Below are 55821 nucleotides of genomic sequence, written 5' to 3'. Positions count from 1 at the left end.
GTCGATATCGACCACGATCGCACCCTTGCCGCCCATTGCCTTCAACAGCGACAGCGCCATCAGCCCGAGGCCGCCGGCGCCGAAGATCACGATCGGCGTGTCGAAATCCTTCTCGACCTTCTTGAGCGCGCTGTAGGTCGTGACACCGGAGCAGGCGTAAGGCGCGGTCGTCACCGGATCGAGCCCCTTGAGATCGATCAGGTGGCGCGGATGCGGCACCGTCATGTGGTCGGCATAGCCGCCGTCGCAATAGACGCCGAGCGAGGCCGGCTTCAGGCACATGTTCTCGTCGCCGGCGAGACAGGTGGCGCACTTGCCGCAGCCGATCCAGGGATAGACCAGCACGACGTCGCCGACCTTCAGCCCGCCCTTCTTCGCCTCGGTGACCTCCGGCCCGAACGCCACGATCTCGCCGGCGCTCTCATGGCCCATGGTCCGCGGCAGCGACACGCCCCGATCCTTGAGGGACAGCGGCTTGCGGCCGTGCCCGAGATCATAGCCGCCTTCCCAGATGTGCAGATCGCTGTGGCAGACGCCGGCCGCCTTCACCTTGATCAGCACCTGTTTGCCGAATGGTTGCGGTGTCGGCTCGTCGACCTCGGTCAGCGGCGCATTGAAATCGGTGACCTTGAAGCTCTTCATGGTTTCACTCCCGTAGTCCGGTGCGGGCGCGACCGGACGGCGCATCGACGGGACGAGCGGCGAGGCTGCGCGCGGCAACGTCGCCTTGGACCTCCTCCCCGGCATGAGCGCGTCCGGCTGGTCCGGACTGTTCTTGCGATATCGCGACATTGGCTGGAAACGCGAGGAGCGGCAAGGCTGCGCGCAGCGCCTGCGGTCATGGCAGCCCTGCAGCGTTTTGCCTTAGCGGGCTCAAGGTTTTGCAGCGTCGCCTACGCCAGCCCCCCGCAGGATTTCCACGGTGTGCTCTCCGAGGCTTGCGGCCCGCGGGCCGGCCGCAACCTTCGCTTCCGACATCCGAAACGGCAGGTTGACGACCTTGAAGTTGCCGGCGGCATCCTCCACATCGGCCAGCGCGCCGCGATGCGCGATCTGCGGATCAGCCAGCGCATCGGCCACACTGCGGTAGGCCGAACTTGGCACGCCGCCCGCATTCAATGCCTCCAGGCATTGGGCGACGTCGAGCCGGCGCGACCAGGCTTCCACGCCATCCATCAGCGCCCCCCAGTTTGCCCGCCGGTCGGAATATTTTGCGAATCTGGGATCATCGACCCAGTCCGGATGGCCGATCACGGTCATCAGGTTCTGGAACGTCTTCTCGCTGGCGATGGCGATCATCACATAGCCGTCGCGACACTCCGCCGGGCCGAAGGTCGGCCGCGACGGCTGCGTGACGGGAAATTGCGACCATTGGATCTCGTTCAGCGTCAGGCTCAGCATCGATTCCAGCATCGAGCAGTCGATGTGCTGGCCGCGCCCGTTGCGTTCGCGCTGATACAGAGCGGAGGCGATGGCGCCGAACGCGTAGGTCCCGGTGACGACGTCGGCATGGTAGATGCCGCAATAATCGGGTCGGCTGCGCCCCGGCTGGTAGGCGAGATGCGCCATGTCGTAGCCCGAAGCCGCATGGATCACCGGGGCGTAGGCCGGGAGTTCCGCCGATGGGCCGGTCTGGCCGTAGCCCGAGATCGAGCAGTAGATCAGCCGCGGATTCAGCGCGCTCAAGGCCGCATAGTCCAGCCCGAGCCGCTGCATCACTCCAGGGCGGAAGTTCTCAACCAGGATATCGGCCGATGCGACCAGCCGACGCACCGCGGCGACACCGTCGCGCGACTTGAGGTCGAGCACGACGCTCTTCTTGCCGACGTTGAGCTGACCGAAAGCGGTAGAGCAGCCATGACGCATCGGAGGCCGGGTGCGCATGGTTTCACCTTCGACTGACTCGATCTTGATCACCTCCGCTCCCATATCGGCAAGCATGCGGGCACAGTGCGGGCCGGCGATGGTGGTCGAGAAGTCGAGGACGCGCAGTCCCTCGAAACATCCTGTCAAACGGCTCTCATCGTTTCCCACTAGACTCACCCTGGCAGCTCCCTGGTTTGAACTCTTCTCGCTCGGCACCGAGGCCGAAGGTCCGCTTTGCCGTCGCGGATTCACAAAGCGTAAGCCATCGATCGTTGTGCAGGTCGTTTCTAGATCGAACCATTCGATGTCGAAAGCGTTTGGCGTTCCGCCGCGGTGCGGCAGCGCCTTTCTTCATGACTGAATTTGGACCTTTTCTTGCATAGGACGAACATGGGGCTTGATCGAGGACATCTCTTGCGGGTTCTGTTCGTTACGACCGAAATGGACGATTTCGTCCGGGTGGGCGGACTGGCTGCCGTTTCGGCGGCACTTCCCCGGGCGCTGCGCTCACACACCGATGTCAGGATCATGCTGCCCGGCTACCGGGACGTGATCGAGCAACTCACTCACATCGAGATCGTCGGCCACTGCGCGCCCCTGGCAGAGATGCCGGGCTGCGCCCTGGGGCGGTCGTCGACCCGCGACGGCCTGCCGGTCTACGTCCTGCTCTGCGACGAGCTCTACGACCGGCCGGGCAACCCCTATGGCGACGAAAGCGGGCAGGACTGGGCGGACAACGACATCCGCTTCGGCCGTCTCGCCGCCGCCGCCGCCGAGCTGGCGGCGGGCACGCTGGACAAGAACTGGGCAGCCGATCTGGTCCACGCCAATGATTGGCAGGCCGCATTGGTGCCGGCCTATCTGGCGTGGCGCGGGGTCGACGTACCGTCGATCCTGACCATCCACAACCTCGCCTATCAGGGCCTGTTCCCGCGCGAGTCGCTGCGCCGGATCGGCGCGCCCGAATCCTCGTTCCACATCGACGGTCTGGAGTTCTACGACAAACTGTCCTTTCTCAAGGGCGGTCTGGTCTATGCGTCGCATCTGACCACGGTCAGCTCGACCTATGCCCAGGAGATCACGACGCCCGAGCTCGGCTGCGGGCTGGAGGGCCTGCTCCGGCAGCGCTCCAATGCCGATGAGCTGACCGGCATTCTCAACGGCATCGACGAGAGCTGGGATCCCCGTTACTGCCAGCAGCTGGCGCAGCCCTTCGCCGCGGGCGACTGGAAGGGCAAGAAGGCCAACGCCGACTACGTCCGCAAGCAGTTCGGCCTCGCCGTGTCGCGCGGTCCGATGTTCGGCATCGTCGCGCGCCTCGTTCATCAGAAGGGCATCGACCTGGTGCTGGAAGCCGCCGATGAGATCGTCGGCGCCGGCGGCCAGATCGTGGTCACCGGCACCGGCGAGCCCGCCATCGAGCGCGCGCTGATGGAGGCCCACCGCCGCCGGCCGGACGCGATCGGGGTCGCCATCGGCTTCAACGATGCACAGGCGCGGCGCATCTTCGCCGGCAGCGACTTCACCCTGATGCCGTCGCGCTTCGAGCCATGCGGCCTGAGCCAGATGTATGCCCAGCGCTTCGGCTCGCTGCCGATCGGCCACCAGACCGGCGGCCTCGCCGAGACCATCACCGATGGCGAGACCGGATTCCTGTTCGAGAAGCCGTCGGCGGAATCCTTCCTCGGCGGGGTGAAGCGCGCGTTTTCGGCGTTCACCAGCACCGAACGGCTGAACGAGATGCGGCTGTCGGCGATGGCACGCTCATTCAGCTGGAACCTGTCGGCCGCCTGCTACAACGCGCTGTACCGGAAGATGCTGGCGTCGTAGCCCGCTCCCGTAGCCCGGATGAGCGAAGCGACATCCGGGTTTATCTCATCCTGTCGAACAGGCCCCGGATATCGCTTCGCTCATCCGGGCTACGGTCAACAACAAAAGCCCGGACGTCGTCCGGGCTTTTTCTTGGGCGCTTGAAAGGCTGGCTTCTTACGCTGCGCGGACCGCTTCCAGGAAGCTGCCGACCTCCCGCTTGAGGCGGTTGGAATCTCCAGCCAGCGACTTGGCCGACGACAGCACCTCGGCGGAGGCCGAGCCGGTCTGCGAGGCGCCGCGCTGCACGTCCGTGATGTTGGACGAGACCTGCTGGGTGCCGTGGGCGGCCTGCTGCACGTTGCGCGAGATTTCCTGCGTTGCCGCGCCCTGCTCTTCGACCGCCGCCGCAATGGCTGCTCCGATCTCGGCAAGCCGCTCGATCGTCGAGCTGATCGCCTGGATCGAATTCACCGATTCCTGCGTCGCGGCCTGCACGCCCGAGATCTGCTGTGAGATCTCCTCGGTCGCCTTCGCCGTCTGTTCCGCGAGCGCCTTCACCTCGGTCGCAACCACCGCGAAGCCGCGACCGGCGTCGCCGGCGCGCGCCGCCTCGATGGTGGCGTTGAGTGCGAGGAGATTGGTCTGTCCGGCAATGCTGTTGATGAGCTCGACGACGTCGCCGATGCGGGCCGCGGCCTGCGACAACTCGGCGACGCGCCCATTGGTCTGGCGCACCTGCTGCACGGCGTCGCCGGCCATGCGGGCCGACGCCTGGACCTGACGGCTGATCTCGATCACCGACGAGGAGAGCTCCTCGGTGGCGGAGGCGACCGACTGAACGTTGGCGGACGCTTCCTCCGACGCAGCCGCCACCACCGTGCTGAGCTCCTGCGAGCGGCTAGCGGTGTTTGTCAGCATGTCCGCCGACGTTTCGAGGCCCGAGGCCGCCGACGACACGGTGTTGACGATGTCGGCGATCGTCGACTCGAAGTTGCGGGTCAGCGCATCCAGCCGCTGGGCCCGATCGATCTGCGCCTGCGCGTCGCGCTGCGCGGCCTCGTCCGAGACCTTCTTGGCGATCAGCGCGTCCTTGAAGATCTTCAGGGCGCGCGCCATCGCGCCGATCTCGTCCTTGCGGGACTCGTTCGGAATGTCGGCGCTCAGCTCGCCATTGGCGAGGCGCAGGGTCACGCCGGTCAGCCCGACCAGCGGGCCGATGACGCCGCGGACGACGCCGATGACCACGGCGACCGACACGATCGCCACCAGCAGCAGAACGCCGAGCGCGATGAACAGCCGCAGCCGCGCCGCGCCGATCGCCTGATCGATGGCCTGATGCGCGGACTTCAGCGCCGCATCGCGCAGCACGATGACGTTGTTCAGCATCGGCGTGGTCCAGCGGCCCCACTCCTCAGCCGTGACCGGCGACGGCTGTCCGTCGCGCCCCGCCGTGACGATCTGACGGTAGCGCTGTTCACCAGCACCCATCAGGGTCGTGCGCACGTGCTCTAGCGCGGCGGACACCTCCGGCGTATTGCGAACGCTGCGCGCCGCGAGCTCGATCTGCTGCCACAGCAGGGTCACCTGTCCGCTCTGCTCGGTCACCTCGGCAAGACGCGCCGGGGTCCAGCTGACGTTCTGGATGAAGAAGCGCAGCACGGCGGAGCGCGCGCCGTTGATCGTGCGCATCGATTGCGACAGCTGCGCAAGCTGGGCCGAAGGCAACAGGTTCTCGACCTCGCCGCCGGCCCCCGACAGCTCGATCGCGGTCTCGTCGATGGCGGCATTCAGGGACTCGGCCGCCCGACCGAGGCCATCCGTGGTCGTCGCCTGGATGTTCGCCGGACGTTGCGCGGCCGGAAGCGGTACAGCGTTGCGCGCCGCCGAACGGACGCCACGCAGTGTCGTCGCTGCGGCATCGATGTTGGTGGTCGGCAGGCCCGCAACTTGCGCGGCGGCCTTGGCCCGTGCGAGCGCCTCGTCCGTCGTGGCGATGGCCTTGTCGAGCTTGGCGACATCATCCGCCGACGCGGACCCGGCCGCCGCGAGCAGATTCCACTGGCCGCGCTCGAGCGGGATCTGCGCATTGACCTTCAGTGCCAGCTCGAAGGCGTCCAGAACCTGCTCCGCCCGCTCGCGCTTGCGCAAGTCGCCCCACCCGCTCCATGCGAGCGCAAAGGCGAAGGCCATCGCGAAGAAGCCGGTCAGCAGATTGCCGGCAAGAATTTTCCATTTGAGACTGACCGCACCGGTCTCCGGCTTGATCGTCTCATTCTGCAGCACCGCGCGCTCGGACATCGGCCGTTCCCAATCAAATATCGCTGCCCGGCCGGTCACGCTCGCGTCGGCCGATACGCGCTGGCGCAGCGGCCTCCGGCGACGTCCCCGCGCGGTCGGCAAACACGAATCGCGGCGATGCTGCCGCGCCATAATGATTAAGAACGAATGGCGACTAATCCCTTAAACTGAGCTGATCCGAGCGGTATCGGAATGCCGCGATACCGCGCCAATCGGATCGACTCGGCTCATCGGGCCCTCTACTCCGCAGCCGCTGCAAGCGTCACCGAGGGATCGTGCAACACCACGCCGGAGAGCGGATCGTGCTCGCCCGACCAGGGCCTGCGCTGCAGGACCGATCGCGTGTGCTGATAGCCCGCAGTCCAGCGCGCGATGATGCCTCGCTCGGTGAAATCGATATCCTTGGTATGGCTCTCGCGAGCGAGTTGCGGGGCCAGCAGCCGGACGACATGCATCCGCGTCTGGCAACCGTGACTGACAAGATCGCGGATCGCCGGATCATTGCGGGCCGACTCCGGCAAATGAACCGCAAGCTGATTGATGATATGCCGCAGCCGATGCGTCTGCTGCTGGCGCGCGATATGGCTCGAGATCCGGCTCGAATATTGCGCGTCCTTGTGGCGGTTGAACACCTCCGCCATGGTCGTCGGCTCGGCTCCCTCGGGATTCCACAGATGCACGGCGAAGATCAGCGAGTCCTTTCGCGGATTGTCGTCGAACACGACCTCGGTCGGCGTGTTCGACAGGATGCCGCCGTCCCAATACAGTTCGCCATCGATGCGAACTGCCGGAAACGCGGGAGGCAGCGCGCCCGATGCCAGGATGTGGCGGACATCCAGCACCTCGTCGCGACTGTCGAAATAGCGCATCCGGCTCGTCCTGACATGCGCCGCCCCGACCGTGAGGCGTAGACCGCCATTGTTGAGACGATCGAAGTCGACGAGCTCCTGCAGCGTTTCGCGCAGCGGAGCGGTCGAGTAATAGCCGGCCTGCTCGGCACCGAGCGGATAGGACTCCCCGGCATGCGCCAGGGCGTTGGGACGGAAGAAGCCCGGAATCCCATGCGTCACGGTCGTCCAATAGGACAGCCGCTCGTTGAAATCCGGAAAGGCCGTGCGCACTGTCCAGGCTGGCCGCCGGTGCATCCGCTTCCAGAACTCCCGCAGCCGCGTCATGCGCTCCTGCACCGGGCTGCCGGCGATGAGAGCGGCATTGATGGCGCCAATCGATGTCCCGATCACCCAGTCCGGCTCCAGACCAGCCTCGTGCAGCGCCTGATAGACGCCGGCCTGGTATGAACCGAGCGCACCACCGCCCTGCAGGACGAGAACCACCTGCCCGGGCAGCCTGCCGCGATCGATCATCGCGCACATCGTGTCGTCGACGTCGGCCATGTCTCCCTCCTCATGTCTCCCTCCTGATGCATTGTCCTGTTCGCAGTTTTCCCGTCGCTGTTACATCGCCCAACCGTCAATGTGCGGTCCAACCACCATCGACCGGCAGGGCAACACCGGTGATCGATGCGGCGGCATCGCTGGCGAGAAAGACGGCGAGCGCACCGATCTCCTCCACCGTTGCAAAGCGCTTGTTCGGCTGTTGCGCCAGCAGGACATCGCGGATGACCTGATCGCGGGAGATGCCGTGCGCCCTGGCCTGTCCGTCGATCTGCGCCTCGACCAGCGGCGTGTAGACGTAGCCTGGACAGATCGCATTGCAGGTGATGCCGATCTCGGCCGCCTCCAGCGCCGCGACCTTGGTCAAGCCGATGATGCCATGCTTGGCAGCGACATAGGCCGATTTGAACGGCGACGCGACGAGGCCATGCGCCGAGGCGATGTTGATGATGCGACCGAAGCTATTCCGCCGCATCGACGGCAGTGCCAACCGCATCGTGTGGAACGCCGACGAGAGATTGACCGCAACGATGGCGTCCCACTTTTCGACGGGAAACTGCTCGAGCGGCGCGACGTGTTGAATGCCGGCGTTGTTGACCAGGATGTCGATACGGCCAAATTCCTGCAGGGTACCGGCCATCATGCGCGCGATCGCTTCCGGCTGCGTCATGTCGGCCGCAGCATAGCCGGTGCGAACACCGAACTCCGCAGCGATCTGCGACCTGATGCGGCCGATCTCCTCGGGAGCTCCGAAGCCGTTCAGCATCACGTGCGCCCCGGCACCGGCAAGTGCCTGCGCAATCCCCAGACCGATGCCGCTGGTCGAGCCGGTGATCACCGCCACCCTGCCGGACAACGGAGGTAATGTGGATCGGGCTTTCAGTGAATCTACAGCCATGGCGTCGCCTTCGTCCGAGCAGTTGAGCCCCGTGCCTGCACAAATTGCCGGGCCGCCATGACCAATGGAAATGCCGTTTGGCTCACCACACGATAGGTGTTCGCTATCGCAATCGCTGGTGCCAAGCCCCGCTTGGTAGGATATTGCACCCGGGGACGTCGGCCCGATCGAACGGAGCACCTCGATGGAAATGCATCAGGTTCGGTATTTTCTTGCCGTTGCCCGGCTGCTGCACTTCACGCGCGCGGCCGAGGAATGCAACGTGACGCAGCCGTCGCTGACGCGTGCGATCAAGCAGCTCGAAGCCGAGCTCGGTGGCGACTTGTTCCGGCGTGAGCGGCCGGCCGCGCAACTCACCGAGCTCGGCCAGCGCATGCATCCACTGCTGAAACAATGCTACGAGGCTGCCGTTGGCGCGCGAACCCTCGCCTCGTCCTTCAAGAGCGGAGAGCTCGGCACGCTCCGGATCGCGCTCGCCGACTCGGTCGACCTTGCGCTGCTGATCCCGCTGCTCGATCAGCTGCAGCGCCAGTTCAACCAGCTCGAGCTCAGGTTTCTACGCGGCAGCAGCCGCATGATCGCAGAGCATCTGAAGAGCGGCGAAGCGGAGCTCGGCATCGCCTCGGAGATCGACGAGACCTGGGATCGGCTGGATGTCTGGCCTCTCTTCACGGAGGACTTCGCGCTCGCCGTGAGCAGCCGGCACCGGCTGGCCGGGCAGGATCCGATCGCGATCGATGATCTGGGCGGTGACGCGTTGCTGTGCCGCAACTATTGCGAACATGCGGACAGGTTGCGCACGCTGCTCCGCGAACGCGGCGTCGACCTCGGACGAACTCATGATGTCCACTCCGAACGCGACCTGATCGCGCTGATGGAAGCCGGGGTCGGCATCGGTGTGGTGCCGCAAACGACCGCGCTGCCGGAGACCCTGCATCGGGCCACCGTCGACGGACTCGACGTGCGGCGCACCGTTCATCTCTACGGCGTTGCTGGCCGTGAACGCACGGCGGTTGCCTCGACCGTGATGCGCATGCTGCGCGGCAGGAACTGGCAGGAATGGCTCGCTCAGCTGTCCTGAGCCGCGGCCTGGCGAAGCGCTTCGACCAGATCGTCGATCTCCATCCGCTTGCGGAAATCGGGATCGACGAAGCGCGCCTTTACGAGACCGTCACGCCCGACCACGAAGGCAGCCGGAATGGGCAACACCCAGCCGTCATTGCCGTGGAAGCTCGCCAGGTCCTGGTGCGCCAGTAGTTGCTGGATCTCACGACCGACCCAGATCGCGAGGTTGAGCGACAAGGCATAGCCGTTGTCGAGATCCGTCAACACAGGGAAGGTGGCGCCGGCGTCCGATTTGAACTGCTGCGTGAACGCCTGCAGCTCCGGCATGATCGCGACGATCGCGCCGCCCGCGGCGTCGATGCGCTCCTGCGCCTTGATCACCGCGCGAACGTTGAGCCGGCAATAGGGGCACCAATGGCCGCGGAAGAACATCACGGCGACCGGCCCCCGGACGAGGCAGGATTGCAGGCTCACCAGCCGGCCAGCCTCATCGGGGAGGACGAATGGCGGCATCGTCTCACCGGGCCGCGGCGCAGTCTCGCCGCCGCCGTTGTCTCCGAGCCGCGCCACCAGGCGGTCGACGGCGGACGCGTAGGCCGGAAAGATCTCGCGACCCGCAGCGGCATAGGCCTCGAGCTGCTGACGCAGGGTGCCCTGCATCTCCCTGCATTGCAGGAAGGCCTGTCTGAGCCGCTCGGCATCCGCGGGTGAAAGCACTGTCATGAGCAGCTCCGGCAGGTTCAGGACCCCAACCATGATAGTTTCCCGGGCAAGCCGACCACAAGGGCGGCCTGCCCGACTGTCGCGCTCAGGGCCGATAGAAATTGCCGGTGGGATCGAGCATGCCGGACGCCGAATAGAGCTGCCCGTCGCTCATGAAGAAGACGGTGTTGTTCGGCACCTTCCTGGCGTGGCGCATCATGGCCCGATGATTGGCGTCGCCGGCGGCCATCGTCATCATGCTGGTCTTGCCGGCGCTGTAGACATAGGCCATGCCGGGCGCGAGATCGAGGCCGCCTTGCGCGATGGCTGCGGTGGCAGAGACCGCGACCACGGCCGCGGCGATCAAGGTCTTGGACAGGCGGGTCATGGATATCTCCTCCTCATGAATGCTGTCGCCCGTCATCGGGCGTCCGCATTACAAGCGCGACCTGCTCTGCTTGAGAAATGCCGTTGTCCAATCGCGAGGATAGCGTCCGCCTATCGATAGCGGCGGTCTATCGGCTCCAGAGAAAGGATGCATTTCCATCATGTCCCCTGCTCCCCGATGGTGCGCCTCGCGATGCCCGCTCGGCGCGGGCCGCTGTTCCATCAGAGGAGACAATGACATGTTGATGCAGATCGCACCTACACGCGCGCGCCGCCTGAGCGCTGCTTTCGTCCTGGCCGTTGCTACGACGGTGATCGCGGCGTCCGGCGCCCGCGCCGGCGAGTGTCCGGCCGACAAGATCAAGGCCGGCGTACGTGAGAAAGCCGACGTCAAGGCGGTCGGCGTTACCGACGTCACGCTTGGCGCGATCGATCTCGCCAAGCAGCCCGCCAATATCAAGGACCGCGAGTTGCGCTTCCGCAAGCTGACCATCGCGCCCGGCGGCATCGTGCCGTGGCACAGCCATGACGATCGCCCGGCGCTGATCTTCGTTCAGCAGGGCGAGATCATCGAATATGCCAGCAACTGCGCCGAGCCGATCCTGCACAAGGCCGGCGATCTGAGAGCCGAGGTGTTCGGCACGTCGCATTGGTGGAAGAACGACGGCAAGGAGACGGTCATCCTCTATGTCGGCGACGTTCGCAAGGATCCGCACGATCACAACATGTAGATCGCGGGCCTCCGCCAGCCGCCTTCGGATCGCCCCCTTCAGGCAGGCGATCCGGATGCGGCCGCGTTGCCTGTGGAGCCGAGGAGATTGCCATGACGGATCTGTCCGCACGGTTGCCGATTGGAGCCGCCGATGTGAATGCACGAAGGGCGGCGCGGCGCGCGGTCCTGGTCGGCCTGCTCGCCTTTTTCAGCCTCGTCGATCTGTTCGCGGCGCAGGCGATGCTGCCGGTCCTCGCGCGCTACTATCAGGTCAGCGCGGCCGAGATGGGGCTTGCCGTCAACGCCTGCACGCTGGGAATGGCGATCGCGAGCCTGGTCATCGGCCTGCTCAGCCCGCTGATCGATCGCCGGATCGGCATCGTCGCCAGCCTTGCCCTGCTCGCCGGCTTCACCGCCTTGCTCGGCAGCGCGCCCGACCTGACGGTGTTCGCAGGCTTGCGCATCCTGCAGGGCCTGTGCATGGCCTCGGCGTTCGCCCTCACCCTTGCCTATCTCGGCGAGCAGTGCACCGCCAGCGAGGCCGGCGGCGCCTTCGCGGCCTATATCACCGGCAACGTCGCCAGCAATCTGGTCGGGCGCCTGCTCTCGGCCGGTCTCACCGGTGCCCTTGGCCTCAAGCCGACCTTCTACGTCTTCGCCGCGCTCAATGTCTGCGGTGCCCTTCTCGCCGCATTCGCGGTCGGAGGCGCGGCCATGCGTGTGCAGGGAACGATGCGGCTGCGCGGCGGGGCCATCGCCGATCACCTGCGCGACCGCCGCCTGCGCGCGGCCTTCGGCGTCGGCTTCTGCGTCCTGTTCGCCTTCATCGGCGCCTTCACCTTCGTGAACTTCGTGCTGGTGCGGCCGCCGCTGTCGCTCGGCATGATGGAGGTCGGACTGGTGTATTTCGTCTTCCTGCCCTCGATCGTCACCACGCTGCTCGCCGGCCGGACGGTCGCAAGGATCGGCACACAGGGCGCGATCTGGGGCGCACTCGCGACCGCAGGCCTCGGCCTCGTCCTGATGCTGTCGTCACGGCTCGGGGCGGTGCTCGCAGGCATGGTGCTGGTCGGCGCGGGCACGTTCTTCGCCCAGGCCGTGACCACAGGTTTCGTCGGAAAGACCGCGGCCCACGATCAGGGCGTTGCAAGCGGTCTTTACCTCGCCAGCTATTTCGCCGGCGGCATCATCGGAACGGCCGTGCTCGGCCAGTTGTTCGACCGGTTCGGCTGGACGGCTTGCGTGGCAGGCATCGCCGCCGCGCTCGCGGTCGCGGGATACCTGGCGCGTCGGATGACGCTGCCAGGCGTTCAGGACCGGCTCGGCGCGGCCTCGGGCTGAGCCGGCGGGGCCTGCTCATCGTCGTCGGCGATGGCGCGCCAGGCCGCCCCTTCGAGATCCTCATACTGGCCGCTCTTCAGCGACCAGAGAAAGCCGACCAGGCCGGCAAGGCCGAGCGCCAGAGCGAGCGGGACGAGAATGATCATCACTTCCATGACGCGGCCTCCCCGGCCACCTTGCGGGCACGCAGCGCATTCAGCATGACGATGATCGACGAGCCGGACATCGCGGCTGCCGCGATCAGCGGGGTGACGACGCCGCTGATCGCCAGCGGCACCGCCAGGGCGTTATAGCCGACTGCGAGCCACAGATTCTGCCGCATCAGATGCAGTGCCTTGCGCGCGTAGTCGATCGCGGCCAGCACCGGCGCCAGGGGACGACCGAGGAAGACGAGATCCGCGGTGGCCTGGCTCAGATGCGCGGCCGAGATCGGCGACATCGAGACGTGCGCGGCGGCGAGCGACGGCGCGTCGTTCATGCCGTCGCCGACCATCATGACCTTGACGCCCGCGCGCTTCAGCTCCTCGATGCGCGCGATCTTGTCGGCCGGCGTGACGCCGGCGCGCCACTCGCCGATGCCGAGCGCCTTGGCGGCCGCGGCCACCGCCGCCTCGCGATCGCCCGAGAGGATCTCGACCTTGATGTCGCGCCGCTGCAGGCCGGCGACGATCTTGGCGGCGTCGGGGCGCAAGCCCTGGCGCACCGAGAACAGGTACTTGCTGTCGCCGCGGCTGAAGGCCACCACCGAGGCCTCGGGATCGACGCTGCCGGTCTGCGCAACCAGCGCCTCGGCGCCGCAGAAGGTTGGACGTCCCAGCCTGATCTCGACGCCGTCGACGACGGCGCGGACACCCTGGCCCGGCTCCTCGACCGCGCCCATCAGCGGCGACCGCGCATTGGCGGCCTGGGCCACCGCCGCGGCCACCGGATGATGGCTCGACAGCGCTAGCTGGCCGGCCAGCGCGAACACATCTGCAGGGATGTCGGCGGCGTTGACGACCTCGAGCTCCGGCAGCGTCAAGGTGCCGGTCTTGTCGAAGATGACGTGATCGGCCTCGGCGAGGCGCTCGATCGCATCGCCCGCATTGAGCAGCACGCCGGACTTGAACATCGCGCCCGACGCCACGGTCTGCACGGTGGGAATCGCGAGCCCGAGGGCGCAGGGACAAGTGATGATCAGCACGGCAATGCCGGTGACGATGGCGTCATGCCAGCTCGCGCCCATCAGCACCCAGCCGAGCACGGTGAGCGCCGCTGTTGCGTGCACGACCGGCGCATAGAGCCGCGAGGCGCGGTCGGCGAGGCGCATGTAGCGCGAGCGAGCCTGCAGCGCGTTGTCGAGCAGGCGCGTGATCTCGGCGAGCAAGGTGCCCTCGGCCGCGGCCGACACCCGGACGCGCAGCGTGCCGGAAATGTTGAGCGAACCCGCATAGACCGCCGTGCCCTGCTCGGCCGGCACGTACAGCGTCTCGCCGGTGATCAGGCTCTGGTCGATCTCGGAGCGGCCCTCAACCACGACGCCGTCGACGGCGCAGCGCTCGCCGGGCCGCAGCAGCACGAGATCGCCGGCGCGAACGGCGGCGACCGGTACCTCCGAAATCTCGTCGGGGCCGATGAACTTGGTCGCGGTCTCCGCCTTCAGCGCGGCGAGATTGCCGGCGACCGCGCGAGTCCGCCGCCGCATGTTCTGGTCGAGATAGCGGCCGACCAGCAGGAAGGTCAGCAGCATGATCGCGGCGTCGAAATAGGCGTGCTCGGCGTGGTGGAAGGTCTCGACGACCGACATGCCCAGCGCCAGGATCACGCCGATGCAGATCGGCACGTCCATGTTGACGTTGCCGCTCTTGAGCGCGCGCCATGCCGAACGGAAGAACGGCTGGCCGGCATAGGCCGCGGCCGGCAATGCGATGACGGCCGACAGCCAGTGGAAGAAGTCGCGCTGCTCCGGCAGCATGTCGCTGACATTGCCGGACCACACCGGGATCGACAGCATCATCACGTTCATGGTCGCGAACGCGGCGACGCCGAGACAGCGCAGCAGGAAGCGCGATTCCTCGGCCTCGGTGGACTCGGCGCTTGCCTTCTCGAACGGATAGGCCTTGTAGCCGAGTTCGGCGAGGCGGTCGATGAACTTGGCCGGATCGAGCGTGCCCTGCTTCCATTCCAGCGCGACGCGGCGGTCGGTCAGGTTGACCCGCGCGAGCGTCACGTCGGGCAGTGCCGAGAGGCCGCGCTCGATCTTGGCCATGCAGCCGGCGCAGCTGACACCCTCGACCGCGAGGTCGATGTGCTTCAGGCCGGCGCCGAGATCCTTGACGTAGTGGGAGAAGTCACGCGTCACATGCATGATCGGAAGTCCCTTCAGTTCAGCAGCACGCGGTTCTTCGACATGAACAGGCGGCGGCCGCTGGAATCACCTTCGAGCACGAGGTCCCACTGGCCCGGCGCGATCGCCTCCGCCGTGCCGCGATAGATGCCGATGCCGACCTCGGCGAGGGCGACGTCCTGATCCGCGCGCTTGTCGGCCGGACGCTCGAGCCGGCCCTGGAAGGTCAGGCCCGAGACGGGATTGCCGCTTGCGTCGCGCGCGTTGACCTGCAGGATGGCGGCGCCGCCGGCGCCACGCTCGATATGCGCCTCGACCTGCCAGCGCCGCGCCTCCTGGGCGCGCGCCGCCGCGATCTCCTTCTCGTAGCCGAGGCTGGCGCTGTAGGCGCTGTCGACCTCGGTGCCCGGCAGGGTCGAGATCGCCATCTTCATCATGTAGACGTTGACGCCGATCACGGTCCCGAAGAAGGCGAGGAGCATCGCGAGCACCATGCCTCCGGTCAGCTGGAAAGAAGGATTGGAACGGCTGGCCATTGACAGGCTCCTTAGCTCTACGGGCTGACGAAATTGTCGGTGGCGGAGGCGACGACGCCGAGACCGATATCCGTCACATGGAACTTCACTGGGATGGACTTCGCGGGATTGTTCTCCTCGGGAGCGGTCACCAGGAGGCGCAGCTCCTCGGTCTGGTCGCGCCCGATCACGATCATAGGCCGGTCCGGCGTCACCGAATCCGCACCGACGACGTGGACGGTCGAATTGGCAGGCCCCTCGATGTCGATGGCGATGACGCGATCGAAGCCGTGCTTGTTGAGGACGCGCACCGTATAGGCATTGCGGATCGAGCCGTCGGACAGCTTGATCGCGATCGGATTGCGATCGTGCAGCACGTTGACCTCGAGCAGCGACCGAGTCGCGAGCTTGTAGACCATGGCGCCGCCGACCACGGCGATGATCGCGGCATAGACGATGGTCCGCGGGCGCACGAGCTTGTAGATCGGCGGCTTGCCTTCCTGTCGACGATGGATGTTGATGTCGTTGTCATAGCCGATCAGCCGCGTCGGGCGGCCGATCTTGGTCATGACGGTATCGCAGGCGTCGATGCAGAGGCCGCACTGGATGCAATCCATCTGGGCGCCGTCGCGGATGTCGATGCCGGTCGGGCATACCGCCACGCATTGCTTGCAATCGATGCAGTCGCCGGCCGGCTGGCCGAGCGCGCGCAATTCGGCGGCCTTCTTGACCGACATGCGGCTCTCGCCGCGGTCATAGCGGTAGGTGACGTTGAGCGCCCATTCGTCGGTCAGCGCCGCCTGGATGCGCGGCCACGGGCACATATAAACGCAGACCTGCTCGCGCATGAAGCCGGCGAGCGTGTAGGTCGTCGCGGTCAGGATCGCGATCCAGACATAGGCGAGCATCGGCCCCTGGAAGGTGATGAGATCCTTCACGAGCGTCGGCGCATCGCTGAAATACAGCACCCAGGCGCCGCCGGTCCACCACGCGATCATCAGCCAGATCGAATGCTTGAGCACGAGCTCCGAAATCCGCTCCAGCTTCATCGGGTCGCCGGAGGCATCCTTCTTCATGCGCTCCCGCCGGTCACCCTCGATCAGGCGCTCGACGGCATAGAACAGGTCGGTCCACACTGTCTGAGGGCACAGATAGCCGCACCAGATACGGCCGCCGATCGCGTTCATCAGGAACAGGCCGATGGCGGCGATGATCAGGAGGCCGGTGAAGTAGTACACCTCCTGCGGCCACAGCTCGATGAAGAAGAAATAGAAGCGGTGGTTCGGGAAGTCGATCAGCACCGCCTGGTCGGGCGCGCCGAGGCCGCGATTCCAGCGCACGAACGGCAGGAAATAATAGACGCCGAGGCAGAAGCCCATCAGGCCCCATTTGATCCGGCGGAAAGTGCCCGAGACGCTCTGGGGATAGACCTTCTTGTGCGCAGCATAGAGCGGACCGTAATCGTCCACGGGCTGCAGGTCCTGAGGCTTCAGGTCGTCCGGTCTTACCGTCTGGTTCATGGCTGGCGGATCATGGCTGGGGGGTCTTCTCGCAGTTGCGGCCGAAGGTATGTCCACCTCCGGCCGCTCAGTTGATCCAGCTCAATTGAAGGGAAAGTTCCGTTGGATTTCCGTTACTTTCCGCCACCCAGCGAGTGGACATAGACCGCCATCGCCTTGATCGTGGTCGGGTCGAGACGGCCCTCCCAGGCCGGCATGACGCCGGCGCGACCATTGGTGATGGTCTCGATCAGGGTCGCCTCGTCGGAGCCGTACAGCCAGATCTTGTCGGTGAGGTTCGGCGCGCCGAGCTCCGGATTGCCCTTGGCGTTGTCGCCATGGCAGGCCGCGCAGTTCTCGGCGAAGACCTTGGCGCCGGCCTTGGCGTCATAACCCGGCCGGGTCGGCAGGCCCGCCAGCTCCCGAACGTAGTTGGCGACCGTGACGATCTCCGCCGGCTTCAGGACACCGTCCTTGCCGAAGGCGAGCATCTGGCCCTCACGCGTCTTCGGGTGACCCGAGCGCACGCCGTACAGCAGGGTCTGCTGGATCTGCTCCAGCGAGCCGCCCCACAGCCAGTCGTCGTCGTTCAGGTTCGGGAAGCCCTTCGCGCCGGCCGCGCCGGTCCCGTGGCAGGCGGCGCAATTGTCGCCGAACACCGTCTTGCCCTTGGCGCGCGCCAGGGCCAGCATCGCCGGATCCTTCTCGATGTCGGCGAGCGAGGCGGTCGCGAGCGCGGCCATCTTGGCGCCGCGGATCTTCTCGAGATTGGCAAGCTCGACCGCCACGTCCGCACGGGACGAGTAGCCGAACAGGCCCTGGGTGTTGCTGGAGATGGTCGGCCAGGCCGGATACACGATCCAGTAGCCGATCGCCCAGACGATGGTGATGTAGAAGGTGATCACCCACCACCGCGGCAGCGGGGTGTTGAGCTCCTTGATGCCGTCCCAGGCGTGGCCGGTGGTGGGGGTGCCGGAGACACTGTCGACTTCGGTATGGTCAGCCATGATGAATCAATCCTCCCGCAACGGCATGCTCGCCGCCTCGTCGAAAGCGGCCTTGTTGCGAGGCCAGAGGGCATAGGTCACGATCGCGATGAAGATCGCGACGAAGATCGGGGTCCACAGCGTCGTCACGAGTGACGACGCGATGTTTTCGACTGCAATGATGGGCTTCATGATGTTCGCCTCTGATCTCAGCGCAGATTGGCTTTTTCGTTGTAGATCTTGAAGTCGACCAAGGTGCCGAGCATTTGCAGATACGCTACCAGCGCATCCATCTCGGTCGGCGCACCCGCCTTGCCGTCGAAGTTGCGCACCACCGCCTTCGGATAGCGTTTGGTGAGCGCCTCGGCACCGGCACCGTCCGGATCGACCTGCGCCTTGAGGTCGGCGGCGGCGTTGGCGATCTGGTCGTCGGTGTAGGGCACACCCACCGCCCGCAGCGTCTTCAGGTGATCGGCGACGTTGTCGGCGTTCAGCTCGGTCTCCTTCAGGAAGGGATAGCCGGGCATGATCGATTGCGGGACGATGGCGCGCGGGTTGGTCAGGTGGGTGACATGCCAGTCGTCGGAGTACTTGTTGCCGACGCGGGCGAGGTCAGGACCCGTACGCTTGGAGCCCCACTGGAACGGATGGTCGTACATGCTCTCCGCGGCGAGCGAGAAGTGGCCGTAGCGTTCCACTTCGTCGCGCAGCGGACGAACCATCTGCGAATGGCAGAGATAGCAGCCCTCGCGGACGTAGATGTTGCGGCCGGCCAGCTCGAGCGGCGTATAGGGACGCACGCCGTCGACCGCCTCGATCGTGCTCTTCAGGTAGAAGAGCGGAGTGATCTCGACGAGGCCGCCGATCGCGATCACCAGCAGGATGCCGATGACCAGGATGATCGAGTTCTTCTCGAAGACTTGGTGTCGTTGCCAGAAAGACATGGTTGATACCTCACTCCGCCGGCTGAAGGGCGACGGGCGACTGAACTTCTTCCTCACCGACACGGACCGTCATCCAGAGATTGTAGGCCATGATGAGTGAGCCGATCAGGAACAGTGCGCCACCAGCGGCACGGATGATGTAGAAGGGGTGCATCGCCTCGACGGTCTCGATGAACGAGTATTCGAGGAAGCCGAGCGCCGTGTAGGACCGCCACATCAGACCCTGCAGGATGCCCGAGACCCACATCGCGGAGATGTAGAGCACGATGCCCAGCGTGGCCGTCCAGAAGTGCCAGTTCACGAGCTTGAGGCTATAGAGACCCTTGCGGTTCCAGATCCACGGCACCAGGCAGTACAGCGCGCCGAAGGAGACGAAGCCGACCCAGCCGAGCGCACCGGAGTGCACGTGACCGATGGTCCAGTCGGTGTAGTGGCTGAGCGAGTTGACCACCTTGATCGACATCATCGGACCTTCGAAGGTCGACATGCCGTAGAAGGCGACCGAGACGACCAGCATGCGCAGCACGGGGTCCGTCCGCAGCTTGTCCCACGCTCCCGACAGGGTCATCAGGCCGTTGATCATGCCGCCCCAGGAGGGCATCCACAGCATGATCGAGAAGGTCATGCCCAGGGTCTGCGTCCAGTCCGGCAGCGCCGTATAGTGCAGATGGTGCGGGCCGGCCCAGATGTAGAGGAAGATCAGCGCCCAGAAGTGGATGATCGACAGCCGATACGAGTAGATCGGACGCTCAGCCCGCTTCGGGATGAAGTAGTACATGATGGCCAGGAAGCCGGCGGTCAGGAAGAAGCCGACCGCGTTGTGGCCGTACCACCACTGGAACATCGCATCCTGCACGCCACCCCAGGCGATGTAGGACTTGGAGCCGAACAGCGACACCGGAAGCGCCGGATTGTTGCCGAGGTGCAGAACCGCGATCGTGACGATGAAGGCAAGATAGAACCAGTTCGCCACGAAGATGTGCGGCTCCTTGCGCTTGATGATCGTCGTCAGGAAGACCAGCAGGTAGACTACCCAGACGATCGTCAGCCAAAGATCCGAGTACCATTCGGGCTCGGCGTACTCCTTGCCCTCGGTGACACCGAGCAGATAGCCCGTGCCCGCGATCAGGATGAAGAAGTTGTAGCCGATCACCACGAACCAGGGCGCGAGATCACCGGCGAGACGCACGCGGCAGGTCCGCTGCACGACGTAGAACGACGTCGCCAGCAGCACGTTGCCGCCGAAGGCGAAGATCACCGCCGAGGTATGCAGCGGCCGCAGGCGGCCGAAGCTGGTCCATGGCAGGTCGAAGTTCAGCGCGGGCCAGGCCAGTTGCGAGGCGATGATGAGGCCGACCGTGAAGCCGGCGATGCCCCAGAACATCGACATGAACGAGGCGAACTTGATCGGACCGAGATTGTAGTTCGGCCGACCATTGATCTCCTGCGGAGGCAGCTCGCGGCGCTCGAAGTAGCGGTTGAGGATGAAGAAGACGGACGCCGCGCTGGCGGCAGCCGCGAGCGAGGCGTGGAACGCGAAGGCCGTATCCAGTGCCTTCGCCGCAGCGAAGACGCACAGGAAGGCGGTGACGGCAAAAGTGAGCGACAAGCCACTTTCGCCGATGGTCATGGATTTTGTGGATGAGGACGCGCTCATGCGGAATCTCGCTGAAAGAACACGAGCCCAGCAACCACAATCGTTCACACGTGGAATTGATCGAAATCAACTTTGCGACCAGTTCGCCGGTAAACAGGCGGAGTGTTGCACGACGACGCGGCCCGACGCGGTTTCGCTCGCAGACACGGCGACGGCCGGCATGCAGCGATGCATGCCGGCCGTCATTAGACGTTCGTAGCAGGCTTCGGACTCAGCGCGCCGCGCTCAATCCTTGGCGGCAGCCGCCAGCGCTCGCACGATGTCCTCGCGGGCGACGATCCCGACCACGCGGTTGTCGGCATCGGTCACGGGAAGGCTGCGGATGCGATGCTCGACCATCAGCTGCAGCACGCGCGTCAGCTTCGTATCCGGCCGGACGTAGATGAACTCGGACGTCATCACGTCGGCGACCGTCCGGTTCATCAGGTCGCTGTAGCGCGGCAGCATCTGATTCGGCGTGAAGGCAAAGCATTTCAGCACGTCGAACTTGGTGACGATGCCGATCACCTCGTCGTTCTCGACGACGGGGTAGGTGTTGAAATCGTCGCGGTCGAACATCTCGCCGAGCTCGCGGATCGTCGTCTCCCGGGTCACGGTCGTGACGTTCCGCGTCATGTAGTTGCCGGCGGTTTCCTCGAGAAATCTGTACAAGGCGGCAATCCTGTTCTCGAATGGAGCGGGTCGAATTTCAGTGCGACAGCAGAACGCAACGCTCGCTGCGCGTCATCAGATGCTCGGTGACCCCGCCGAGCACGAGCTCGCGGAATCGGGAATGGCCATAGGCGCCCGCCACGACGAGACCGGCCGAAACATCGGCGGCGACGGCGTCGAGCGTAGCCGCAACGTTGCGCCCCTGCCCCGGTTCCGCGACGCGCGCCGATGCGACGATCTTGTGACGGCCGAGCCATGCGACGACGTCCGCAAGACGCGCCGCGCAGGCGTCATATTCCGAGGCGGTCTCCGGGATCTCGGCGACCACGACGCCGCTCGCCTTGGCGAGCAGCGGCAGAGCATCGGTCAAAGCGCGGCGCGCCTCCGGTGTCTCCTTCCAGGCCACCAGCACGGTCCCGAGATCGAGCGAACTGGCGTTGTCCGGCACCACGAGCAGCGGGCGCCCGGCCTGCATGACGAGATCCTTGGGATTGGCGACCGCGAACGCATCGGACACCCCGGGCGGCACGCCGCCGGTGACGAGAATGTCGGCGGCACGGGCCTGCGCCAGCACGTAGCGCGCGGGGAAATCCACGGCGCTGCGCCAGCTCAACGACGCAGCCCGGTCACCCACTGCGGTGCGGAACTGCTGCTCGAGCTCGGCCAGTCGATTCCGCAGCGCGGCCTCACCCTGCTCGATCAGATCCTGCGCCTGCTCGCCGGTCGTGAAGTAGAGCGGCGGCGCGAATTCCCCGGCCGCCACGCCGATGACACCTGCGTCAAAGCGCGCCGCCAAGTCGGCCGCGACCTGAAGGCGGGCCTCATTCGGCTGACCGAGCGCAAGGCTCACCATGACAGTCGCCCACGTCATCCCGCCTCTCCAAACATTGCTTCCATGCAACTCTTAGAGGTGAAATCGCCTGCCGTGATGAGATAGATCAAGGTGCGGCGGTGAAGCACGGGCGGCAGGACACCGTTGGAACCCGGCCCAGGATCGGAGAAAGCCTTGAATTGTCGAACCAAAGTTTAAGTCGGGCCGGGTTGCAGGGGCGCAATCTGGTATAGGATACCGCGGTGGTCGGCCTCCCGGCTGCGGCGAATCGGACAACGGCGAATCGATCAAAGGCCTCGAATTGCGCGACTTCACCCACCCCTTCCCGGATGCATCCGCCAGGCTCGACGACGCTCCCGAGGACGCTCGGAGGCTGGGCTTCGGCGCGTGGGATCTCGATCTGGCCTCGGGCGAGTTCTACTGGTCGGTGACGACGCGGAAGCTGTTCGGCGTGGCGGCCGATCAGCCGGTGACCTACGGGTCCTTCCTGGCGCTGCTCGCGCCCGAGGATCGCGCGCCGGTCGAGGCGGCGATCGAGGATTCGCGCCATCGGAGCACCGGGTTCGACATGTCGTTCAGAGTGTCCGGCGGCGGCCACTGGATTCGCGTGCTTGCCGGCGTGGTCCCCGACGAGGCCGGCGCGCCGCATCATCTGCGCGGCATCGCCCTCGACATCGACCAGGAGAAGCGGCTGGAGGAGACGCTGCGGCTGCGCGAGCAGCATTTCCGCTCGATCCTGGACACCGTGCCGGACGCGATGATCGTGATCGACGGCAGCGGCACCATCCAGTTCTTCAGCTCCGCGGCGGAGCGGATGTTCGGCCTCACCGAGGCAGAAGCGGTCGGCCTTGACGTCAGCGAATTGATGCCCGAGCCGGACCGCTCGCGCCATGCCGGCTACCTCACCCGCTACCATGCCAGCCGCGAGCGCCGCATCATCGGCATCGGCCGCATCGTGACCGGCCGCCGCCGCGACGGCACGACATTCCCGATGCATCTGTCGATCGGCGAGATGCAGTCCGGCGGCAAGCCCTATTTCACCGGCTTCGCCCATGATCTCACCGAGCACCAGCAGACCCAGGCACGGCTGCGGGAACTGCAGTCGGAACTGGTCCACGTGTCGCGCCTCAGCGCCATGGGCGAGATGGCCTCGGCGCTGGCGCATGAGCTCAACCAGCCGCTCGCCGCGATCAGCAATTACATGAAAGGCTCGCGCCGGCTGCTGGCCGGCAGCAGTGATCCGAACACGCCCAAGATCGAGAGCGCGATGGACCGCGCCGCCGAGCAGGCGATTCGCGCCGGCCAGATTATCCGCCGTCTGCGCGATTTCGTCTCGCGCGGCGAATCGGAGAAGCGGGTCGAGAGCCTGTCGAAGCTGATCGAGGAAGCCGGCGCCCTCGGCCTTTCCGGCGCCCGCGAGCAGAACGTCCAGTTGCGCTTCCAACTCAATCCGGAGGCCGATCTCGTGCTCGCCGACCGGGTCCAGATCCAGCAGGTCCTGGTCAATCTGTTCCGCAATGGACTCGAGGCGATGTCTCATTCCGAACGCCGCGAGCTCAGTGCGACAAATTGCAGACTCAGCGACGACTCGATCGAGGTCTCGGTATCCGACACCGGAACGGGATTCCACGACGACGTCATGCCCAATCTCTTCAAGACCTTCTTCACCACCAAGGACACCGGAATGGGAGTCGGCCTCTCGATCAGCCGGTCCATCATCGAGGCCCATGGCGGGCGCATGTGGGCCGAGAACAACGAAGCGGGAGGCGCGACGTTCCGCTTCACCCTGCCGGCAGCCCCAACCAAGGTTGAGCACGATGGCTGAACGGGCCAAGGTCTATGTGATCGACGACGACGAGGCGATGCGGGATTCGCTCAACTTCCTGCTCGATTCATCAGGCTTTGACGTCACGCTGTTCGAGAACGCGGAGATCTTCCTCGGCCGACTGCCGATGCTCCCTTTCGGCTGCGTCGTCTCGGACGTGCGGATGCCCGGCATCGACGGCATCGAGCTGCTCAAGCGCATGAAGGCCGCCGGCAGCAGCTTTCCGATCCTGGTGATGACCGGCCATGGCGACGTGCCGCTCGCGGTCGAGGCGATGAAGCTCGGCGCGGTCGATTTTCTGGAGAAGCCGTTCGAGGACGAGCGACTGGTCGCCATGATCGAAACGGCAATCCAGCAGGCCGAGCCGGCCGCGAAGAACGAATCGGTCACGCAAGACATCCTGGCGCGCGTCGCCAGCCTGAGCCCCCGGGAGCGCCAGGTGATGGATGGACTGATGGCCGGTCTCTCCAACAAGCTGATCGCGCGCGAATACGACATCAGTCCGCGCACCATCGAGGTCTACAGGGCCAACGTGATGACCAAGATGGGAGCGAACAGCCTCTCCGAGCTGGTGCGTCTGGCGATGCGCGCAGGTGCGCTGAAGGATTGAGCTAGATCAAGCTACCTTGACAGAATCGAGTGTTATCTTGCGCCTCGGTTCAACATCACATTCTCGCGGCACGTGCGATGTCGGCTCACACAAAACCTACGGTCTACGTAGCCGACGACGATGCTGACGTCCTCGGCTCGCTGCGCTTCCTGCTGGAGGCCGATGGCTTCGACGTGCGCACGTTTCGCAGCGGCACCGCACTGCTCAAGGCCTCGGACCACGCGCCCGTCGACTGCTTCGTGGTCGACTACAAGATGCCGGAGATCAACGGCGTCGAGCTCGCCGAACGGTTGCGCAAGCAGGGGGCGACCGCGCCGGTGGTGCTGATCACGGGGCACTACGATGACCGGCTTGCGGCGCGCGCGGCGGCCGTCGGGATCCAGGATTTCCTGCTCAAGCCGTTGCTCGACGACAATCTGGTGAAGCGGATCCGCAAGGCGATCGCCAACGACCATTCGGGTACCGCCCAGCGGGTCTCCTGAGCGGGCCGGCTACGTATATCTACGTAAGGAACCCCCCTTAAGATAACGGCCGAAATGTCCTTAACGGGAGCCGCCGTGTACCACATCGCCATCCGCCGCAAGGAGATGGTCATGCTCAATCAGTCGATTACCAATTCGGTCGTCAACACCAACGCCCCCCACGCCGTCCCCTCTGCTGTCGTCTCTCCTGCCGCCAATCCCTTTGCCGAGATCACCGGCCATGCCGGGCTCATCGCCAGCGAGTTCTCCTACAAGAAGGACGAGGAGATCTATGGCGAGGACGAGCCGGCCGAATACGTCTACCAAGTGATTTCCGGCGCCGTTCGCAGCTACAAGCTGCTCTCCGACGGCCGCCGCCAGATCGGCGCCTTCCATCTTCCCGGTGACGTTTTCGGCCTCGAATTCGGCTCCATGCATCGCCTCGCCGCCGAGGCCATCATCGATACCACCGTGCGCCTGGTGAAGCGCCGCAGCCTCGAACAGGCAGCAGGCGTCGACGTCGCGGTCGCCCGCAAGCTCTGGACCATGACGGCCGGCGATCTCCGCCATGCCGAGGACCACATGCTGCTGCTGGGACGCAAGACTGCGATGGAGCGCGTCGCGACCTTCCTGCTCGAGATGGACCGCCGCCTCGCCGTCGCCGGCATGATGGCGCTGCCGATGTGCCGCCGCGATATCGGCGACTATCTCGGCCTGACCCTGGAGACCGTGTCGCGCGCGCTGTCGCAGTTGCACAGCCAGGGCGTTCTCGGCTTCTCCGGTGCCCGCCAGATCGTGCTGCGCAACCGTCAGCGCCTGCGCAGCATGGACGCCTGAGCGCCCTGCCCGTTCACGCCCTGCGCTCGCGCTGCCCGGTCTCCGGCATCAGCAGCGCGATCAAGAGAAGACCTGTCAGCGCCACGCCTGACAGACCCATGAAGGCGGTGGCGCTGCCGTAACGGTCGCTGGCGAAGCCGGCGACGACGGTGGACAGCGATCCGCCGATCCCGGACGCCGTCCCGACGATTCCCTGCGCCAGATTGAAATGCCCGCTGCCGAAGGCGACGTCGGCCACCGTCAGCGGAATCATGACGGCGAACACGGCCGCCGTGACGCCGTCGAAGATCTGCACCGCCACCAGCACGTAGGGATCGTGCACGACCGCGAACAGCGCGCCGCGCATCGCGAGCGCGGCAAACCCCAGCATCAGCAGCGGCCTGCGGCCCCATTGCTGCGCGACCGCGCCGACCGAGGGCGAGGTCAGCGCCACGATCGCCTGCGGCACCACGATGCAGAACGCGATCAGCATCGGCGCCCATTCGCTCGATTTCGTCGTCACCACGCCGGCCATCAGCGGCAGCATCGCCGCATTGGCGAGCTGCAGCAGGAACACGCCGAGCGCGAACACGAGCAGCGCGCGCTGGCGCAGCAGGCCGAGCAGATTCGACAGCCGCGCGACCTCCTTGTCCTCGTGATGGGCTCGGCCGTGCGCCCGCGCGACGTCGATCTCGCGCTCGCGGATGCGCGACAACGCGATCAGCGTCGGAAAGGCGAGAATGAAGGTGACCAGGAACACGGCGCGGCTGGACAGCAGATAGCCGCAGGTGCCCATCACGGCCGCAGCCACGCCATTGCCGAGCGACGCGAACCGCGCATTGCGGCCGAGCCGCTCCGCCATGCCGCGCGGCCCGACCAGGCCGAGGCTGATCGCCGCGATCGCAGGGCCCAGCACGCAGCTCGCCGCCGCATGCAACGTCGCGGCACCCGCGACCACGGGAAAGATCGGCCAAGCGGCATAGGCCAGCGCGCAGCAGCCGATGGTCGCGATGGCAAGACCGGCGACGCGGCGCTCGGATCTGGCCGCATCGATGATCGCGCCGCCCGGCATCTGCCCGATCAGCCCGACGATGCCGCCGATCGACAGCACCAGGCCGATCTGGGCCTGCGTCCATTTCTGCGTCGTCAGATAGACCGCGATGAAGGGACCGAAGCCGGTCTGCACGTCGGCCAGGAAGAAGATGAACCAATCCAGCCCGTGCAGGCTCTGCCGCGACGGCGCTGGTCTTGAAGTCTGGCCATGATCCTCCCCGGCATCCGGACGCGCGCCCGCCTCTGCCGCGCCGTCAGGCTCGGGCTCCCGGTCAGGCGATCTCGACGGCCGTGCAATCGGCATGGCGTTCACATCTCAACTCATGAGGCGGACGGGACAGAACATCCCCACCGTGTTCCGCTGCACGCGCAGGCCGGACCGGCAATCTCACGCATCAACTCAATGATCGAAATCCCAGGGAGACAGCTTGCCGGACGCGCCGAGCACGACGACGGGCTTGTCCTCCTTGTATTCGGGCGCGGCCTTCACCTGCTCCTTGGTGAGGTCGAGCGTGACCTGGTCGCTCTTCTCGGCGATGTGCTTGAAATCGAGCGCGGTCCAGTCGACCACGATCTTGCGGCTGCCGACGCCGAGGAAGCCGCCGAAATCGATCACCGCGGCGCGCACCGTGCCGGTGAGATCGACGATGACGTCGACGATGTGGCCCATGTCCTCGCCGGTCGAGCTGCGCACGTCGCGACCGAGCACGCCATGCGCATCGCGCGCGCCGAGGATGGTGACCGAGGGCGGTGGTGCCGGCTCCTTCGCGGGCGCCGCGGCATCCTTGGCAGGCGGTGCCGGCGACGGCTGCTGCGCATGCCCGTCGCCGACATACGGACCGAGGAGCAACGGCAGCGTGACGAGACAGCCGCAAGCAGCTCGGTGGAGAGCGGGTTTCAACGCCATCATTGCGCCAGCACCAGCGAGACCTGGATCTGACCGCGCCGCCGCAGCACCTCCATGGAGATGTCCTCGCCATGGCGGCGAATGCGCAGGTCGATCGTGGAGCTGCCGAGCCTGAGATCGCGCAGCACCACCCAGTCCAGGAAGGCGGGCAGCCGCGGATTGCGCAGACGGATCTCGCCGCGCGCGGCGTCGAACTCGAGCCCGAGCGCCGCCTCGAGCAAGGTGAACGGCGTCGCGCTGGCCCAGGCCTGCGGCGCGCAGGCCACCGGATAGAGCGTCGGGCCGCGATGCTTCTCGCGCCGGAAGCCGCAGAACAGCTCCGGCAGCCGGCGCAGATCCATGTAGGACGCCGCTTCGAACAGGCCGCCGAACACCTGCTCGACCGCATGCTTGAGGCCATAGCGCGACAGGCCGAGCGCAATCAGCGCATTGTCGTGCGGCCAGATCGATCCGTCGTGATAGGACATCGGATTGTAGCGCGCTTCGCCGCAGGCCACGGTGCGGATGCCCCAGCCCGAGAAGAAATGCGGCCGCAGCAGTTCGGCGGCAAGCTTGCGGGCGCGATCCTCGCGCACCATGCCGCTGAACAGCAGCTGCCCGGCGTTGGACGTCCGGACGCGGCAGGGCTGCTTGTGGCCGTCGAGCGCGAGCGCATAGGTGTTCAGATCCTCGCACCAGAAGGCGTCCTCGAACCGTTCCGCGAGATCAGCGGCCTCGGCCTGGAGCCGGTCCGCCATCTCGGCCTTTCCGAGCCGACGGGCGCAACGCGCCGCCAGCTGCTTGCCGGCAAACACATAGCCCTGCACCTCCGCAAGCGCGATGTAACCTTCCGCGAGACGTCCATCGGCATGGAACACCGCGTCGTAGGAGTCCTTCCAGCCCTGGTTGGCGAGACCCTGCTCCGAGGCGCGCTGATATTCCACGAAGCCATCGCGATCGGGATCGCCGGGGCCGTCGATCCAGCGCAACGCCAGCTCGATCGCCGGCCATAACTCCCTCAGGGTGTCGATGTCGCCGGTGCGCTCGATATAAAGCCCGGCGAGCAGCACGAACAGCGGCGTGGAATCGACGCTGCCATAATAGCAGCCGAACGGCACCTCACGCAGCGCCGCCATCTCGCCGCCGCGCATCTCGTGCAGGATCTTGCCGGGCTCGGCATCGGACAGCGGATCGGTCGTGCGCGCCTGATGCACGGCGAGCCGGCGCAGGACGCCGCGGGCAATGCGCGGATCGACCCACAGCATCTGCATCGCGGTGATCAGCCCGTCGCGACCGAATGTGGTCGAATACCAGGGAATGCCGGCATAGGGATAACGCCCCTCCGGCGTATCCGTCATCAGGATGTTCAGATCGGCCGCTGCCTGGCACAGCACCTCGTTGAGGATGTCGTTGGAGGTCTCGATGCTGGCGGCGCCAACGGTGCATCGGCGCATCTCTCGGCGATGGGCGAGCAGGCTGCGGAAGAAGGGCCGGGGCCGCTCGCCGGCCTTGGCGTTGCACATCACGGCCACGAACAGCGAGGCCGATTCCTGCGGGGCAAGGTCGAAATGATAGGTTGCGACATTGACGGTGAGATGCGTCGGACGCGGATCGAAGCTCACGTCGGTGGTGCGCAGGACATTGTCCAGGCCGCGATAGTGCAGGACCACCTCGGACGGGTCCACCAGCCGGCTCGAGCCGATGCCGCGCCGCGGCCGCACGGTGCCTCGCACCTCGAAAAGGTCGGCAAAATCATTGTCGAATGTCAGCTTGAGATCGAAGCTGGCATGGCGATCGCCATGGTTCTGCAGCCCGATGCGCTGATAGGCCGTGCCATGCCAGAGAAAGATCGTGCGCACGATGTGCAGCATATCCTTCGGCAGCACCAGGCGGCCCTGGCTGTAGATGTCGGGATTGGTGAGATCGACGGTCAGCGCGGAGTTGTCGTCGCGCAGGCTCGAGCCGAGCAGCAGGGGCTGAACGTCGTCCAGCGTCAATTCGAGCCGCGCGAGATAGCGCGTATCGGCGTTGAAGAGACCGTCCGGTCCGCCGGCCGAGGCGCCGATGTCGCCATGGCCGTCGAGGACGATGAACGTATCGTCGTGCTTGAGCGAGCGCCGCGGCCGGGACGCCGGCCCCGTCATGGGAATATAGAACGGCTGCTCGACAAGCTCGTCCGTCTGGGTGATCAACGACAGTGTGCTTGCGACTTCGGCGGACATGTTGGCCTCATGCGATGTTGAAGTGCCCAGACAACCGAGAGTGCACGTTCTCGACGCGACCCGACGCTACGATCAGGCGGCGAACTTGGCGAGCCGGTTCATCTCCTGGGTGACGAGCTCACGATACGGGCCCTCGTCCTGCATCAGCCGGTCAGGCGCTCCGTCCTCGATGATCCTGCCCGATTTCAGCACCACCACGCGGTCAAAATTCCGCAAGGTCGCAAGGCGATGCGCGATCGCAATGACGGTGCGGCCGCGCATCAGACGACTCAACGCCTCACGTATGGCCTCCTCGGACTCGCTGTCGAGCGCGGCGGTGGCCTCGTCGAGCAGAAGGATCGGCGCATCCTTGAGGAAGGCGCGCGCGATCGCGATGCGCTGGCGCTGCCCGCCCGAAAGCTTGACGCCGCGATCCCCGACCATTGTCTGCAATCCCTCCGGCAGCGTCTCGACGAAGTCGCAGCGCGCCGCGATCGCCGCCCGCAACACCTCGTCGTCGGTCGCACTCGGACGTCCGTAGCGAATGTTCTCCAGAATGGAGCGATGAAACAGCGAGATGTCCTGCGGAACCACCGAGATCGCCTCGCGCAGGCTCTGCTGGGTGACCTTGGCGATGTCCTGGCCGTCGATCGTGATATGCCCGGCTTGCGGATCATAGAACCGTTGCAGCAGCGTGAACAGGCTCGACTTGCCGCCGCCGGACTGTCCAACCAGGCCCACGCGCTGGCCCGGCTGCAGGCGCAGCGTGAAATTCTCGAACAGCTTGTGACCGCCAGGATAGTGGAAGGTGATGTTGTCGAAGGCGATGGCCGCACCGCTCTTGACCAGCGGCTCGGCCTGCGGGTCATCGCGCAGCTCGTGCGGCTGCAGCAGGGTCGCGATCGCCTCGCTCATGCGCGCCACGTGCTGGGTGACATCGACCAGCGCCACCGCCAGATCCCGCGTCGCGTTGAGAATGCAGAGGCCGAGCGTGCAGACCAGCACGACGTCGCCGGTCGTCGCCCCGCCCCGCTGCCACAGCGAGATCGCCCACGCCATGAGCGCGATCGTCAGCACGATCGTCACCGTCGCGTGCAGAATGCGCAGCTTCTCGAGGTAGCGGAGACTGCGCCCGCGTGCCTCCAACTCCCTGTCGACCGTCGCGTCGAACCGGTCGTGCTCGTGGCGCAGGCCGCAGAACGCGCGCACCAGCGGCATGTTCGAGATCACGTCGACCATCTCGCCGTCGACCATGGCCGCCTTGTCGGCGAAATCGTCATGCAGCGGCTTGCCGGCGGCCGCCAGACGGAACATCGCCGCCACCATCATCGCCGCGATCAGCAGCAGGCCGATGGCCATCGGGCCGCTCACGGTTCCGATCAGGCAGATCGCCGCGACCGTGGCGAGGCATGGCGGCAAGACGTTCCAGACGAACATGTTCTCCACGGTGAACACGGCGTTCGACGTCGCCGTGATGCGGCTCGACAGCATGCCGGGCAAACGGTCGCCGAAATAGCTCGGCGAATGCCCGGTGAGATGACGGAAGATGTCGCGCCGGAGATCTCCGGTGACACGGACGAAGGTGAAGCTCGCGATCCAGCTGGCGACACGCCAAAGAATGTTGTCGGTCGCGATCAGCGCCATCAGCAGCACGAACGCGGCCCAGACGTTGCCGCCGCCCGCAGGCCCTGCCGAGAGGCTGTCGACGAGCGATTTCACGCCATATTGCGTGCCTACCGAACAGGCAACCGCACCGATGACGGCCATCAGAATTACGAGGTGGGCGGTGGGGCGCTTGCGCAGATAGCGCATCACGAAGGGAAAGGGTCGGTGCGCGTAGCCAGAAAGCTGATCCATGGTCTTCCCGTTGATGAGCGAGGTCGTGGCGACACCTGATGCGGCAGATGAACGACGAACGGTTTCTCGGGTTCCGTGCGCCTTCGCGGCGCAACCTGCCCTCCGACGATGCCGAGGCAGCAGCGTTGGAGAGCGGGGATGGCATCAATGAGACGGCACGGAACACGTTGTGTCGAAGAAAGAGTGATCGCGTGAATGGAACTTCGCACATGCGACAACGTTCCCGCTGTGGCAGTGCCGGTGCCATTGGGGGATTCATCCATGATCGGGCACGAACAGGAGACGATGAGATGCGCATTGCGCAAATAGCTCCATTGACGGAGGCCGTGCCTCCGAAGCTCTACGGCGGCACTGAGCGGGTCGTCCATTGGTTGACCGAAGAGCTCGTTGCCCTCGGACACGACGTCACCCTGTTCGCCAGCGGAGATTCTCAGACCTCGGCGAAGCTCTCTCCGACATGGCCGAAAGCACTGCGCCTCGACGGCTCGGTGAGGGATCCGAACGCGCTGCACATGGTGATGCTCGAAAACGTGCGGCAGCAATGCGACGACGAACAGTTCGACATTCTGCACTTCCACCTCGACTACTACCCGTTCTCCCTGTTCCACCGGCAACCCACACCGTTTCTGACCACCTTGCACGGCAGGCTCGATCTTCCGGAGCACCAGCCGGTGTTCTCTGTCTTCAAGGATGTTCCCGTCGTCTCGATCTCGGACTCGCAGCGCCGGCCGGTGCCGAATGCGAACTGGGTGCGCACCGTGCTGCATGGACTGCCCGCAACGCTCCTGATGCCCAAGCCGGTGACGCCGAGCTATCTCGCCGTGCTCGGACGCATCGCCCCGGAAAAGGGTGTCGACCGTGCCATCAAGATCGCCATGCGCTGCGGGATTCCGCTGAAGATCGCGGCCAAGATCGATCGCGCCGACCAAGACTATTATGAGCAGACGATCCGTCCCTTGATCCACGGCAATCCGCTCGTCGAGTTCATCGGCGAGATCAGCGATCACGAGAAGCCGGAGTTCCTGTCCGGCGCGCTCGGCCTGCTGTTGCCGATCGATTGGCCGGAGCCGTTCGGCCTGGTGATGATCGAATCGATGGCCTGCGGCACGCCCGTGATCGCCTACAACCGCGGCTCGGTTCCCGAAGTGATCGACGACGGTGTGACCGGCTTCATCGTCGAGGACGAGCTCAGCGCGGTCGCGGCCGTCAGTCGCCTGCCCGAGCTGAGCCGCGCCCGCGTGCGCGCGCAGTTCGAGCGACGCTTCACCGCGCGCCGGATGGCGCTCGACTATCTCGCGGCCTATCGCAGCCTGATCGACATCGCTGCGCCGCGCATCCGGCTGGTCAGCAGCGCCGAGTAGCATGAGGAGGCCGGGCAAGTTCGGCGAGCCCGGCCTCCGCCTCATCTCAGGTGACGGCAGCCCGCTTCGGCTCGACGATCTCGAACATGCGCGGGAACTCGTCCATCAGCGACATCAGCTCGGCCAGCCGCATCGGATTGCCCGCGAAGCTGATCTTCCCGGCGGCGACCGCTTCCGGAAAGCTCGTGGCCTTGGCAATGACCGCATCGAGCGTCGAACGCGCCAGCGTGAACCCCGCATCGGCGGTCGACGCCTGCACGCCGACCGCATAGGTCAGCGCACAATTCTGCAAGGTGAGCACGAAGCGCTCGCCGGTGTCGGTGAACGTCCAGTTCAGCACGATATGCTTGCCTTCCGCCTTGGGGCCGTTCAGCCTGACCCCGAGCACGTCCCATAGCTGCTCGGTGCGCAGCGCCGCCAGCGTCTCGCGCGGCAGGCCGGGCCGAGCCGGAACCTCCGGCATACCCTGGCGCAGCTCCTGCGCGCCGAACAGATAGGCATTGCGCCAGGTCGCACTCTCGGCGGCATAGCCGAGCTGCTCCAGCGTGTCGGCCAGCAGCGCGCGCGCCTCGGCATTGTCCGGCTCGGCGAAGACGAGATGACCCACGACCTGCGCGACGAAGCGGAATTCGCCGTTGGCAAAGTCCGCGCGCGCCCGCGCCAGCAGCGCCTCTGCCCCGCCCATATAGGAGACGTATTTCCGGCCGGCCTCGACCGGCGGCAGCGGATCGAGATTGACGGGATTGGCATCATACCAGCCGAGATATTTCTGGTAGATCGCCTTTACGTTGTGGCGGATGTGGCCGTAATAGCCGCGCGCATGCCATGCCCCTTCGAGGCTCCGGGGCAGCCTGATCTGCTCGGCGATCTCACTTGCGGTCAGGCCATGATTCATCAGCCGCACGGTCTGGTCGTGGGCAAATTTGTAGAGATCGCGCTGTTCGCGGATCATGCCGTCGACACGGCTCGCGCCCCATATCGGCCAATGATGCTGGCCGCACATCACCTCCGCCTTGCCGCCCCACAGTTGCAGCGCCTCGCCGAGATATTTCGACCACGCCAGCGCATCGCGCACGTCGGCGCCGCGAAACGGCAGCAGGTTGTGGAAGTTGTGCGTGCAGTTCTCGGCGAGGTTCAACAGGCGATAGCGCGGCACGAAGAAATGCATCTCCGCCGGCGCCTCGCTGTTCGGCGCCATCTGGAATTCGAAGGTGAGACCGTCGATGACCCGGGTGTCCCCGGTCGCCATGATCAGGTCGGTCGGCCGCAGCAGCGCAACGGCTCCCGCCGCCATGGTCTTGCCGAGCCCACAATCGACATGGCCCTTCGGCCCCTTCGCGAGCAGCGGCCCGAACTGATATTGCGCCCGGCGCAGCATCGCAGGGCCGGCGATGATGTTCTCGGAGACCGCATGCTCGATGAACAGGTTCGGCGCGATCAGCGGCACGCGGCCGCTGGCCATCGCGTCGTCGTCGACCACGCCGCGCGCGCCGCCCCAATGATCGGTGTGGGTATGCGTGAACATCACCGCCGTGACCGGCCTGACGCCGCGGTGCTGGTAGTACAGCTCCAATGCGGCCTGCGCGCCCTCGATCGAGGTCAGCGTGTCGACCACGATCACGCCGGTGTCCCCCTCGATCAGCGTCATGTTGGCGATGTCGAGCCCACGCACCTGGTAGACGCCGGGCACGACCTCGAACAGGCCGTGATGCATGTTGAGCTTCGCCTGCCGCCACAGGCTGGGATTGACGGTCGGCGGCGCCTGCTCCGCGTCAAGGAAGTAGTAAGGCGCGAGGCTCCAGACGGTGCGCCCCTGCGCCGTCGTCACCTTGGCCTGATCGATCGTGCCGAGAAAGCCGCGGGCGGCATCATCGAAATCGGCGGTGTCGCCGAACGGCAGCGCCTCCAGCACGGCCTGCTGCGCTGCGCTCACGGCCGCGCTGGCCTCCTTCGGATCCTTGGTGCCATCTCCGCTGACCGGCGCGCTCATGACTGTTTCCTCCGCAACGACGTTGGCACGATGCTAGTGCGCGGGATCGCGGAGCGCAAATCGTGGGCCGCAGAACAGCCCCTCAGAGCACGTGATCGACGGCCTCGTCGATGGCGGCATAGACCGTCTCGACATCCCCGGCGGTGACGCAGTAAGGCGGCATGACGTAGATGGTGTGGCCAAGCGGACGCAGCAGGACGTCGCTGTCGCGGAAGAAGGCCTGCAGCTTCGGGCCGACCTCGGCGAGGTAGCCCGGCTCGTCGGCATGGAGATCGAGCGCGGTGATGGTACCGCAGCGCCGCAGGTCGGAAAATCGCTCGTCGTAACGCAGGCGGTCGAGGCAGCGCTCCTGCGCGGCCGCGACGGCGGCGACCCGGGCCCGCGTCTGCGGCTGCCGCCACAGCTCGAGATTGGCGCTCGCTGCCGCGCAGGCGATGGGATTGGCGGTGTAGGAACTGGAGTGAAAGAACGTGCAGGCGCGGTCGGTCGAATAGTGCGCCTCGTAGATAGCGGGACTGCACAGCGTGACCGCAAGCGGCATCGCGCCTCCAGTCAGTCCTTTGGCGTAGCAGGCGATATCGGGGGCGATGTCCGCCTGCTCGCAGGCGAACAACGTGCCGGTGCGGCCCCAGCCGGTCATCACCTCGTCGGCGATGAACAGCACGCCGAACGCCTTGCAGATCCGGTGCATCTCGCGCAGCACCTCGGCCGGATACATCAGCATGCCGCCGGCGCCGAGCACCAGGGGCTCGACGATGAAGGCGGCCGGCCGGTCCTTCTCGCAAATTGTAGCGAGCGCATCCAGAGTCGCCTGTTCCCGGCCCTGCACTGGAAACGGGACGACGGCGACGTCGAACAGCAGCGGCTCATAGGCCGCATTGAACACGCCGCGCGCGCCGACCGACATCGCGCCGATGGTGTCGCCGTGATAGGAATGCTGCATCACCACGATGCGCGAGCGCGGCTCGCCGATGTTCTTGAAGTAGCCGAGCGCCATCTTCAGCGCGACCTCCACGCTGGTGGCGCCGCTGTCAGAGAAGAACACGTGCGTGAGGCTCGGCGGCACCAGCGCGAGCAGCCCGGCGGCCACCTGCTCGGCCGGCTCGTGGCTATGTCCGGCGAAGATGACCTGATCCAGCCGCTCGGCCTGGTCCTGGATCGCGCGCACGATATGCGGATGGCAATGGCCGTGCGTGACCACCCACCACGACGCGATCGCGTCGATGATCCGCCTGCCGTCGGCGGTGAAGAGATAGGCGCCCTCGCCGCGCGCGACCGCCGTCATCTCGGGCTGGAGCGCATGCTGCGTGAAGGGATGCCAGATCGGCGAGGTTGCCTTGCGCATCATGGTTCGAAATCCGTGCGCTGGAATTGGGTGGCGAACACGTGCTGCAGCGATCGCGCCGTCAGCGGCGTGACCCAGGGCAACCGGCCAAGGCGCCTCACCTCGCCGAGCCGGCAGATCGTATCTTCGTTGTCGTCGTGGCCGTCGCCGATGAAGGCGATGCCGAGCACGTCGATGCCACGACTGCGCAGCGCCGCCAGCGACAGCAGCGAGTGATTGATCGTGCCGAGACTGGTGCGCGCGCAGAGCACGACCGGCAGCTGCCATCGCGCGAAGACATCGAGATAGAGCGTTCCGGAATCGAGCGGCACCATGACGCCGCCGGCTCCCTCGATCACGACAGGCCGGCCGGCGGCCCGCGGAGGACGGAGGCGGAGCGGATCGATGCTGATGCCTGCGAGGCGCGCCGCGCGATCCGGCGAGGCCGGCTCGGCCAGCCGATAGGCTTCGGGCAGCACGCGATCGTCGGCGAGCTCGGCGAGCCGCTGGACGCAGCAGGAGTCCGTCTCCTCGGCAAGGCCGGCCTGGACCGGCTTCCAATAGCAGGCCCCGAGCAGCGCCGTGAGGCCGGCGGCGAACACCGTCTTGCCGATCCCGGTGTCGGTCCCGGTGACCACGATGCGCAGCGTCATGGCCGCGGCCTTCCGATCTCATCGGCGAGCGCGTCGAGCAGCGCCGCGATGGCCGGCTCGTCGATGTTCAAGGTCAGCGACAGCCTGAGCCGCGCCGTGCCCGGCGGCACCGTCGGCGGGCGGATGCCGCGGACGTCGAAGCCCCACGCCTGCAGCGCGGCAGCCAGGCTCATCGCGCGCGCATTGTCGCCGACGACGCAGGGAATGATCTGCGACGGCGACCAGCTTTCACCGAAGCGCGCGGCGATCGCGCCATGGGCGAAGGCAACGAGCTGCGCCAGCCTCCGCTGCCGCTCCGGCTCTTCCCGCAGGATCGCAAGCGCCTCCATCACCGCCACCGCCATCAGCGGCGACGGCGCCGTGCTGAAGACGAAAGGCCGGCAGCGATTGATCAGCGTGTCGCGCAGCACGCGGCTTGCGGTGACCAGCGCACCGGCTGCGCCCAACGCTTTGCCGCAGGTGTGAACGGTCACGACGCTCTCGCGTCCCTCGTAGGCTGCGGCCAGACCGCGGCCCTGCGCGCCGTGGACCCCGGTCGCATGGGCCTCGTCGATCAGCAGAAAGGCATCGTGGCGTTCGGCGATCGCGATCAAATCCGCCAGCGGCGCGAGATCGCCATCCATGCTGTAGAGGCTTTCGACGACGATCCAGGGCCGGCCCACCCCGCCGCCCCTGCGCCAGATCAGGATCGCGTCCTCGGCCGACTGGGCGTTGTTGTGGATGAACTGGCACGTCTCGGCACGGCCGGCGCGCGCGCCTTCATGGGTGCTGGCATGAACCAGCGCATCGAGCACCAGCAGGTCGTCGCGCTGCGGCAGCGTGGTGAGCACGGCGAAGTTCGCCATGTAGCCGGAGCCGAAGAACAGCGCGCTCTCGGCACCGAAGAAGCGCGCCGCGTCCGCCTCGAGCCGTTCGTGCTCCTCGCAATTGCCACGCAGCAGGCGCGAGCCGCCGGCGCCGACCGGCGTGCCGGCCTCCATGGCCGCGGCGACCGCGCGCTTCATCCGCGGAGCCTGTGCGAGACCGAGATAGTCGTTGGAGGAGAAATCGAGACCGGCCCGTGGACTGAGGCGCCGCAACCGGTCATCGGCCGCGAGTCTCTGCAGACCGTCGGAATAGATCGCCAATCTGTCGGACGACATGGGCATGGCTCCGCTCTCTTTCGGTCAGCCGCGGACGTGGACCGGCACGACAAGGCAGTTCCGTGGGCGCCGTCGCGCCGAGATCGCGCTGAGGGTTGAATCAGGCCGGGGACGAAGCCTCCGCGCCCTCGCCGGCGGCGATCGGCGCGCCCGGGCGCGCCAACAGCGACGATGTCATGCCGAGCCGTGCGAGCAGATCGGCATCGCGGTCGCGTTGCGGATTGGCCGTGGTCAGCAGCACGTCGCCGATGAAGATGGAATTGGCGCCGGCGAGCAGGCACAGGGTCTGCAGCTCGTCGCTCATATATTGCCGGCCCGCGGACAGCCGCACCACGCTGGCCGGCATCATGATCCTGGACACCGCGATCAATCGCACGAGCGCAATCGGATCGGGCCGCGCGGCCGTAGCGTTGACCGGCACGCCCTTGACCTCGTTCCACATGTTGATCGGCACGCTGTCGGGATGCTCAGCGAGATTGGCCAGCAGCACCAGCATGCCGAGCCGATCATCGACCTCCTCGCCCATGCCGATGATGCCGCCGCAGCACACCTTGATGCCGGCCTGCCGCACATGCGCGAGCGTGTCGATGCGGTCCTGCAGCGTGCGCGTGGTGATGATGCGGTCGTAGAATTCGGGCGAGGTGTCGACATTGTGGTTGTAGAAGTCGAGCCCGGCCTCTCTCAGCCGCTGCGCCTGCGGCGGGGTCAGCATGCCCAGCGTGACGCAGGTCTCCATGCCGAGACCCTTCACCGCGCTGACCATGTCGCAGACCTGATCGAGGTCGCGGTCCTTCGGACTGCGCCAGGCGGCGGCCATGCAGAAGCGCTCGGCCCCGGCGGCCTTCGCGCGCCGCGCGGTGGCGACCACCTCGTCGCGGTCCATCAGCTTGGTCGCCTTGAGCCCAGTGTCGTAATGCGCGCTCTGCGAGCAGTAGCCACAATCCTCCGGGCAGCCGCCGGTCTTGATGCTGAGCAGGCTCGCTGTCTCGACGCGGGTGGGATCGAACTGCCGGCGATGCGCCGACTGCGCCAGGAACATCAGGTCCGGAAGTGGCAGGCGATAGAGCGCCTCGGCCTCGTCTCTGGTCCAGTCATGACGGATGGCATTGCCAACCGCCATTCGATCAGGGCCCGCGCCGCTTTGATCCGCCATGCTCGCTCCACGCCAAATTATAGATTATCATAGACATTATCTATGATTTCTCTGTATTCGAGCACCGTATCGGACGAGAGCTTCCGCTGCATCGGTTTTTTCGATAGATAATCTATGACTATGCCGGACGAGAATCTCACCACCGCTCAGCGGATCGCCGAAGCGATCACCGATCGCATCGTCAGCGGTGCGCTGCCGCCCGACGCGCCGTTGCGGCAGGACCACGTCGCGCGCGAGTTCAACTCCAGCCACGTGCCGGTGCGCGAGGCATTTCGGCAGCTCGAGGCGCTCTATCTCGTGGTCGCCGCGCCGCGACGCGGCGTACGCGTGGCACCGCTCGATGCGAAGTCGACCAGGGAGATCGTCGAGATGCGCACAGCGCTCGAGGTGATCGCGCTGCGCAATGCCGCGCCGCGCTATACGCCGGCGCATCTCGCCGCGATCGAGCTGGCGCTGATCGAGGCCGACAATGCCGAGACCATCCAGGAGTTCGAGACCGCGAACCGCGCCTTCCACCGCGCGCTGGTCGCGCCCTGCGCGATGCCGCGGCTGCTGGCGAGCCTCGACGGACTACGCCTCGCGAATTCGCGCCTCGTGCTGGCGATGGCCCGCAATGCCGGCTGGCGTCCGCGCACCAACCAGGATCACCGGCTGATCCTGCAGGCCCTGCGCGCCCGCCAGATCGGCCACGCCTGCGAGCTCCTGACGCGGCACAACCAGACGATCGAGCGGCTGGCAAGGCCGGGCGTGTAGCCGGCTTCAACCCGTTCCTTGCGACCGGGCGCATACCGCCATGCGCCCGCGACGGCTGGGGCGCTCGCCTGCTCCCGTGTACATGCTGATCCGGACGCGCCCCGCGAACCGAAGGTCTCCAAAGGTCTCCATGTCCAACCGCCACCACGCTTCGAGGCTCGCCGGCGACGGCACCGCCGACGGCCTGCCGCCGGGCCAGCGTCCCTGGGCGATCGCGGCGATCTTCACCGCGCTGTCGATGGCCTCGCTCGACGTCGCCATCGCCAACATCGCGCTGCCGTCGATCTCGGCCGATCTCCACGTCTCCCCGGCCGAGGTGGTCTGGGTGGTCAACATCTACCAGATCGCGCTGGTGGCGACCTTGCTGCCGCTCGGCGCGCTCGGCGAGATCGTCGGCCATCAGCGCATCTATCTCGGCGGCCTCCTGCTGTTCACGCTGGCCTCGGTCGGCTGCGCGCTGGCGTGGTCGCTGCCGACCCTGGTCGTTGCCCGCGCGTTGCAGGGCCTCGGCGCCAGCGGCATCATGAGCGTCAACACCGCGCTGGTGCGCTACGTCTATCCTGGAAAAATGCTCGGCCGCGGCCTCGGCCACAACGCGCTCGTGGTCGGCATCTCCTTCACCTTCGGCCCGACCATTGCGTCCGCCATTCTCTCGCTCGGCTCCTGGCCTTGGCTGTTTGCGATCAACCTCCCCTTCGGCCTGATCGCCATCGCGATCGGCATGAAGATGCTGCCGCGCACGCCGCGCGCCGAGCATGGCTTCGACTTTCTCGGCGCCGGGCTCGCTGCGCTCTGCCTCGGCCTGTTCATCACCGGCATCGGCAGCGCCGCGCATGGCGCGACGCCGGCCATGGTGGTGGCAGAGCTTGTCGGCGCGCTCGTGCTCGGCGTCATCCTGACCCGCCGCCAGGCCGACCACCCGGCGCCGATGCTGCCGATCGACCTGTTCCGCCGCGGGGTTTTCGCGCTGTCGGCGGCGACCGCGGTTTGCTCCTTCTCGGTGCAGGGCCTCGGCTTCGTGTCGCTGCCGTTCTATTTCGAGGACATTCTCCAGCGTTCGCAGGTCGAGACCGGGTTCTTCATGACCCCCTGGCCGCTCGCGGTCACGATCATGGCCCCGATCGCCGGGCGGCTGTCGGACCGTTTTCCCGCCGGCCTGCTTGGCGGCATCGGCCTGGTGATGCTCGGATCCGGCATGGCGCTGCTCGCCATGCTGCCCGAGAACCCGAGCATCGCCAACATCGTCTGGCGCATGCTGATCTGCGGCATCGGGTTCGGCTTCTTCCAGGCGCCGAACATGAAGGCTATCATGTCAAGCGCCCCGCCCCATCGCAGCGGCGGCGCCAGCGGCATCGTCGCCACGGCCCGGTTGACCGGTCAGACCACCGGCGCGGCGCTGGCCGCCTTGTGCTTCAGCCTTGCGGGGCACGACGGAGCCACCCTTGCCTTGGCCCTCGGCGCAGGTTTCGCCGCGCTGGGCAGCGTGATGAGCTTTCTGCGGCTGGCCGTAGCTCCGCCGCGCGGCCCATGAGCCGGAGCAACTACAACCCCGGCTCATCACAAATCTTCCCGCGCGGCAAACGCATATTCTTGATTTGAAGGATGCAAACGTTCGCGCCACATTGCCGCCCTCTGTTCAACTGGCGAGTTGAACGAAAGGGATCTGCGATGGCAAACCTCACGATCAACGGACAATCCTATACTCTGGACGTCGAGCCCGACACGCCGCTGCTGTGGGCGATCCGCGAGAACGCCGGACTGACCGGCACCAAATATGGCTGCGGCATTGCACAATGCGGCGCCTGCACCGTGCATCTCGACGGCGCGGCCGTGCGCTCCTGTGGCGTCACCGTCTCCGAGGCCCAGGGCAAGCAGATCACCACCATCGAGGGGCTCGCGAGCGACAACGGGCTGCACAAGGTGCAGCAGGCCTGGGTGGAGAACGACGTTCCGCAATGCGGCTACTGCCAGAGCGGCATGATCATGGCCGTCGCGGCACTGCTCAAGGACAATCCGAAGCCGAGCGATCAGGACATCAACGACGCCATCACCAACATCTGCCGCTGCGGAACCTTCGCGCAGGTGCGCGAGGCGATCCACGCCGCGGCCAACGCCTGAGGAGGACGGCATGAACCAGCATGTGACGCCGCGCCTCGACCGCCGGTCCTTCGTCATCGGCACCGCCGCGCTCGGCGGCGGCCTCGCCCTCGGCCTCGATATCCCCTTCGGCGGCCCGCAGGTGGTGCGCGCAGCCGATGGCTCACCCGAGGTCAATGCATGGGTCGTAGTCCGGCCCGACGACACCGTGGTGATCCGCATCGCCCGCTCGGAAATGGGCCAGGGCTCGCTGACCGGGCTCGCCCAGCTCGTCGCGGAGGAGCTTGCCTGCGACTGGAGCAAGGTCACGACCGAATATCCGACGCCCGGCCAGAACGTCGCCCGCAAGCGCGTGTGGGGCGATTTCTCCACCGGCGGCAGCCGCGGCATCCGCTCGTCGCAGGACTACGTCCGCAAGGGCGGTGCCGCCGCGCGCATGATGCTGATCCAGGCGGCCGCCGACGAATGGAAGGTTCCGGCGGCCGAATGCACCGCCGCCAACAGCGTCATCACCCACAAGGCGTCGGGCCGCACGACGACCTACGGCAAGGTGGCGGAAGCCGCCGCGAAGCTGACGCCGCCTGCCGACGTCAAGCTGAAGGATCCGAAGGACTGGACCCTGATCGGCAAGGGCGTGAGACGGCTCGACACCGCCGACAAGGTCACCGGCGCGATGATCTACGGCGCCGACATGAAGCTGCCGAACATGCTCAACGCCGCGATCAAGGACTGTCCGGTCACCGACGGCAAGCTGAAGAGCTATGACGAGGCCAAGATCGCCGGCATGAAGGGCGTCAAGAAGGTGGTCGCGATCGATGGCACCGCCGTGGCCGTGGTCGCCGACACCTGGTGGCACGCGAAGACGGCGCTCGATGCGCTGCCGATCGTGTGGGACGAAGGCGAGAACGCCAAGGTCTCCTCGGCCTCGATCGCCAAATGGCTCGCGGAAGGATTGGAGTCCGGCCCCGCCTTTGTCGGCAACGAGAACGGCGACGCCAAGGCGGCGCTGGCGAGCGCCGTCAGGAAGGTCGAGGCCGTCTACAACTATCCCTATCAGAACCACGCCACGATGGAGCCGATGAACGCCACGGCGCTCTACACGCCCGAGCGATGCGAGGTGTGGTGCGGCACGCAGAACGGCGAGGCGGCGTTCGCCGCGGTTCTGGAAGCCTCAGGGCTGCCCGCCGACAAATGCGAGGTGCACAAGCTGATCCTCGGCGGCGGCTTCGGCCGGCGCGGCCAGACCGACTATGTCCGCCAGGCGGTGAAGATCGCCAAGGAGATGCCGGGCACGCCGATCAAGCTGTTGTGGTCGCGCGAGGAGGACATGACCCACGGCCGCTATCATCCGATCACGCAGTGCAAGCTGACCGGCGGCTTCGACGCGGACAACAATCTGACGGCGCTGCACATGCGCATCTCCGGCCAGTCGATCCTGTTCAGCCTGCGGCCCGACGCGCTGGTCAACGGCAAGGACCCCGCGACCTTCCAGGGGCTTGCGCCATCGGGCGAAGCCACGATCGGCTATTCCGTGCCGAATTTGCTGATCGAACACGCGATGCGCAACCCGCACATCAATCCGGGCTTCTGGCGCGGCGTCAACGTGAACCAGAACGCGATCTATCTCGAATGCTTCATGGACGAGCTCGCCGATGCGGCCGGGCAGGACCCGCTGGACTTCCGCCGCAAGCTGATGGCCGATCATCCCAAGCATCTCGCGGTGCTCAACGCTGTCGCGGAGAAGATCGGCTGGGGCACGCCGGCGCCGGACGGCGTGTCCCGTGGCCTCGCTCAACTGCACGGCTATGGCAGCTACGTCGCGGGTGCCGCTGAGATCTCGGTGATCGACGGCAGCAAGATCAAGATCCACCGCATCGTCGCCTCGACCGATCCCGGCTACGTCGTCAACCCGGCGCAGGTGGAGCGGCAGATCGCCGGCTCGTTCGTCTACGGCCTCTCGGCGCTGTTCTACGGCGGCTGCACCGTGAAGGACGGACGGATCGTCGAGACCAACTTCGACAGCTACAACTCGATGCGCATCGCCGAGATGCCGAAGGTGGAAGCGATCATGATCCCGAGCGGCGGGTTCTGGGGCGGCGTCGGCGAGCCGACCATCGGCGTCGCCGCGCCCGCCGTGCTGAATGCGTATTTTGCCGCCACCGGGAAGCGCATCCGCTCGTTGCCACTGCGCGACCAGAACATCACCTTCGCATGACCCGCGTGGCGGCGGCCGTTGGGACCAATGGCCGCCGCCGTGCTATTGCAATGATGATGACGATGTCCCGACAGCGCACGCGCAGAGAGGTCGGCGGCCTGATCGCGGCGTCAGTTGCCATGGTCGCCGCCCCTGCCGTGTTGCGCGCACAAGCGATGGCGCGCGTCGTCGTGATCGGCGGCGGCTTCGGCGGCGCCAGTTGCGCCCGCGCGCTGCGCCAAGCCGATGGCAAGCTCGACGTCACCCTGGTCGAGGCCAACACGACCTTCACGGCGTGTCCGCTCAGCAACGAGGTCATCGCCAGCCTGCGCGATATCGGTGCCCAGCAGTTCGGCTATGACAAGATCGCAGCCGAAGGCGTGAGCACTGTGCTGCGGGCGGCCACGGCGGTCGATGCGCCCGCCCACAAGGTCACGTTCGCCGACGGCAGCGCGCTGGCCTATGACCGCCTCGTGCTGGCGCCCGGCATCGACCTCGATTTCACGGCCCTGCAAGGCTACGACGAGGCCGCCTCCGCGGTCATGCCGCACGCTTACAAGGCCGGCGAGCAGACGCTGCTGCTGCGGACGCAGATCGAGGCGATGCCGGATGGCGGCACCGTCGCGATCGCCGTCCCGGCCAATCCGTCGCGCTGTCCGCCCGCGCCTTACGAACGCGCCAGCCTGATCGCGCATTATCTCAAGGCGCACAAGCCGAAGTCGAAGGTGCTGATCCTCGATGCCAAGGACAGCTTCTCGCAGCAGAAGCTGTTCGAGCAGGCGTGGCAGCAGCTCTACCCCGGCATGATCGAGCGCATTCCGCTGTCGCAGGGCGGCCGCGTCACCGGCGTCGAGATCGCCACGCGTACCGTCGTCACCGAGTTCGGCAATTACAATCCCGATGTGACCAACATCATCCCGCCGCAGAAGGCCGGCCGCATTGCCGCCCTCGCCGGCGCGGCCGACCGCACCGGCTGGTGCCCGATCGATGCCGCGACCTTCGCCTCGAAGCTCGTCCCCGACGTCCATGTCATCGGCGACGCCTGTCTCGGCGGCGGCATCCCGAAATCGGCCGGCGCCGCCCAGGCGCAGGGCAAGGCGTGCGCGGCCGTGATCGTGCGCGATCTGACGGGACGGCGGTCGGAGCCGCCGACGCTGACCGGCATCTGTTACAGCATCGTCGCGCCGGACGACGCGTTCTCGCTCGCCGGCATCTACCAGCCCAAGGGAGACATCTTCGCCGAGATCGAGGGCGGACGGGCCAGCCCGGTCGACGCATCGCGCGAGACGCGCGCGCGTGAGGCCGCCGCGGCGACGGCCTGGTTCAAGGCGCTGACCCACGATGCCTTCGGCTAGCCTTGTCATCGCCGCGCTCGTGGCCGCCCTGCCCGCCGCTGTCGCGGCGCAGACGCTCGCGCCCGCTACGATCACCGGCGACGGCATCGCCTCGTCCCTCACCGGACGGCCCGGCGACGCCACCCGCGGCCGCGCACTCGTCCTCGCGCGCAGCTCGACCTGCATCCTCTGTCACTCCGGCCCGTTTCCGGAAGCGCGCTTCCAGGGCGATCTCGCACCCAGCCTTGCCGGGGCCGGCAGCCGTTCGACGATCCCGCAGCTCCGCTTGCGGCTGGTCGATGCCTCCAGGCTCAATCCGGAAACGATCATGCCGTCCTATTATCGCATCGACGGGCTGACGCGCGTCGGTTCCGCCTGGCGCGACAAGCCGATCCTGTCGGCAGAGCAGATCGAAGACATCGTCGCCTATCTCGCGACCTTGCGCGAGTGAGCCCATATGACCGGCATGTTCGAACCGTCCCACATGTCCCGCCGCCACCTGCTGCAACTGGCGGGAACGCTGACCGCCGCGGGCGCGCTGCCGCTGATCACGGTCCGGCCTGCGCAGGCGACCCCGGCGATGCTGGCGTCCGCGATCCGCAACCTCGTCGGCGAGGCAAAGGTGAACGCCGGCAAGATCCGACTCGACATCCCGCCGCTGGTCGAGAACGGCAACACCGTGCCGATGACCGTCAGCGTCGATCACCCGATGACGCCTGACGATTTCGTCAAGAGCATCCACGTCTTCAACGAGAAGAACCCGCAGCCCAACGTCGCCAGCTTTCACCTGACAGCCAGCGCCGGCCGCGCCCAGGTCACGACGCGCATCCGGCTCGCCGACACCCAGAAGGTCGTGGCGATCGCAAGGCTCTCCGACGGCTCGTTCTGGTCGGCGAGCGTCGACGTCATCGTGACCTTGGCCGCCTGCACCGAGGAGATGCCGTGATGCCTGCCGCCCTCGTCAACGTTCCCGCCAAGGCCAAGCGCGGCGCCGTCATCGAGATCAAGACGCTGATGAGCCACGTCATGGAGCCGGGCTACCGCCGTACGGCCGCAGGCGAAGCCATCCCGCGCGACATCATCACCAGCTTCACCTGCCGCTTCAACGGCACCGAGATCTTTCGCGCCGACCTCTATCCGGCCATCGCCGCCAATCCGTTCCTGTCGTTCTTCGCCACGGCTACCGAGAGCGGCCGCTTCGAGTTCGAATGGATCGGCGACAACGGGTTCGTCGCCACCACCACCGCCGCGATCACGATCGAATGATGCGGTCTGCGTTTCTCACTGTCGTCACGGTAATCGTCCTGACCTTGCCCGTGCTTGCCGGCGAGATCGCAGAGTCCGAGCGCCGTTCCGGCTATGACTTCATGTCGTCGGACACCAGGGCGATGCAGGACGACGACACCGCCAATCCGGCGATGCTGTCGGTGCTCGACGGTGAGGCGCTGTGGACGACGAAGGCAGGCACGGCCAACAAGGCGTGCGGCGATTGCCATGGCGCGGTCGATGTCAGCATGAAGGGCGTCGCCGCGCGCTATCCCGCCTTCAATGCCACCAGCGGTGCGCCGGTCGATCTCGGCCAGCGCGTCAATCTCTGCCGCAAACAGCATCAGGAGGCGGCGCCGTTCGCAGCAGAGAGCCGCGAGCTGCTGGCACTGACGGCGCTGATCGCGAAGCAATCGCGCGGGATGCCGATCACCGCTGGCGACGATCCGCGGCTCCAGCCCTTCATCGCGCGCGGTCGCGAGCTATTTTTCCAGCGGCAGGGCCAGCTCAATCTCGCCTGCACCAATTGTCACGATGACAATTGGCGCAAGCATCTCGCCGGCTCCGCGATCACGCAGGGACAGCCGACGGGCTATCCGATCTACCGGCTGGAATGGCAAGGCATGGGCTCGCTGCAGCGCCGCCTGCGCGGCTGCATGACCGGGGTGCGCGCCCAGGCTTACGATTTCGACGCCCCCGACATGATCGCGCTGGAGCTGTATCTGATGTCCCGGGCGCAAGGGATGCCGGTGGAGGCGCCGGCGGTGCGGCCGTGAGCGGGCAAGGTCTCGCGAGCTATCAGGCAGTCGTTCGAGCTTGCAGAACGCCGCTTACGAACGAGCCGTGCCATGGGTTACGCGTCATGGCCGGCCATGACGGCATAGAGACCTCCGGCGACCCAATATGCTCAAGACCCTGCCTTCCGTCCCTTTCTCATCCCCGCCGCAGTCGGATCGATCGCGGCCAGAGGTCCGTCCGAGGCCTGCTTCATCAGGGGATCGGCGGCGATGAAGTCGATGAAGGTGCGGACCTTGGCGGAGAGATATTTTCGGCTCGGATAGACCGCCATCAGCGGCGCTTTGATCGTCAGCATCTCCGGCAGCACCGTCTCGAGCCGGCCGCTGGCGAGGTCGTCGGCCATCAGCCAGCGCGGCAGCACCGCCATGCCCATGCCGGCGACAGCGGCGTGATGCAGGAGCGTCTCGTTGGCGCTGATCAGCACCTCGTTGAAGTTGACCGTCACCTCGCCGTCCACGGTCGGCAGGATCATGGCCCGCAGCGGGTACAACGCGTATTTCAGCATTGCATGGCCATTGAGATCGGCCACCGCCTTCGGCCGCCCGGCGGCGGCGAGATAGCTCGGCGCGGCGACGAGCTGCATCAGCACCGGCGACAGCGGCCGCGCGATCAGCCCATCGCCGGGCGTGGCCGAGACGCGCAGCGCCAGATCAAACCCCTCGTCGACGAGATTGACCAGGCGTCCGCTGAGATCGAGATCGATCACCACGTCCGGATAGCGTGCGCGGTACGCCGCGAGCGTGCCGGCAAACAGCGGATTGGCGAACCATACTGGCGCGCTGACCTTCAGGGTGCCGCGCGGGATCACGGTCGCCTTGCTGACGACGGCCTCGACCTCGTCGAGAGACTCCAGCATCGGCCGCACCTGGTCGAAATAGACTTGGCCGGCCTCGGTCAGGCCGACCCGCCGGCTGGTGCGGTTGAGCAGCCGGGTCGAGAGCCGCTGCTCCAGCTGCATGACATGCTTGGAGGCCATCGCCGCCGAAAGCCCCAGGCGATCGGCGGCGGCCGCGAAGCTCTTGAGCTCCGCGACCTGGCAGAACACCCGAATACTGACCAGCGTATCCACTTATCATCAACCCATAGAAAATGATGGCTTAACGAAAAGCATAATGATCAAACCAGAAGAAATTATCAATGTCGGGCACCTTTTCATTTGGAGCTCCGACCATGTCCAGCACCGCATCGACCACCGATCTCAGCCCACTCCAGCCGCCGCTGGCGCTGCGCATCGGCCTGTGGGTCGCCCAGACCCTGCTCTTCGCCCTGTTCTGCTTCGCCGGCGTCACCAAGGTCTTCACCCCGATTGAGGAACTCGCCCAGATGATGCCGTGGACCGGCGAATATTCGGTGGCCTTCGTCCGCACCATCGGCCTGATCGATCTGGCTGGCGGGCTCGGCATCCTGCTGCCGTCGCTGACCCGCATCATGCCGCGCCTGACCGTGCTGGCCGCGATCGGCTGTGCCACGCTACAGGTGTTCGCGTTCGCCTTCCACATCTCCCGCGGCGAAGCGGCAGTCACGCCCTTGAACATCCTGCTGCTGGCACTGTCGCTGTTCGTACTGTGGGGCCGCAACGGCAAGGCGCCGATCGCGCCGCGCGGCTGATCCGAGCATCGCCGGCGCTGGCCATCCAGCGCCGGCGCAACGCGTGCTTTGAAGGAAGCCATGATGAGCGAACCGATCCCTGACGTGTCGCGCCGCGGCTTTCTCGCTGGCGCGACGGCCCTCGGCGCCCCAGCCCCTGCCGTCCCGGCCGTCGCCCAGCATCGCGCCGGCATTGTCGTGCTGATCGACCGCAACGACCCCCATGTGATGGGTCACGCCATCAGCTATTCCGGCAATCTGACGCGGCATTTCGCCAGTCTCGGACAGACCCCCGCGATCGAGGTCGTCGCCAACGGCACCGGCATCGACGTATTTCGCGCCGACAAATCACCGCTCAAGGAGCCGCTCGCGGCGCTGCGGCAGATGTATCCGCATATCGGCTTCAGCATGTGCGCCTCGTCGAAGTCGATCGCGGAGAGCAAGGAGAGCCTCACGATCCAGCTGATCGACGGCGCCAGGCTGGTGCCGTTCGGCATCGGCCGCGTCGTCGAGCTGCAGCGCAAAGGCTGGGCCTACGTCCATGGCTGAGGCTTTGAGCGCGCCCGCACGGCGCGATCTGCTGCTGGCGGCGGCCAGCCTGCTGCTGCTGACAAGCAGGCCTGCCTGCGCCGGCGCACAGGACCCGAGCCCGCCGGTGTTCCGCAGCGGCCGCACCCAGTTCATCGTCGAGCGGCCGCGCCAGGCGCCGCCGCCGTTGAAGCTGCAGGACATGGGCGGCAAGGACGTGACGCTCGCGCCCAAGCCCGGCCATGTCACGCTGGTCAATCTCTGGGCGAGCTGGTGCGCGGCGTGCAAGGTCGACCTGCCGACTTTGGCCGGGCTCGAGCGGATGCGGATTCCGACGCTCGACGTCTGGACCATCTGCACCGACCGGCGCGACATCAAGAGCATCCGCCGCTATGCCGAGGCGATCGCGATGCCCCGCGCCTCCTACGCCGATCCGCATGCGCAAGCGACCAATCCGGCCAATGCCGATGCCTCGATCTTCGCGACGCCGGCGATGCCGATCACCTATCTGATCGGCACGACGGGATTGATTGAAGGCTATGTCACCGGGGCGGCCGAATGGCTGTCCGAGCCGGGCCAGGCGCTGCTGCGCTATTATCTCGATCAGCCGGGCGCGTGAAAATCATAACCGGCGGCCATGCCGCCGGTTGTCGTTCTCGTTGAAAAGATACCTATTCTGCCGGCGCCGCATGCATGTCGGCATGCGCCAGGTAGCTCTCGGACATGCCGAGCCGCCCCAGTGCGAACAGCCCGCCCGCGACCACGACATAGGCCAGCGCCACCGCCGGCGTCACGCCGAAGCCGCCTCCGATGCCGACCGCCTCGCCATGCATGAAGCCGAAATAGGTCATGACAGCACCCGCGAGCGCGAACGCCGCGGCCTTGGTGAAGTCGCGCTCGATCACGAAAACGCCGATCGCGCCGAGCACGAGGCCGGCGAGGATCGAGCCGCCGCCCATCACTTCGAGCCCGTGATACAGCACGCCCTGCTGCGGCAGCGCCGCGATCGCAGCGGTCTTGACCGCATCGACCTTGTCGGCCGCGAGGCCGCCGACGCTCTGCGCCGCGGCCACCGTCGAGGCCAGCATGGTGTCGATCTGCAGCTTGGCCCAGGCGGCGAGATGCGGCGTGAAGGCGAGCACGATCGCGGGCGCATGCTTGACCGGCGTGGTCTGGAACGCCTGCGCACCGATCAGCATGCCGATGTAGAGCAGGATCGGCGAAATCGCGACCACCGGCACCAGTGCCAGCAGCACCGAGATGATGCCGAGCCAGGACAGCACGATCACCATCAGCCCGGTCGCCGCGGAGTAGCCGATGCGGCCGCCCATCGCCTTCCAGCCGGGATGGCCGATATAGACCGCGTTGATGAAAGGATTGCCCATCATGCAGCCGATCAGGCTGACGATGCCGTCGGCGGTCAGCACCCGCGTGGTCGGATATTCGTCGCCCGCGGCTTCCGCGCTCTCGACGTTATCCATCGCCTCGACGAGGTCGTAGATGCCGAACGGAATCGCAGTCACCAGGATGATCCCGAGATATTCGAAGCCGGAGAACACCGTGCCGAAGGCCGGCAGCGGCACCGAGAAGCCGAAGTTCGCAAAGGCGTCGCCGACGCCCTTGACGCTGAGGCCGCCGAGCCCGAGGCCGAACAGATTGGAGCCCCACGCGATGATCATGCCGACCGCGATGGCCACGAGGCCCGCCGGCAGTCCCTTTGGATATTTGACGCCGCCGAACCAGCTCACGAGGATGATCGCGAAGCAGACCAGCCCGATCTGGGGCGTCATGTACATTTCCAGCGCCGGCCGCATCGAGATGAAGGTGACCGAGACGCCGGCGAGCGTGCCGAGCAGCGCCGCCCGCGGCGTGATCTTGCGGATGTACGGCGCGACGAAGCCGCCGATCATCAGGATGAAGCTCTGGAAGAACACCCAGACGAGGCCGGCCGACCAGCCCTTCAGCGGATCGCCGGTCTTGAGCGTGATCGGCAGCATGATCACGAAGGTGACGATGAACATATGCGGGACGCTGACGCCCGAGGGCAGCGCGCAGACGTCGCTGCGTCCGGTCTTCTGCGCCAGGCGATAGGCGAGGAAGGCGTAATACAGGGTCGACAGGCACATCATGAGGCCGAGCGCCGGCAGGATGCGGCCGAACACCAGGCTGTCCGGCATCTTCAGCACGAAGCGCAACAGCCCGGTGAGGACGAGCATGTTGACGAGGATGTTGGTGCCGAAACCGAAGAACGCGTTCCAGTCGCCGGGCGTCCACAGCACCGGCTTGAAATCCGCACTTGTCAAGCTTGCCGTCCCGCTTCCGCTCATCGCCTTGCTCCCCTGTTTGCCGTCAGCGACTACATGATCGAACTCATTCGTCTCGACTCGTCTCTCAGCTCTCTCTCAGCTCATGGCCTTCAGCACCGCGGTCGACTCCGCGACCCAGCCGAAGATGCCGCCCTGCGCCTTGATCATCTTCAGGCCCATCTCGTGGAATTCCGGGAAGTAGGACGCGCAGCCGTCGGAGATGACGACGCAGCGATAGCCCCGGTCATTGGCCTCGCGCACGGTGGTGTTGACGCAGACCTCGGTGGTGACGCCGCACACCAGCAGGTTTTCGACGCCGTGATGCTTCAGCACGTCACCGAGTTCGGTGGCGTAGAAGGCGCCCTTCCCCGGCTTGTCGATCACGACCTCGCCGTCGACAGGATAGAGCGCGGGAATGATGTCGTGGCCGGCCTCGCCGCGGATGAGGATGCGCCCCATCGGACCGGGATCGCCGATGCGAAGTGACGGCGCGCCGCGCTCGACCTTGGCCGGCGGCGCGTCGGAGAGATCCGGCGCGTGCCCCTCGCGCGTATGGATCACCAGCATGCCGCTCATGCGTGCCGCCGCCAGCACGTTGGCAATCGGGACAACCGCACGGGCGAGCTGCGAGACGTCGTTGCCCAGCGTCTCGCCGAATCCACCCGGCTCCATGAAGTCGCGCTGCATGTCGATGATGACCAGCGCGGTCTTGAAGAGATCGAGCGTGATCGGCTCCGGCTCGGCCGTGATCGTAGCGGTTGCCGATGCAGATGAGTTCGCCATACCAGCCGCTTGCCTCTCCACGAGAATGCCTCGCAACAGACGAAGCAAGCGCTATGCCATTGTGTACAATCCCCGGCATCGCCGCAGGCCGGACGAAGTCCGAACTCATTCAATGACTTGAAAGGGCAGCTGACAACGGGGCGGTCGCCGGGCCGCGGGCTTCGCGAAGGCAGCGGCTCATTTCCTGGGCGGTCGATGCATGCAGCGCTCGCGCTGCGGCGCGTCCATGCGCCATTGGGTGCCCGACTCGGGAAGAACCCGCGCCGGCGGGCTAAGGTGCCGTTCCAGGCTCGCTGGACTTCTGCGATCGGCCCGAGGCCGGCGTTTCGAGAAACGTCCACCGATCTCTGCTTTTGACCCTTGACCGAGTTCGGTTCGTGGGCAGGCCGACGGCATCGGCGCGGTGCTGACGAGGTGAGATATTTCGACTATCCTGATCAAGGCAGGGCCGGACAGAGCCCACGAGAGGGAGATCGATGAGCACAGTCAGAAGCGCTCTGGCCCAGAAGAGCGGCGCCCTGATCCATGTTCGTTCCGGCGACATGGTCGTCGAAGCCTTGCGCCAGATGCGCGACAATCGGGGCCGGTCGGTGCTGGTCATCGACGACGGCGTGCTGGTCGGCATCGTCACCCAGGGTGACTGCGCCATCAAGGTGCTGCTGCCCGGGTTCGATGCGAAGCAGACGCCGGTGAGCCAGGTAAATGACGCGCGACCCGGTGACGGTCAAGCCGGACCATCCGCTGGGCGGTTGCATGGCGATGATGGCTCAGCGCAGCTTTCGCCATCTGCCCGCATTGGACGCGGCCTAGGCCGTGGGCGTGATCTCGATCGGAGACGTCGTCAAGAACATCATCCGGGATCTGGAGCACAACGTGGACGGCCTGATGGGCTACATCATGAAAGACGGTCCCGGGGGCTGACGAACGAACCGCGATACCGTCACCCCCACGTAGGTGTGCTTCTGACCCGAAGCGCCCACCCGTCCATAGCGGACGGGCGCTTTACGCGACTGCGCCGTATCGCATTCTTGGTGATGAATTATCTTTGCGTGTGATGACATCAGCTTATGAACGCGAGAATCCCCTTGCTGGCCGGCCTGTTCGTACTTCTATTGGCTTCGGCGTCTTTCTCATATGCGCAAACGGAAAGTGTCGGCGCTCAGGCAAGCGCGCTCGAAGCGTGGAAAAAGAAGATTGTCATACTGTTAGTTAGCAAGAGAACGTTTCCGCCCGGGGCGGCCGGTCAAAGTGGCACGGCCAAGGTCAAGTTTGTCATCGATCGGCAGGGAAAACTGATTTCCAGAGAACTGGTGGAAAGCACCGGCTCCGCGTTACTCGATACGGCGGCCCTCAGTATGATTGAGCGAGCGGAGCCATTTCCGGAGCCGCCCGCAGAGTTGAGCGACGATAGCTTCGCCTTTACATTACCCATCAACTTTGCAGGCGGGAAGCAGTTGCCTTGGGCAGGCGGACATTGGCCTGCTGAGTGGGTCGACGAGCAGAAGAAGATTGACGCAAAAATTCGCGGCATCTGTCGTGGCTGCTAAGGCGTGACTGAAACTCACGCGCAGCAACACTGAAGCTGCGCCATCCTGCAGCGCTTAGGTCGACTGATGGCACTCGAAGATTGGAAGAAGATCAGCGGCGTCCGTAGCCGAACTTCTCAAGAAGCGCGGATTCCGAAAGAACGGGCTGCGCTTCTCGGCCGATCGCGGCGACGCGAAGCTCCTTGTCGAGTTCCAGAGCAGCCAAATGAGCGACAAGCCCCGCCTATTGATCACGATCAACCTGAGTATACGGCTTGGCAAATTGGACCGCGACCCGAGCATCTTCCCAGGTGATGGGCACTGGCGGAAGCGAATTGGTGAGTTTATGGACAAGCCGAGCGACTATTGGTGGACATGCCGAAATAGCGAGGACGCTGTTCAGCCGGGAAAGAGGATCGCGATGTTGCTTGAGACGGCCGCTCTGCTGGAGATGGAGCATCTCGCTTCTGCCGAGGCGCTGGCCGCCCTTTGGGCGTCAGGCCAGTCACCCGGCCTCACCCAAATGCAGAGGGACGGATACCTCGCGAAAGTGGCCGGCCAGCCAACCTGACCGGACCGATTCCTATTGCGCCGACAGATCGTGCCCCATATGGCGAAGAGCAAAATTTGAGCGCAAGGTCGGTCGTGGGCCTGTCCCGAACCCTGCAGGTCGCGCCAAGGATGTCCGCTCTCGGCCCCACAGCGGACGCAATGACGGACTGCGGAGCAACGGATATTGTCCAGCCGAAGGCGGCCACCAGGGGAGCTAGATCGTGGATCTTTCGATTGTCGTTCACGATGCCGAGGAGGCCGTGCGGGTCTCAACGCTTGCAGAATTTGAAAGAGTAATCCGCATGGCTCGCGACGAAGCGCGAACGCTGGACAAGTTGAACATAATCTCCCTCCAGGCCCCAAACGGTAATGATCTTGCGTTGGTCGTGGGTGGCGACGAGACCGTCCTCGCTTTTCAGTTCGGTCACCACAATCCGCCGTACTATGTAAGTCGCGGCGATCAGTCCAGCACGCATCCGGTTATGACTTGCTACGTCGGGCTCGCTCATCACACGGAGTTTCCGCGCGAATATGTGATACCCTTTGAAAAGGGCCTAATTGCCGCTCAAGAGTTTGCTGAATCTGAGACGCTCCCGAAGTCGATAGAGTGGATGGAGACGTGATCGACTGTCCGCTTCTGGTCGATTCCGTTGAAAAAGTCGGCAGTAGTTTCGTCGTGAACGCCATCTGTTTCGAGGACGAATTGGCGCGTTGTGGTTCACGCGGGCGTCAGCGCGGGCATCGGGATCAGCTTGGCCATCTTACGAAGGTTCTGAGCGGCTGCAGCGAGGGTGAACTCGTCGCGTGCGCCGTTCGGCCCTCTTAGTCGCAGCCGATCTAGCTTGAGGATGCGCTTGAGATGCGCGAACAGCATCTCAAT

55 protein-coding genes (1 of these 55 only partly in view) are annotated in these 55821 nt (G+C 66.0%); 25 read left to right on the top strand and 30 right to left on the bottom strand.

The annotated features are described in order from the left end of the window. Both ACQR1E_RS31075 and ACQR1E_RS31070 read right to left on the bottom strand, forming a co-directional pair. Nucleotides 1-642, bottom strand: the 5' portion of a protein-coding gene (locus ACQR1E_RS31075; RefSeq protein WP_434897972.1) for an alcohol dehydrogenase. The gene continues 426 nt to the left of window position 1, outside the view; 642 of the gene's 1068 nt are visible here — the first part of the coding sequence; the start codon lies at nucleotides 640-642; the stop codon falls past the left edge of the window. A 231-nt stretch (nucleotides 643-873) separates the two neighbouring features. Continuing rightward, nucleotides 874-1941: a CaiB/BaiF CoA transferase family protein gene (locus ACQR1E_RS31070; RefSeq protein WP_434897977.1), complete on the bottom strand. Its 1068-nt coding sequence runs from the start codon at nucleotides 1939-1941 to the stop codon at nucleotides 874-876. Nucleotides 1942-2280: 339 nt separating this feature from the next. Here ACQR1E_RS31070 and glgA point away from each other — a divergent pair, with 339 nt between their 5' ends. Then, nucleotides 2281-3696: a glycogen synthase GlgA gene (glgA, locus tag ACQR1E_RS31065; RefSeq protein WP_315826417.1), complete on the top strand. Its 1416-nt coding sequence runs from the start codon at nucleotides 2281-2283 to the stop codon at nucleotides 3694-3696. Nucleotides 3697-3852: 156 nt separating this feature from the next. Here glgA and ACQR1E_RS31060 read toward each other — a convergent pair whose 3' ends face one another. The 3 genes from ACQR1E_RS31060 to ACQR1E_RS31050 all read right to left on the bottom strand — a co-directional run bounded on the left by ACQR1E_RS31060 (nucleotide 3853) and on the right by ACQR1E_RS31050 (nucleotide 8268). Further along, nucleotides 3853-5976, bottom strand: a complete 2124-nt coding sequence (locus tag ACQR1E_RS31060; protein ID WP_434897971.1) for a methyl-accepting chemotaxis protein — start codon at nucleotides 5974-5976, stop codon at nucleotides 3853-3855. A gap of 239 nt (nucleotides 5977-6215) precedes the next feature. Beyond that, nucleotides 6216-7370, bottom strand: a complete 1155-nt coding sequence (locus ACQR1E_RS31055) for a patatin-like phospholipase family protein (RefSeq protein ID WP_434843570.1) — start codon at nucleotides 7368-7370, stop codon at nucleotides 6216-6218. 76 nt (nucleotides 7371-7446) lie between these two features. Continuing rightward, the gene (locus ACQR1E_RS31050; protein WP_315754193.1) at nucleotides 7447-8268 is read right to left on the bottom strand and encodes a 3-hydroxybutyrate dehydrogenase; all 822 of its coding nucleotides are present in this window, start codon (nucleotides 8266-8268) and stop codon (nucleotides 7447-7449) included. A 184-nt stretch (nucleotides 8269-8452) separates the two neighbouring features. On the opposite strand from ACQR1E_RS31050, the gene ACQR1E_RS31045 reads away from it, so the two are divergent. Next, complete coding sequence (locus ACQR1E_RS31045) at nucleotides 8453-9349, top strand: LysR family transcriptional regulator (RefSeq protein WP_315826420.1); 897 nt, start codon at nucleotides 8453-8455, stop codon at nucleotides 9347-9349. Here ACQR1E_RS31045 and ACQR1E_RS31040 read toward each other — a convergent pair. Together ACQR1E_RS31040 and ACQR1E_RS31035 are read right to left on the bottom strand one after the other, a co-directional pair. After that, nucleotides 9337-10056 (bottom strand): peroxiredoxin-like family protein, encoded by a 720-nt coding sequence (locus ACQR1E_RS31040; RefSeq protein WP_434897970.1) that lies wholly within the window; start codon nucleotides 10054-10056, stop codon nucleotides 9337-9339. The genes ACQR1E_RS31045 and ACQR1E_RS31040 overlap by 13 nt on opposite strands. Before the next feature lie 85 nt (nucleotides 10057-10141). After that, on the bottom strand, nucleotides 10142-10423 hold the full coding sequence (locus tag ACQR1E_RS31035; protein WP_315715711.1) for a hypothetical protein: 282 nt from the start codon (nucleotides 10421-10423) through the stop codon (nucleotides 10142-10144). A gap of 244 nt (nucleotides 10424-10667) precedes the next feature. On the opposite strand from ACQR1E_RS31035, the gene ACQR1E_RS31030 reads away from it, so the two are divergent. Together ACQR1E_RS31030 and ACQR1E_RS31025 are read left to right on the top strand one after the other, a co-directional pair. Next, nucleotides 10668-11153 (top strand): cupin domain-containing protein, encoded by a 486-nt coding sequence (locus tag ACQR1E_RS31030; RefSeq protein ID WP_409977935.1) that lies wholly within the window; start codon nucleotides 10668-10670, stop codon nucleotides 11151-11153. Between the two features lie 92 nt (nucleotides 11154-11245). Further along, on the top strand, nucleotides 11246-12475 hold the full coding sequence (locus tag ACQR1E_RS31025; RefSeq protein ID WP_434897969.1) for an MFS transporter: 1230 nt from the start codon (nucleotides 11246-11248) through the stop codon (nucleotides 12473-12475). Here the strand turns inward: ACQR1E_RS31025 and ccoS are convergent. The 10 genes from ccoS to ACQR1E_RS30975 all read right to left on the bottom strand — a co-directional run bounded on the left by ccoS (nucleotide 12445) and on the right by ACQR1E_RS30975 (nucleotide 21924). After that, nucleotides 12445-12630: a cbb3-type cytochrome oxidase assembly protein CcoS gene (gene ccoS, locus ACQR1E_RS31020; protein WP_315715707.1), complete on the bottom strand. Its 186-nt coding sequence runs from the start codon at nucleotides 12628-12630 to the stop codon at nucleotides 12445-12447. The genes ACQR1E_RS31025 and ccoS overlap by 31 nt on opposite strands. Further along, nucleotides 12621-14822: a cation-translocating P-type ATPase gene (locus ACQR1E_RS31015; protein ID WP_434897968.1), complete on the bottom strand. Its 2202-nt coding sequence runs from the start codon at nucleotides 14820-14822 to the stop codon at nucleotides 12621-12623. The genes ccoS and ACQR1E_RS31015 overlap by 10 nt, the downstream gene beginning before the upstream one ends. A 14-nt stretch (nucleotides 14823-14836) precedes the next feature. Then, entirely contained in the window at nucleotides 14837-15337 is a 501-nt protein-coding gene (locus ACQR1E_RS31010) for a FixH family protein (RefSeq protein WP_315826421.1), read from the bottom strand. Between the two features lie 17 nt (nucleotides 15338-15354). Then, nucleotides 15355-16836, bottom strand: coding sequence for a cytochrome c oxidase accessory protein CcoG (ccoG, locus tag ACQR1E_RS31005; protein WP_315715704.1), 1482 nt, complete (start codon nucleotides 16834-16836; stop codon nucleotides 15355-15357). Nucleotides 16837-16949: 113 nt separating this feature from the next. After that, nucleotides 16950-17822, bottom strand: coding sequence for a cytochrome-c oxidase, cbb3-type subunit III (gene ccoP / locus ACQR1E_RS31000; protein ID WP_315715703.1), 873 nt, complete (start codon nucleotides 17820-17822; stop codon nucleotides 16950-16952). Nucleotides 17823-17828: 6 nt separating this feature from the next. Further along, nucleotides 17829-17993, bottom strand: coding sequence for a cbb3-type cytochrome oxidase subunit 3 (locus ACQR1E_RS30995; protein WP_315715702.1), 165 nt, complete (start codon nucleotides 17991-17993; stop codon nucleotides 17829-17831). 17 nt (nucleotides 17994-18010) lie between these two features. Continuing rightward, nucleotides 18011-18745, bottom strand: coding sequence for a cytochrome-c oxidase, cbb3-type subunit II (gene ccoO / locus ACQR1E_RS30990; RefSeq protein WP_172236801.1), 735 nt, complete (start codon nucleotides 18743-18745; stop codon nucleotides 18011-18013). A 10-nt stretch (nucleotides 18746-18755) separates the two neighbouring features. Then, a complete protein-coding gene (gene ccoN / locus ACQR1E_RS30985) occupies nucleotides 18756-20402 on the bottom strand; it encodes a cytochrome-c oxidase, cbb3-type subunit I (protein ID WP_315715701.1) in 1647 nt (548 codons plus the stop codon). A gap of 225 nt (nucleotides 20403-20627) precedes the next feature. Further along, nucleotides 20628-21053, bottom strand: coding sequence for a CBS domain-containing protein (locus ACQR1E_RS30980; protein WP_315715700.1), 426 nt, complete (start codon nucleotides 21051-21053; stop codon nucleotides 20628-20630). Between the two features lie 37 nt (nucleotides 21054-21090). Further along, nucleotides 21091-21924 carry a universal stress protein gene (locus ACQR1E_RS30975; RefSeq protein WP_434897967.1) on the bottom strand — a complete coding sequence of 278 codons (834 nt, stop codon included), beginning with the start codon at nucleotides 21922-21924 and terminating at the stop codon, nucleotides 21091-21093. 262 nt (nucleotides 21925-22186) lie between these two features. On the opposite strand from ACQR1E_RS30975, the gene fixL reads away from it, so the two are divergent. The 4 genes from fixL to ACQR1E_RS30955 all read left to right on the top strand — a co-directional run bounded on the left by fixL (nucleotide 22187) and on the right by ACQR1E_RS30955 (nucleotide 25618). Further along, nucleotides 22187-23710 carry a sensor protein FixL gene (gene fixL, locus ACQR1E_RS30970; RefSeq protein ID WP_434897966.1) on the top strand — a complete coding sequence of 508 codons (1524 nt, stop codon included), beginning with the start codon at nucleotides 22187-22189 and terminating at the stop codon, nucleotides 23708-23710. Then, nucleotides 23703-24320: a response regulator FixJ gene (gene fixJ, locus ACQR1E_RS30965; RefSeq protein WP_316186865.1), complete on the top strand. Its 618-nt coding sequence runs from the start codon at nucleotides 23703-23705 to the stop codon at nucleotides 24318-24320. The genes fixL and fixJ overlap by 8 nt, the downstream gene beginning before the upstream one ends. Nucleotides 24321-24397: 77 nt before the next feature. Next, nucleotides 24398-24802 carry a response regulator gene (locus ACQR1E_RS30960; protein ID WP_315715697.1) on the top strand — a complete coding sequence of 135 codons (405 nt, stop codon included), beginning with the start codon at nucleotides 24398-24400 and terminating at the stop codon, nucleotides 24800-24802. Between the two features lie 111 nt (nucleotides 24803-24913). Further along, complete coding sequence (locus ACQR1E_RS30955; protein ID WP_316186886.1) at nucleotides 24914-25618, top strand: helix-turn-helix domain-containing protein; 705 nt, start codon at nucleotides 24914-24916, stop codon at nucleotides 25616-25618. 13 nt (nucleotides 25619-25631) lie between these two features. Here ACQR1E_RS30955 and ACQR1E_RS30950 read toward each other — a convergent pair whose 3' ends face one another. From ACQR1E_RS30950 to ACQR1E_RS30935, 4 genes are all read right to left on the bottom strand, one after another. Continuing rightward, the gene (locus tag ACQR1E_RS30950) at nucleotides 25632-26954 is read right to left on the bottom strand and encodes an MFS transporter (RefSeq protein ID WP_434897965.1); all 1323 of its coding nucleotides are present in this window, start codon (nucleotides 26952-26954) and stop codon (nucleotides 25632-25634) included. 96 nt (nucleotides 26955-27050) lie between these two features. Next, on the bottom strand, nucleotides 27051-27560 hold the full coding sequence (locus ACQR1E_RS30945; protein ID WP_316202304.1) for a PRC-barrel domain-containing protein: 510 nt from the start codon (nucleotides 27558-27560) through the stop codon (nucleotides 27051-27053). Further along, nucleotides 27557-29758 carry an amylo-alpha-1,6-glucosidase gene (locus ACQR1E_RS30940; RefSeq protein WP_434897964.1) on the bottom strand — a complete coding sequence of 734 codons (2202 nt, stop codon included), beginning with the start codon at nucleotides 29756-29758 and terminating at the stop codon, nucleotides 27557-27559. Before ACQR1E_RS30940 ends, ACQR1E_RS30945 begins: the two co-directional genes overlap by 4 nt. 72 nt (nucleotides 29759-29830) lie before the next feature. Beyond that, nucleotides 29831-31594 (bottom strand): ABC transporter ATP-binding protein, encoded by a 1764-nt coding sequence (locus tag ACQR1E_RS30935; protein ID WP_315754206.1) that lies wholly within the window; start codon nucleotides 31592-31594, stop codon nucleotides 29831-29833. 290 nt (nucleotides 31595-31884) lie between these two features. Here ACQR1E_RS30935 and ACQR1E_RS30930 point away from each other — a divergent pair, with 290 nt between their 5' ends. Continuing rightward, nucleotides 31885-32955, top strand: a complete 1071-nt coding sequence (locus ACQR1E_RS30930) for a glycosyltransferase family 4 protein (protein WP_434897963.1) — start codon at nucleotides 31885-31887, stop codon at nucleotides 32953-32955. Between the two features lie 46 nt (nucleotides 32956-33001). Here the strand turns inward: ACQR1E_RS30930 and ACQR1E_RS30925 are convergent, their stop codons facing one another. The 5 genes from ACQR1E_RS30925 to bioB all read right to left on the bottom strand — a co-directional run bounded on the left by ACQR1E_RS30925 (nucleotide 33002) and on the right by bioB (nucleotide 39217). Then, a complete protein-coding gene (locus ACQR1E_RS30925; protein WP_434897962.1) occupies nucleotides 33002-34945 on the bottom strand; it encodes an alkyl/aryl-sulfatase in 1944 nt (647 codons plus the stop codon). A gap of 82 nt (nucleotides 34946-35027) precedes the next feature. Further along, nucleotides 35028-36293 (bottom strand): adenosylmethionine--8-amino-7-oxononanoate transaminase, encoded by a 1266-nt coding sequence (locus ACQR1E_RS30920; RefSeq protein ID WP_315754212.1) that lies wholly within the window; start codon nucleotides 36291-36293, stop codon nucleotides 35028-35030. Beyond that, a complete protein-coding gene (bioD, locus tag ACQR1E_RS30915) occupies nucleotides 36290-36922 on the bottom strand; it encodes a dethiobiotin synthase (RefSeq protein ID WP_316170625.1) in 633 nt (210 codons plus the stop codon). The genes ACQR1E_RS30920 and bioD overlap by 4 nt, the downstream gene beginning before the upstream one ends. After that, the gene (locus ACQR1E_RS30910; RefSeq protein WP_316170626.1) at nucleotides 36919-38064 is read right to left on the bottom strand and encodes an 8-amino-7-oxononanoate synthase; all 1146 of its coding nucleotides are present in this window, start codon (nucleotides 38062-38064) and stop codon (nucleotides 36919-36921) included. Before ACQR1E_RS30910 ends, bioD begins: the two co-directional genes overlap by 4 nt. Nucleotides 38065-38164: 100 nt before the next feature. Beyond that, complete coding sequence (bioB, locus tag ACQR1E_RS30905) at nucleotides 38165-39217, bottom strand: biotin synthase BioB (RefSeq protein WP_410051821.1); 1053 nt, start codon at nucleotides 39215-39217, stop codon at nucleotides 38165-38167. Between the two features lie 120 nt (nucleotides 39218-39337). On the opposite strand from bioB, the gene ACQR1E_RS30900 reads away from it, so the two are divergent. The 9 genes from ACQR1E_RS30900 (at nucleotide 39338) to soxA (ending at nucleotide 47637) form a co-directional block, all read left to right on the top strand. Beyond that, nucleotides 39338-39970, top strand: coding sequence for a GntR family transcriptional regulator (locus ACQR1E_RS30900; RefSeq protein WP_315715813.1), 633 nt, complete (start codon nucleotides 39338-39340; stop codon nucleotides 39968-39970). A 130-nt stretch (nucleotides 39971-40100) separates the two neighbouring features. Next, nucleotides 40101-41501 (top strand): MFS transporter, encoded by a 1401-nt coding sequence (locus tag ACQR1E_RS30895; protein WP_315715686.1) that lies wholly within the window; start codon nucleotides 40101-40103, stop codon nucleotides 41499-41501. 137 nt (nucleotides 41502-41638) lie between these two features. Further along, nucleotides 41639-42088, top strand: coding sequence for a (2Fe-2S)-binding protein (locus ACQR1E_RS30890; protein ID WP_315715685.1), 450 nt, complete (start codon nucleotides 41639-41641; stop codon nucleotides 42086-42088). Nucleotides 42089-42098: 10 nt separating this feature from the next. Further along, nucleotides 42099-44282, top strand: coding sequence for a molybdopterin cofactor-binding domain-containing protein (locus ACQR1E_RS30885; protein ID WP_434897961.1), 2184 nt, complete (start codon nucleotides 42099-42101; stop codon nucleotides 44280-44282). 56 nt (nucleotides 44283-44338) lie between these two features. After that, nucleotides 44339-45616 carry an NAD(P)/FAD-dependent oxidoreductase gene (locus ACQR1E_RS30880; protein ID WP_316170627.1) on the top strand — a complete coding sequence of 426 codons (1278 nt, stop codon included), beginning with the start codon at nucleotides 44339-44341 and terminating at the stop codon, nucleotides 45614-45616. Beyond that, nucleotides 45603-46046: a sulfur oxidation c-type cytochrome SoxX gene (soxX, locus tag ACQR1E_RS30875; protein WP_315826431.1), complete on the top strand. Its 444-nt coding sequence runs from the start codon at nucleotides 45603-45605 to the stop codon at nucleotides 46044-46046. The genes ACQR1E_RS30880 and soxX overlap by 14 nt, the downstream gene beginning before the upstream one ends. Before the next feature lie 6 nt (nucleotides 46047-46052). After that, nucleotides 46053-46541, top strand: a complete 489-nt coding sequence (locus ACQR1E_RS30870; RefSeq protein WP_316170628.1) for a SoxY-related AACIE arm protein — start codon at nucleotides 46053-46055, stop codon at nucleotides 46539-46541. Continuing rightward, a complete protein-coding gene (gene soxZ / locus ACQR1E_RS30865; protein WP_316170629.1) occupies nucleotides 46541-46861 on the top strand; it encodes a thiosulfate oxidation carrier complex protein SoxZ in 321 nt (106 codons plus the stop codon). Before ACQR1E_RS30870 ends, soxZ begins: the two co-directional genes overlap by 1 nt. Further along, nucleotides 46861-47637, top strand: a complete 777-nt coding sequence (soxA, locus tag ACQR1E_RS30860; protein ID WP_434897976.1) for a sulfur oxidation c-type cytochrome SoxA — start codon at nucleotides 46861-46863, stop codon at nucleotides 47635-47637. The genes soxZ and soxA overlap by 1 nt, the downstream gene beginning before the upstream one ends. Nucleotides 47638-47768: 131 nt before the next feature. Here the strand turns inward: soxA and ACQR1E_RS30855 are convergent, their stop codons facing one another. Beyond that, complete coding sequence (locus ACQR1E_RS30855) at nucleotides 47769-48728, bottom strand: LysR family transcriptional regulator (protein WP_315826433.1); 960 nt, start codon at nucleotides 48726-48728, stop codon at nucleotides 47769-47771. Between the two features lie 101 nt (nucleotides 48729-48829). Here ACQR1E_RS30855 and ACQR1E_RS30850 point away from each other — a divergent pair, with 101 nt between their 5' ends. From ACQR1E_RS30850 to ACQR1E_RS30840, 3 genes are all read left to right on the top strand, one after another. After that, entirely contained in the window at nucleotides 48830-49267 is a 438-nt protein-coding gene (locus tag ACQR1E_RS30850) for a DoxX family protein (protein WP_315758466.1), read from the top strand. A 63-nt stretch (nucleotides 49268-49330) separates the two neighbouring features. Further along, entirely contained in the window at nucleotides 49331-49795 is a 465-nt protein-coding gene (locus ACQR1E_RS30845; RefSeq protein WP_316204120.1) for a DsrE family protein, read from the top strand. A gap of 106 nt (nucleotides 49796-49901) precedes the next feature. Continuing rightward, nucleotides 49902-50393, top strand: a complete 492-nt coding sequence (locus ACQR1E_RS30840; protein ID WP_315758542.1) for a TlpA family protein disulfide reductase — start codon at nucleotides 49902-49904, stop codon at nucleotides 50391-50393. A gap of 52 nt (nucleotides 50394-50445) precedes the next feature. On the opposite strand, the gene ACQR1E_RS30835 is transcribed toward ACQR1E_RS30840, so the two are convergent. Both ACQR1E_RS30835 and ACQR1E_RS30830 read right to left on the bottom strand, forming a co-directional pair. Further along, nucleotides 50446-52101, bottom strand: a complete 1656-nt coding sequence (locus tag ACQR1E_RS30835; protein ID WP_316204122.1) for a regulator — start codon at nucleotides 52099-52101, stop codon at nucleotides 50446-50448. Nucleotides 52102-52176: 75 nt separating this feature from the next. After that, nucleotides 52177-52863: a cysteine hydrolase family protein gene (locus tag ACQR1E_RS30830; protein WP_315826436.1), complete on the bottom strand. Its 687-nt coding sequence runs from the start codon at nucleotides 52861-52863 to the stop codon at nucleotides 52177-52179. 476 nt (nucleotides 52864-53339) lie between these two features. Between ACQR1E_RS30830 and ACQR1E_RS30825 the strand changes: the two genes are divergently transcribed. The 4 genes from ACQR1E_RS30825 to ACQR1E_RS30810 all read left to right on the top strand — a co-directional run bounded on the left by ACQR1E_RS30825 (nucleotide 53340) and on the right by ACQR1E_RS30810 (nucleotide 55564). Next, nucleotides 53340-53918 carry a CBS domain-containing protein gene (locus ACQR1E_RS30825; RefSeq protein WP_434897960.1) on the top strand — a complete coding sequence of 193 codons (579 nt, stop codon included), beginning with the start codon at nucleotides 53340-53342 and terminating at the stop codon, nucleotides 53916-53918. Nucleotides 53919-53948: 30 nt separating this feature from the next. Next, nucleotides 53949-54410: an energy transducer TonB family protein gene (locus ACQR1E_RS30820; protein WP_316225084.1), complete on the top strand. Its 462-nt coding sequence runs from the start codon at nucleotides 53949-53951 to the stop codon at nucleotides 54408-54410. A 79-nt stretch (nucleotides 54411-54489) separates the two neighbouring features. After that, a complete protein-coding gene (locus ACQR1E_RS30815) occupies nucleotides 54490-54960 on the top strand; it encodes a DUF4304 domain-containing protein (protein WP_316225570.1) in 471 nt (156 codons plus the stop codon). A 202-nt stretch (nucleotides 54961-55162) separates the two neighbouring features. After that, entirely contained in the window at nucleotides 55163-55564 is a 402-nt protein-coding gene (locus ACQR1E_RS30810) for an Imm1 family immunity protein (protein ID WP_315825728.1), read from the top strand. A gap of 95 nt (nucleotides 55565-55659) precedes the next feature. On the opposite strand, the gene ACQR1E_RS30805 is transcribed toward ACQR1E_RS30810, so the two are convergent. Further along, on the bottom strand, nucleotides 55660-55821 hold a 162-nt coding region (locus ACQR1E_RS30805), incomplete at its 5' end, for a transposase (protein ID WP_434872057.1).

Origin of the sequence: Bradyrhizobium sp. HKCCYLRH1030 (genome assembly GCF_051168395.1) — a bacterium.
Lineage (GTDB): Bacteria > Pseudomonadota > Alphaproteobacteria > Rhizobiales > Xanthobacteraceae > Bradyrhizobium.
The sequence above is the reverse complement of the archived record's forward strand: the minus strand, read 5'-3'. Positions and strand labels throughout refer to the sequence as shown.

Coding starts and splice junctions, on each gene's coding strand:
- ACQR1E_RS31070 (WP_434897977.1), bottom strand. CDS start 1,941: ATGCTTGCCGATATGGGAGCGGAGGTGATCAAGATCGAGTCAGTCGAA.
- ACQR1E_RS31060 (WP_434897971.1), bottom strand. CDS start 5,976: ATGTCCGAGCGCGCGGTGCTGCAGAATGAGACGATCAAGCCGGAGACC.
- ACQR1E_RS31055 (WP_434843570.1), bottom strand. CDS start 7,370: ATGGCCGACGTCGACGACACGATGTGCGCGATGATCGATCGCGGCAGG.
- ACQR1E_RS31050 (WP_315754193.1), bottom strand. CDS start 8,268: ATGGCTGTAGATTCACTGAAAGCCCGATCCACATTACCTCCGTTGTCC.
- ACQR1E_RS31045 (WP_315826420.1), top strand. CDS start 8,453: ATGGAAATGCATCAGGTTCGGTATTTTCTTGCCGTTGCCCGGCTGCTG.
- ACQR1E_RS31040 (WP_434897970.1), bottom strand. CDS start 10,056: ATGACAGTGCTTTCACCCGCGGATGCCGAGCGGCTCAGACAGGCCTTC.
- ACQR1E_RS31035 (WP_315715711.1), bottom strand. CDS start 10,423: ATGACCCGCCTGTCCAAGACCTTGATCGCCGCGGCCGTGGTCGCGGTC.
- ACQR1E_RS31030 (WP_409977935.1), top strand. CDS start 10,668: ATGCAGATCGCACCTACACGCGCGCGCCGCCTGAGCGCTGCTTTCGTC.
- ACQR1E_RS31025 (WP_434897969.1), top strand. CDS start 11,246: ATGACGGATCTGTCCGCACGGTTGCCGATTGGAGCCGCCGATGTGAAT.
- ccoS (WP_315715707.1), bottom strand. CDS start 12,630: ATGGAAGTGATGATCATTCTCGTCCCGCTCGCTCTGGCGCTCGGCCTT.
- ACQR1E_RS31015 (WP_434897968.1), bottom strand. CDS start 14,822: ATGCATGTGACGCGTGACTTCTCCCACTACGTCAAGGATCTCGGCGCC.
- ACQR1E_RS31010 (WP_315826421.1), bottom strand. CDS start 15,337: ATGGCCAGCCGTTCCAATCCTTCTTTCCAGCTGACCGGAGGCATGGTG.
- ccoG (WP_315715704.1), bottom strand. CDS start 16,836: ATGAACCAGACGGTAAGACCGGACGACCTGAAGCCTCAGGACCTGCAG.
- ccoP (WP_315715703.1), bottom strand. CDS start 17,822: ATGGCTGACCATACCGAAGTCGACAGTGTCTCCGGCACCCCCACCACC.
- ACQR1E_RS30995 (WP_315715702.1), bottom strand. CDS start 17,993: ATGAAGCCCATCATTGCAGTCGAAAACATCGCGTCGTCACTCGTGACG.
- ccoO (WP_172236801.1), bottom strand. CDS start 18,745: ATGTCTTTCTGGCAACGACACCAAGTCTTCGAGAAGAACTCGATCATC.
- ccoN (WP_315715701.1), bottom strand. CDS start 20,402: ATGAGCGCGTCCTCATCCACAAAATCCATGACCATCGGCGAAAGTGGC.
- ACQR1E_RS30975 (WP_434897967.1), bottom strand. CDS start 21,924: ATGACGTGGGCGACTGTCATGGTGAGCCTTGCGCTCGGTCAGCCGAAT.
- fixJ (WP_316186865.1), top strand. CDS start 23,703: ATGGCTGAACGGGCCAAGGTCTATGTGATCGACGACGACGAGGCGATG.
- ACQR1E_RS30960 (WP_315715697.1), top strand. CDS start 24,398: ATGTCGGCTCACACAAAACCTACGGTCTACGTAGCCGACGACGATGCT.
- ACQR1E_RS30955 (WP_316186886.1), top strand. CDS start 24,914: ATGCTCAATCAGTCGATTACCAATTCGGTCGTCAACACCAACGCCCCC.
- ACQR1E_RS30950 (WP_434897965.1), bottom strand. CDS start 26,954: ATGCCGATTGCACGGCCGTCGAGATCGCCTGACCGGGAGCCCGAGCCT.
- ACQR1E_RS30945 (WP_316202304.1), bottom strand. CDS start 27,560: ATGATGGCGTTGAAACCCGCTCTCCACCGAGCTGCTTGCGGCTGTCTC.
- ACQR1E_RS30940 (WP_434897964.1), bottom strand. CDS start 29,758: ATGTCCGCCGAAGTCGCAAGCACACTGTCGTTGATCACCCAGACGGAC.
- ACQR1E_RS30935 (WP_315754206.1), bottom strand. CDS start 31,594: ATGGATCAGCTTTCTGGCTACGCGCACCGACCCTTTCCCTTCGTGATG.
- ACQR1E_RS30930 (WP_434897963.1), top strand. CDS start 31,885: ATGCGCATTGCGCAAATAGCTCCATTGACGGAGGCCGTGCCTCCGAAG.
- ACQR1E_RS30925 (WP_434897962.1), bottom strand. CDS start 34,945: ATGAGCGCGCCGGTCAGCGGAGATGGCACCAAGGATCCGAAGGAGGCC.
- ACQR1E_RS30920 (WP_315754212.1), bottom strand. CDS start 36,293: ATGATGCGCAAGGCAACCTCGCCGATCTGGCATCCCTTCACGCAGCAT.
- bioD (WP_316170625.1), bottom strand. CDS start 36,922: ATGACGCTGCGCATCGTGGTCACCGGGACCGACACCGGGATCGGCAAG.
- ACQR1E_RS30910 (WP_316170626.1), bottom strand. CDS start 38,064: ATGTCGTCCGACAGATTGGCGATCTATTCCGACGGTCTGCAGAGACTC.
- bioB (WP_410051821.1), bottom strand. CDS start 39,217: ATGGCGGATCAAAGCGGCGCGGGCCCTGATCGAATGGCGGTTGGCAAT.
- ACQR1E_RS30900 (WP_315715813.1), top strand. CDS start 39,338: ATGCCGGACGAGAATCTCACCACCGCTCAGCGGATCGCCGAAGCGATC.
- ACQR1E_RS30895 (WP_315715686.1), top strand. CDS start 40,101: ATGTCCAACCGCCACCACGCTTCGAGGCTCGCCGGCGACGGCACCGCC.
- ACQR1E_RS30890 (WP_315715685.1), top strand. CDS start 41,639: ATGGCAAACCTCACGATCAACGGACAATCCTATACTCTGGACGTCGAG.
- ACQR1E_RS30885 (WP_434897961.1), top strand. CDS start 42,099: ATGAACCAGCATGTGACGCCGCGCCTCGACCGCCGGTCCTTCGTCATC.
- ACQR1E_RS30880 (WP_316170627.1), top strand. CDS start 44,339: ATGACGATGTCCCGACAGCGCACGCGCAGAGAGGTCGGCGGCCTGATC.
- soxX (WP_315826431.1), top strand. CDS start 45,603: ATGCCTTCGGCTAGCCTTGTCATCGCCGCGCTCGTGGCCGCCCTGCCC.
- ACQR1E_RS30870 (WP_316170628.1), top strand. CDS start 46,053: ATGACCGGCATGTTCGAACCGTCCCACATGTCCCGCCGCCACCTGCTG.
- soxZ (WP_316170629.1), top strand. CDS start 46,541: ATGCCTGCCGCCCTCGTCAACGTTCCCGCCAAGGCCAAGCGCGGCGCC.
- soxA (WP_434897976.1), top strand. CDS start 46,861: ATGCGGTCTGCGTTTCTCACTGTCGTCACGGTAATCGTCCTGACCTTG.
- ACQR1E_RS30850 (WP_315758466.1), top strand. CDS start 48,830: ATGTCCAGCACCGCATCGACCACCGATCTCAGCCCACTCCAGCCGCCG.
- ACQR1E_RS30845 (WP_316204120.1), top strand. CDS start 49,331: ATGAGCGAACCGATCCCTGACGTGTCGCGCCGCGGCTTTCTCGCTGGC.
- ACQR1E_RS30835 (WP_316204122.1), bottom strand. CDS start 52,101: ATGAGCGGAAGCGGGACGGCAAGCTTGACAAGTGCGGATTTCAAGCCG.
- ACQR1E_RS30830 (WP_315826436.1), bottom strand. CDS start 52,863: ATGGCGAACTCATCTGCATCGGCAACCGCTACGATCACGGCCGAGCCG.
- ACQR1E_RS30825 (WP_434897960.1), top strand. CDS start 53,340: ATGAGCACAGTCAGAAGCGCTCTGGCCCAGAAGAGCGGCGCCCTGATC.